Genomic DNA, 55,789 nt, shown 5'->3' on the forward strand with positions numbered 1-55,789 from the left:
CCCGGCCGTCGGTGTGCCAGGTGCGGTAGACGGTGTCACCGTCACGGAGGAACACGTTGACCGCGAAGCCGCCGCCGGGCGGCGCGCCGACGTCCGTGCCGAACGGGCTGTTCGCCGTCGAGTACCACGTCATCCGGTTGCCGACCCGCTCCTTGTAGGCGAGCGCCTCCTTGATCGGGCCCTGGGTGACGATGACGAAGCGTGCGTCGTAGGCGTCGAGGAATTCCAGGCGGGTGTACTGGGAGGTGAACCCCGTGCAGCCCGGGCACTGCCATTCCTTGCCGCTGAACCACATGTGGTTGTAGACGATCAGCTGCCGACGGCCGTCGAAGACGTCCGCCAGCCGCACGGGGCCGTCCACGCCTTCGAGGGTGTAGTCGGGCATCTCGACCATCGGCAGACGGCGGCGCTCGGCGGCGATGGCGTCGAGCTCCCGCGTCGCGGCCTTCTCCCGGGTACGGAGTGCCTCCAGCCGGTTGTGCCAGGTCGCGGCGTCGACGACGGGGGGTAGCGCGTGGGCGGTCATGGTTGCCTCACAGATCTCGTGCGCGGTCGGGCTAGGGAAGAGGGCAGACTCCCCTGGCCCCCGGAACTCATCGCGCGTGGTCAGAGGCTGCTGAGAAGCGCGAGGCGTTCGGCGCCGGCCGAGCCCTGGTCGGCGTAGTAGACGACGATCAGCTGGCGGGCCTGCGGGCGCACCATCTTCTCGTAGTGCAGGTCGAGTTCGCCGACGAGCGGATGGTTCAGCCGGGTCAGGCCGGTGTCGCGGCGGCGGACCTCGCGGCGGGTCCACAGGGTGCGGAACCGCTCGCTGGCGACGGTGAGTTCACCGATGGTCTCCAGCAGCTCCGAGTCCGCGTCGTCGACGTCGATCATGGCGCGCAGCCCGGAGACGGCCTTCGCGGTCATGTCGTCCCACTGCGGGTAGAGGCCGCGCATCTCGGGTTCGAGGAAGGCGGCCCGCAGCGGGTTGTGGCCGACGGCGAAGAACGGGCACAGCAGGACGGCCAGCCGGTTCGCCGCGACGACCCGCCCGCCGGGCCCCTGCGCGTAGGCGGGCGTCTGCGGCCAGCTGTCCAGCAGGGGCTGCAGATCGCCCTGGTTCGTGCGGGCGCGGCTCCGTGTCCTGCGGGCGGGCGGGGCGGGATGGGCGAGGCGGTGCAGGTAGGCGACGGCGTCCTCGTCGAGCTGGAGGGCACCGGCCAGGGCGGCCAGGATCTGGTCGGAGGGGTTGAGGTTGCGGCCCTGTTCCAGGCGCAGGTAGTACTCGGGGCTGATGCCGGCGAGCTGTGCGACCTCCTCGCGCCGGAGTCCGGGGACCCGGCGCCGCTCGCCCGCGGGCAGTCCGGCCTGGCGCGGGCTGATCTGCCCGCGCCGGGCCCGCAGGAACTCACCCAGGGTGTCGGCCGTCTCGTGCGCCATGCTCTCGACGCTAACCGCTCAGCAGTCCGAGGCGGACCAGGCTCTCCGCGGTGGCCACGACGGCGTCCTCGTTGGAACGCGGAACCCAGTCCAGCTCCTTGCGGGCCTTCGCGTTGGAGGCACGGCGCACCACCCCGAGCTGCGGCACCGTCTCCCGCAGCGCCGGTCTGACCGTCGCCAGCAGGCGCAGCAGCCAGGCCGGGGCCGACCGGGTGGGGGCCTTGGCGGCGGCCTCGCCGAGCCGTTCGCGCAACGTCAGGGCGATGTGGTGGAAGGAGACCGGCTCGCCCGCGAGCGCGAGGTAGCGCTGCCCGGCCGCCCCGGGCGCGGTCATGGCACGCAGGTGCAGGTCGGCCGCGTCGCGGACGTCGACGGTGTTCGTCCAGATCGGCGGCGCGGCCCGCATCCCGCCGGTCAGCATCGCGTGGACGATGCGGATCGACGTGGCGTAGTCCGGCCCGAGGACCGGTCCGAAGATTCCCACGGGGTTGACGACCGTCAGCTCCAGGCCGTCGCCCTCGCTCTCGACGAAGTCCCAGGCGGCCCGTTCGGCGACCGCCTTGGACTTGATGTACGCGGACACCCCCGGCCCGTCGGTCCGCGTCCAGTCGTCCTCGTCGAACACCTCTCCGGTCGGGCCGTGCCCGTAGCCCACCGCCGCGAAGGAGGAGGTCAGGACGGTACGACGGACTCCCGCCGCCCGAGCGGCACGCAGGACCCGCAGGGCGCCGTCGCGGGCCGGGACGATCACGTCGTCCTCGTGCTCCGGCCGCGCACCGGGAAACGGCGATGCCACGTGCAGGACGTAGTCGGCTCCGGTCACGGCCCGGTCCCAGCCCCGGTCGGCGGTCAGATCCGCCTCGACGTAGGAGACGCCGTCTGTGTTCGGTGAGCCGGCCGCCTTGAGCATCCGCTCCACGTCGGGACGCCGTGCCAGGGAGCGGACCGTGGTGGTGACGGTGTGCCCGGCGGTCAGGAGCTGCGCGATCGTATGGGAACCCAGAAACCCGGTTCCGCCCGTGACGAGTACATGTGCCATGTCCCCATGCTCGACAGCCGGACCGTCCCGTTCCAGATCCCGCCGATACCAGTACTCCCAGGGACAGGATCGCGCGAGGACGGCACCTGCCGTTCCGTCGGCCTGACGTGCGCGGGGGATGTACCGGCGGGCCTCGAATGGTTCAAGGCCCGCCGTTCGGGCGGTCAGTGGGGCTGGGTCTCCTGGGCGCGCAGGGCTTCCTGGACCGCCTGCTGGACGCGGGCGTTCTCGCGTTCCGCGCGGCGGGCGCGGGCGCGGCGGGCCAGCAGGAGCCAGGTGGTGCCGGCTGCCGCCAGGACCAGGACGGCGATCAGCAGGGTCCAGGGCACGGCCCAGCCGCCGGCGGTGGCGCGGACGGGCGCGAGCGGGGAGACCGAGCCCGAGGCGTCGGTGAGCAGCGGGGTCAGGGTCACCGTCGCGGTCAGCCGGAACGCCGGGGTCACCTCGTGCACCGGCACCGTCACCTTCCAGCGCTCCCCCGGCAGCAGCTCGGGCGGTGCGGCGACGGCACCGGTCCTGGCCTTCAGCCGGCCGAACGGCCCGTTCAGCGTGACGTTCTGACGGGCCGACAGGACGGCGTTGCCGGTGTTGTGGACCGTGTAGGTCACGGTCGCCCCGCCGGTGGCGAACGGGTTGGCGGTGCCGTGGTAGTCGACCGCGAGGTCCTCGACGGCGAGCCGGGGCCGGAGCGCGCCGCTGACCCGCAGCTTGACGCGGATCCCGAGCCGGCGGTCCACGTTGATGCCCGCGGCGTCGTCGGCCTGCTTGAGGGAGGTGAGGAGGCCGCCCACGTAGTCGCCTGGGGTGGCGTTGTCGGGGACGGTGACGCTGAACGGGACGCGGACCGTGCGGCCCGGCGCGACCTGGACGTTCGTACGGTCGGCGTGCACCCAGGCGCCCACGCCCACGGACTTCTTGTCCCGGGTGAGCAGGTCGAGCCGGCCGGTGTCGGTGGTGTAGCCGTCGGCCGCGTACACCGCGAGGGTCAGCGGCTGCTTGCCGCGGTTGGCGACGACCATCGCGTCGTCGATCCGGCCGCCGGGGTTGACGCCGTAGGCGAAGCTGGAGCGGTCGGAGCCGTAGCCGTTGGGCGCGGTCCGCACGGTCCAGGTGACGTCGCCGCCCGCTGCTGCGGCGGGGACGGTCAGCGGGCCGGTGACGACGAGCGTGGCGAGCAGGGCGAGCAGGGCGGTGCGGAGCAGGGCGGCGACGGTGGTGGTCCGGCGTGGGACGGGCGCGTGCATCTGGGGTCCTCGGGCGGCGGTGGGCGGGCCGTGTCGGGCGGCGGGATCGGAACGCGCCGGACGAGGGCCGGGCGTGACGGAAGTGACGGGAGGGACGGCGACGGAGGTGGGGGCGGGCACTGGCGGTGTCCGCCCCCACGGGTACCGCTACCGGGTCAGCTGCTCAGCGCGGTGAGCGTGAGCGTGGCGCGGTAGGTGCCCTTGTTGACGCTGTCCGGGATCTTCAGGTCCAGGTCGGCGCCGAGCTTGGCCTTGCCCTTGGCGTGCCCCTGCTCGGCCCACGCGAGGCCGCGCGAGACGGACAGGCCCTGGCCGTTGTCGTCGTAGCCGGAGGCCACGGAACCGCTGGCCTTGGCGCCGGCACCGGCCTGGAGCAGGTTCGGCGTCCAGCCGAGGTAGGCGCCGGAGAAGGTCTTGTCGGCGTCCTTGAAGTCGCTGACGCTGGCCGAGACCGACCACGGGGCCTGGGAACGGCGGCTGTCGGAGACAAGGATCGGGTTGATCTGGCCGGCCGCCTGGAAGTACTCGCCGTCGTGGTCCTTGGCGGTGCCGAGGTCCACCAGGCCGTTGTAGCCGTCGATGGTCCAGCCGAACTCGCCGGGAGGCGCGTCCGGGACGTCGACCTGGAGGTCCTGGGAGTCGCCGTGGTACGGGTGGACCGTGACCTTGTCGACGACCGAGCCGACCGGCTTGCCCTCGGCGGTGTTGGTGCAGGAGACCTGACCCAGCTCCACCGACGCGTTGGGCGCCTCGCAGGTGCCGCTGCGCAGGTTCTCGACGACCAGCTTGTCCTTGCGGACGCCGACCTTCACGTAGCTGCGGACGTGCTCCTGGTTCTGGACCGAGTTGTACCAGTAGCTGTCCGGGTTGAGCGGGTCGGCGCCGTTGCCGGCACCGCTCGTGCCGCTGCTGTCCGGCTTGGTGATGTCGTAGTACTTCGAGCCGGAGGCCGAGTTCGACGTCACGTACAGCACACCGCCGGGACCGGGGTACACGTCCGCGGCACCGGGCTGCTCGTCCGGGTTCTCCTTCTGACCGTTCTTGATCAGGTAGCTACGGGAGTAGCTGTGGTCGTGGCCCTGGAGGACCAGGTCCACGCCGAGCTTGGAGAACGTCGTCGGGAAGTCCGTACGGCGGACCTTGTTGTCGCTGTCCTTGGCGTGCGAGGCCGGCGAGTAGATCGCGTGGTGGTAGACGAGCACCTTCCACTTGGCCTCGGAGCCGTGCTTGTTGATGACGTCGGTGACGTAGTCGACGTGCGCCGCGTCACCGCCGCCGCCCTGGGACGTGGCGTAGCTGTTGCTGTTCAGGTCGATGAACAGCACGTCCTTGTAGATGTACCAGTAGTCGCCGCCGGAGGTGTTCGACGCCGGGTTCCCGTTGGAGTAGTACGGGGCCGTGCGGTCGGTGTTCGGCGTGTACAGGTGCTGCTCGTACGCCTTGCCGCCGACGTCGTGGTTGCCGATGGTGGCGGCCCACGGGTACTGGCGGAGCTTGTCGGGCGCGAGGAAAGCGTTCCACTGCGACTCGGTGTTGGCCGTCTCGACCTGGTCGCCGCCGGACACCAGCAGTTCGGCGTCCGGGTTGGCGCCGAGCGACACGTCGAGGGTGTCCTGCCAGCCGGCCTGGTCCTTGGCGGTGTTGCCGGAGGAGCCGATCTGCGGGTCGCCGTAGAACAGGAAGTCGTAGTCGCCCTCGAAGTCCTGCGTCTTGAAGGCGTACGTGGTCGACCAGTTGCCCTCGGAGCCGACCCGGTAGGAGTACGCGGTGTGCTCCTTGAGGCCGGTGACGGTGGCGTGGCGGTTGTAGCCGCCGCTGGTGGCGATGTTGGCGCCGCCGACGGCGTCGAAGCGCGTCGCGTCGGCCGGGAACGCGCCGTTGACGAGCTGCGCGGTCGGGACCAGCTGCACCTGCTGGGCGGTGTCCGCGGAGGAGTACCAGGTCACGGTGCGCTGCGACTCGTTCGCGCCGACACCGAGGATGATGCCGCTGAGCGTGGTGGACTCGGCGGCAGCGGCGGGAGTCGCCAGGCCGTTGCCGAGAGCCACGGCCACACCCAGGAATGCCGCTGCGGCCCCGGAGGCCATGCGGCGCCGCGCAGGCCCGGAGGCCTGCGAGGAGGGTCTTGATCTCATCGATTACGTTCCTTTGGTGCACGGAGTGCATAAATGGACGTCAAGAACTTCTCTCCACTTGGTAAACCAGTCGTAAATGCGATCTTGGGACTCACTGAACTTCCCAGGTCCCCGAGGCGCCGGACCGGCCGCGGCCCGGCCGGTCCGCCGTCCCCGCTCAGACGCCCGCGAGACGCTGGACGAACCAGATCGCGCCCATCACGGCGACGCCCGCCGACACGGCACCGGTCAGCCAGAGCCCGGCCGCGGGGGACCGGCGGCGAACCAGCGCCAGCAGCGGGAAGACGATCACGATGATGCCCAACTGCACCGCTTCGATACCGACGTTGAACACCAGCAGCGACCACAGCAGCGTCCACGACCAGGCCTCGTGAATGCCGAGCGCGCCCGCGAAACCGAGGCCGTGCACCAGGCCGAAGCAGAACACGACGCCGAGCCGCACCCAGCCGGCCCGGTCCAGTCCGAGCCGTCCCGGCGCCACCGCCTCGACGTCGGCGGCCCGGCCGTGCCCGCGCCACAACCGCCACAGGTACCAGGCCGCCACCACGGCGATCGACAGGGCGATGACCGGTTCGACGATCCGGGCCGGCACGTCGACAACGCCGAGCGCGGCGAGCAGGAAGGTCACCGAGTGCGCCAGGGTGAAGCTGGTGGCGGCCAGCACGATCTCGCGCAGCCGCCGCGACCCGGCGATCAGCGCCAGCAGGAACAGGATGTGGTCGATGCCGCCGAGCAGGTGCTCCGCACCGAGCCGGAAGAACTCCCAGAACCGTTCGTACCAGGCCTGGCCGAGCGAGAAGGACGGGTGCGCGGCGTCCAGCGCGGCGCTGCCCGACCGGCCCTCCAGCTCGTAGGTGATGATCGTCTTCGTGTCGCGGACGTAGCCCTCACCGTCGGGGAACAGTCCGCTGCGCAGCACGGCGTCGGCGCTTGGCCCGGCGCAGTCCCAGTCGAGGACGAGCCGGGCGTACGGCACGCCCTCCTGCCGGTGCAGGGTGAACCCGCCCTGCCGGGACGGGGTGCAGGCGCGTCCGTCCGAGTCGACGGTGAACCGGCCGGTGACGTAGTCGACGGCGGCGCGGGAGTGTCCGTTCAGGGCGGCGGCCTGGGCCGGGGTGTCCCCGTCCTCGAAGGCGGCGTCGCCCTGGCGGAAGAGGGAGTCGTCGTGCTGGGTGTCGGCGGCGGACACGACGTAGAGGTCGTACTCGAGGCTCAGGGTTGTCCGGATCCGGCCGTCGTCGCCGGCGGCGACCTGGACGTACGCGGTGGACGTGAACCCGTGGGCGAGTGCGGGGCGGACGGCGCCGAACAGTGCGATCACCGCTGCGATGACCATGACGACGACCCGGCGGGCGTGCTGTGACATGTAGCTCCTTCGGTTGCCCGTGCACGCTCCATGCGGTGGGTGAACTCAGTCCGCCCCGATGGCGAATCATGGAAGAACAGCCGTTCGACCAGCCCCTTTCGGCCATCTCCGACGGGTCAGCTCATATGACTATGTCCTCGCATCAGCAGTCACACCTTGGAGGACGATCCCGTTGCGCACCCCGCTCAGTGCCCTGGCCGCCCTGACCGCGGCCGTCGCCCTGGTCACCGGCTGCGGCTCCGGCGACGACTGGTCGCGCCCGCACGCGAGTCCGAGCCCCGTGGGCACGCTCGGCGCGGGCTTCACCGACCCCTCCGCACCGCCGACGCCGGAGGCGACCGTCACTCCGCGGCCGGGTTCCTGGGACGGCGTCCATCCACCCGAGGGCTACCGGGTGGTGCTGCTCACCTCGGGGACGGACCGCCCCACCAGGACCCTGGTGACGGCGGTCCGGGAGTGGGCGGAGGAGGAGCAGGTGGACCTGCGGACCGTGACCGCCGAGCACCCCGCCGAACTGCTGCCGACGGTCACCGACTCGCTGGGGATGGGCGCCGATCTGATCGTCAGCGCCGGGAACGACCTCATCGACCCGCTGGCCACGGTGACCCCGAGCCATCTGTCACAGCGGTTCCTGGTGGTCGGCGCGGAGTTGGCCGAGCCGACCGCCAACGTGACCTCGGTGGACTGGTCGGGCGCGTCCTTCCGCGGCGAGGGCCTGGGCATGTCCTCCACCTACGACCCGTCGAGTTTCACCGCCGCCCGCTGCGCCGCCGCCGTCCGCGCCGGCGTGGCCGCGGTCCTGTCCGACCTCACCGGGATCGTCGTCTGGCTCGACCTGCACTGACCCGGGCCCACGACGGCCGCACGGGACCGGGCCGGCGGCGGTGGGGTGGTCAGCGTTCGAGCATCCGGGCCTGGGCCTCCGTGTGGGTGTCGCCGGCGGCGGGCGGCAGGCTGGAGAGCCTGTCGAGCTGCCCGGCCGTCAGGGTCACCGCGTCGGCGGCCGTGTTCTCCTCGACCCGGCCGACCCGCTTGGTGCCGGGGATCGGCGCGATGTCGTCGCCCTGGGCGAGCAGCCAGGCCAACGCGACCTGCGCCGGGGTGACGCCGACCTCGTCGGCCAAGTCCCTGACCTGGTCGGCGAGGGCGAGGTTGTGCTGGAAGTTCGCACGGCTGAAACGCGGGTTGTCGCGCCGGAAGTCGTCCTCGTCGAACTGGTCGGTGGAGCGCACGGTGCCGGTCAGGAAGCCGCGCCCGAGCGGCGAGAACGGCACCAGACCGATGTTCAGTTCCCGCAGGACGGGCAGGACGCGCTCCTCGATGCCGCGGGTCCACAGGGAGTACTCCGACTGCACCGCGGTGACGGGCTGCACGGCGTGGGCGCGGCGGATCGTGTCCGGGCCGGCCTCGGAGAGCCCGAAGGCGCGGACCTTGCCCTCGGCGATCAGCTCGGCGACCGCGCCGGCCGTCTCCTCGACCGGCGTCTTCGGGTCGACCCGATGCTGGTAGTACAGGTCGATGTGGTCGGTGCCCAGCCGCTTCAGCGAGCCCTCGACGGCCGTACGGATGTTGGCGGGGCCGGAGTCCAGGTTCCAGGGGCCGTCGCCGCCGTGGGAGACCAGGCCGAACTTGGTGGCCAGCACCACCTTCTCCCGGCGCCCCTTCAGCGCCCGGCCCAGCAGTTCCTCGTTGGTGTAGGGGCCGTAGATCTCGGCGGTGTCGACGAGCGTGACGCCCAGCTCCAGCGCCCGGTGCACGGTCCTGATCGACTCCGCGTCGTCCGTGCCGGAGCCGGTGTAGCCGTGGGACATGCCCATCGCGCCCAGACCGATCCGGGAAACCTCCAGGTCACGCAGTTTGATGTACCGCATCGCGCTCTCTTCCCATCCGTGGTGCCGCCTGTTCTTCTCTTCTCCTCCAACCTTCGGCCGGATCGCTCGCTCGTGGCAGGTCGGGTTCTTCAGGGGTAATGACAGGGCCCCCCACCCGGCGGCGCCGCGCGGGCCCGGCGGGTGAGACTGGTGGCATGGCATCCGAGAGCGCACACAGCGAGGGCGCCGAGCTGGGCCGGTTCCTGCGGGCCCGCCGCACCCAGACCGGCCCCGAGCACGTCGGGCTCACCGTCGGCACCGGCATCCGCCGCACCCCCGGGCTGCGCCGCGAGGAGCTGGCCACGCTCGCCGGGATCAGCATCGACTACTACGTACGCCTCGAACGCGGCAAGGAGACCCGGCCCAGCCCCGCCGTCCTGGACTCCCTCGCCCGCGCCCTGCGCATGGACGACCAGGAACACCAGCACCTGCGCGAACTCGCCGCCCGCGCGGCCCGGTACGCTCCCGAGCCGCCGCCCGCTCCCGCCCGCACGGTACGCCCGCACCTCGGACTGCTCCTCGAATCCCTGCGCCCGTACCCGGCCCAGGCCATCAGCCGCAGCATGGACGTACTGGCCTGCAACCCCTCGGGGCTCGCCCTGTACGCGGGTCTGGACGACTGGCCGCCCAAGCACCGCAACCTGGCCCGCTACATGTTCCTGCACCCCAAGGCCCGCGACCTGTTCGGCGACTGGGACCGGCAGATCGCCGCGTGCGTCGCCCGCCTGCGCGCCGTCGCCGGAACCGCCCCCGACGCTCCCGACCTAACCAACCTCGTCGGCGAGCTGCTCCTCAAGAGCCCCGACTTCGCCGGCCTCTGGGAGCGCTACGACGTGACCCGGCACAAGCCCGCGCAGAAGACCTTCCGCCACCCCCAGGTCGGCGCCCTCACCCTGACCTCGCAGTCCCTGGACGTGGAAGGCACCCCCGGTCAGCGCATCGGCGTCTACACCGCCGAGCCCGGCAGCCCCGACCACGACGCCCTGCTGCTGCTCGACATGACCGCGGCCGGACCCTCGGAACGTCCCGCGGCCTCCTCCCGGCCGAGACCGACCGCCGGTCAGGAGCCGTAGCCGCCCGCACGCGCGAGGACGCCTGCCCGGCGGGGCCCGGCGCGCCGGTCAGTCGGCCAGTGCCTCCTCCAGCGTCGGCCGGACGTCCAGGACGGCGTCCGCTCCCGTCAGCTCCAGCACCCTCGCCAGTTGCGGCGGAGGAGCGGCCACCCGCAGCACGGTCGTGCGGTGGACGTGCAGCAGCAGGTTGAGCACGGTCGAATCCGCGAAGGTCAGGCCGGTTGCGTCCAGCACCACGCGCGCGTGCGAGCGGGCCCCGGCCTCCAGTGCCGCCGCCAGGGCGGGCGTCGAGGTCAGGTCGAACGCGCCGACGACGGCCACCACCCAGGCCCCGCTCTGCTCGCGCTGGACAAGGCGCGGCAGCGATCCACCGGGTGCCGTGACCGGCTCCGGCGGCCTCTCTTCACCACCACTGACGGAATTCATGCCGGTGAGTATGGCGTGGCGACCGCGCCTGCGCGAGAGCGCGGCGGCGGGCCGGAGCCGCGGGCCCAGCACCTGCCCGGCGGCCCCGGTTCCGCACCGGATCCCGGCCGCCGCGTCGCCTCGCGCCCCGGCGGGACCGCGGCAGCACCGCGCCCAGGGTCCGGTGTCACAGGACCGCAGGTGACCGCCCTGGTTCAGGTACGGAACGCAGGCCTTAGAATCGAACGCATGAACGAGTTGCCTCCGGATCCGCCGCGCCTGCGCGCGATCCTGGCGCACCTCGACCAGCAGATCGCCGACACCGACACCGTCGCCACCTACCTGCGCCTCCAGCGCAGCGCGGTCCTCGCCGCGATCTCCGACGCCGACCGCACCCGTCGCGCCACGCCTGCACCCGCGGCGACATCCGCCCCCTCTGCCGCATTCGCGCCGCCACCGCCGCCATCCCCGTCATCGCCGTCATCGCCGTCATCGCCGTCCGCAGCCAGGCGGCCCCCGGCCCCGGTTCGTCGTGAGGCCGGCGGGCGCCGGCCGACCCGCTTCATCGTCGAGCGCCCCGCCAGTGCCACGAAACCCGCGCCCATCCACACCAGCGGCTGCGGCAAGGGGTTCACGGGCAGCAAGCCCATCGACGCCGACCTCGCCCGCCATGTACTCATCAACGACCCCCGAGGCTTCACCGCCTGCCGGACCTGCCGGCCGGACACCGAGCTGGGCATCGACGCCGCATGACCGGGGCGGACGGCGGGCCTGGTGTGACGCGGGTGGTGGCCGCCGGGACCGCGCTTTTGCCGACCCGGCAACGTTTCTGGCCGTTCCCGATGTCGCTGGGCAGGATTCCGGTCCGGGTGCCCGGTCCGGAACCGACCGGCGCACCGACCCCTGGGAAGCAGGAAGGACGACGCCTCGTGGGCACGGAGAAGACCGCAGCGGCCGATCAGCAGGCCGCGATGTTCGAACCGGCGGGCTGGGACGCACGGTACGCCGGCAAGGAGTCCGTCTGGCGCGGAACGCCCAACCCGCAGCTCGTCGCCGTGGCCGAGAAGCTGCGTCCCGGACGCGCGCTCGACGTCGGCTGCGGTGAGGGCGGTGACGTGATCTGGCTGGCGCGTCAGGGGTGGACCGTCACCGGCGCGGACTTCTCGGCGGCGGGTCTCGCGCGGGCCGCCCGGCACGCCGAGGAGGCCGGTGTGGCCGAGCGCACCGACTGGTGGCGCACCGACGCGCGGGCCTTCGCGGCGGGCGGACGGACCTACGACCTGGTGACCACGCACTACCTGCACCCGCCGAACGGCGCGATGGTGGACGTGGTGGGGCAGCTCGCCGAAGCCGTCGCTCCCGGCGGGCATCTCCTCGTGGTCGGCCACTCCCCCACGGCACATCACACCCCGCTCAGCGAGATGCACCTGCGGGCCATGTTCCTGGCCGAGGAACTGGTGGCGGGGCTGCCGGACGGCTTCGAGGTGCTCGCGGCACAGCAGCGGCCCCGCACGCTGGTCCGCGAGGGCGCGGAGATCGCCGTCGAGGACTCGACGCTGCTGGCCCGCCGCCGTCCGGAGTGACCACGCCGGGCGTGCGCGCACGCGGGCCGGTGCCGCGCTAGTCGCCGGCGCCCGTGTCCGTCTCCGGCACGCGGAAGCACGCGCTGACCGACTTGCCGTGACGACAGGGATGGGCCTCCCAGGTGTCGGCCACGGCGTCGACCAGGAACATGCCACGCCCGCCGAGACTCTCCTCGCCGGCCTCTCGACGGACCGGCAGGACGGCGGACTTGTCGTGCACGGAGACATGCAGGCAATGGTCGTCACAGGCCATCACCAGCTGGGCGCTGCTGTGGGCGTGCCGGTGCGCGTTGGTCACCAGCTCGGAGATGGTGAGCAGCACCGAGTCCACCGTGTCCGGCGCGGCGCTGGTCCAGCCCCGGGCCTCCAGGTGCTCACGTGCCCAGTCGCGGGCCGCCTTCACTTCGCTGTCCAGGGGCAGCGAGCAGGCCCAGCCCACTGCCCGGAGCGACGAACCTTCCACGGCGCGATCCTTCTTCGTCGGGGACGAGTGTGGTCAGCGACGGTCACCCGGCTTCCCGAGCCGACTCCGGTCCCGCGCCCACGGGGGGCTGCCGACCGGGTGCTTGACGCGTTCCGTCGCGCCGGTCGCGGCACTCCCGTTCCAAGGCTCCGCGTCCGGACCTGATCCGGATACCCCCGATACGTCGACTCAGCCCTGCCGTTCATGACGGCAGGGCACTCGGCGGACGACCGGCCGCCCCGGGCCCCGCCCGAACGCGCCCCTCCCGGCTGCCGGATGACCGCGGCGGCGGGTGCACCCGCGCTCACCGCCGCGGGTCGGACGGTGCGCCCGCGCCGGGGGCTGCGGGTGATCCGTGGCTCCGGCGACGGGCTCGGCGCGGCTCCTTCAGGCGCGGAAGGTACGCCGGTAGGTGTCCGGTGGAACGCCGACACTGCGGTGGAAGTGGCGGCGCAGGGTGGTGGCGGTACCCATGCCGACGGCCACGGCGATGGTGTCCACGGTGGCGTCCGTGGTCTCCAGCAGTTCCTGGGCGCGACGGATGCGCTGCGTGTGCAGCCACCGCAGGGGCGTGGTGCCGGTGAGGTGCTTGAAGTGACGGCCGAGGTGGCGGGTGCTCATCCTGGCCTGGCGAGCCAGGTCCTCCACGGAGAGCGGCTGGTGGAGCCGTTCCAGCGTCCAGGGGAAGAGTTCGTCCAGGGGGTGGTTGTCCGGCGCGGGGACGGGGGTGGCGATGAACTGGGCCTGGCCGCCCTCGCGGTGGGGCGGGACGACCAGACGCCGGGCGATCTTGTTGGCGACGGCCGAGCCGTGGTCGAGGCGGACCAGGTGCAGGCACAGGTCCATGGCGGCGGCCTTGCCTGCGGCGGTGAGGACGTCGCCGTTGTCGACGTAGAGGACGTCCGGATCGACACGGGCCGCCGGGTGGCGCCTGGCCAGGTCCTGCGTGTGGGCCCAGTGCGTGGTGGCGCGCCGGCCGTCGAGCAGTCCCGCCGCGCCCAGGACGAAGGCGCCCGTGCACAGCGAAGCGACCCGGGCGCCGGCCGCGTGGGCCGCACGCACCGCCTCGACCAGGTCGGCGGGCGGTTCGCTACCGGTGTCGGCCCAGCCGGGCACGATCACCGTGTCGGCGTGCGCGAGGTGGTCGAGACCGCGATCGGGCTCCACGCGGAAGCGGCCGACCTGGACCGGGCCGCTCCCGCAGAGGAAGAAGTCATACCAGGGGTCCACGATGTGGGTCACGTCGGCTCCGAAGACCTCGGTGGCCACGGAGAGTTCGTAGTGGAGCATGCCGTCGGTGACGGCCAGCGCGACAGCGGGCATGTCCGAAACTGTACGGGGCACGTCGTTTCCGACGCTCACGCTGGGGACCGCCCGAGGACAGGATGGTGCGGGTCGGGGCGCGCCGGATCGGCGGCGCGGAGGGCGTTCCAGCACACGGGAGAGTCTCATGGGGGCAGGTCGGCCGGTGGCCGTGTTCGGTGCGTACGGTCACACCGGGCGGTTCGTGGTCGCGGAGTTGGCCGCGCGCGGGTTCGTTCCGGTGCCGTCCGGACGCGACGCGCGGCGCGTGAAGGAGCTGACCGACGAGCACCGGTTGGAAGGCCGGGTGGCGTCGGTCGACGACCCGGCCTCCCTGGACCGGGCCCTGGCCGGCACGGTGGCGGTCGTCAACTGCGCCGGTCCGTTCGCCTCGACCACCGGCCCGGTGATCGACGCCGCGCTCCGCGCGCGCATCCCCTATCTGGACGTCGCCGCCGAACTGGAGGCCAACCTCGACACCTTCGACCAGTACCGTGAACGGGCGCGGCAGGCGGACGCGTTGATCGTTCCGGCGATGGCCTTCTTCGGCGGCCTCGGTGACCTGCTGACCACCGCGGCGATGGGCGACTGGACCGAGGCGGACGAGGCTCACATCGCGTACGCGCTCAGCAGTTGGCACCCCACCGCCGGCACCCGGCTCTCCGGTGCGGTCTCCCGCGAGCGGCGCGGTGCCCGCCGGCTGCGCTACAGCGGCGGACGCTGGGAGCACCGCACCGACGCCGCGCCCGCCCTGGAGTGGGCGTTCCCGGAACCGACGGGCCCTCGGGCGGTGATCGGGGAGTTCACGATGGCGGACGTCGTCACCGTCACCCAGCACCTCTCCATCCCCGACGTGACCACCTACATGAACACCGAGGCGGCTCACGACGTCGCCGCTGCGCACACACCGGCGCCGACCGCCGCCGACGCGAGCGGACGCTCGGACCAGACGTTCCTCGTCGACGTGATCGTCCGCTCCGGCACGGACGAACGCCGGGTCACGGCCCGCGGCCAGGACATCTACGCCGTCACCGCACCGCTCGTCGCCGAGGCCCTGGAACGCGTCCTGGCCGGCCGCACCAGGACCGCAGGCGTCGTCACCGCCGGCGAGGCCTTCGACGCCCCCGATTTCCTGCGCGCGCTCCACCCGCACATCACGCTCGGCCTCGAACGGAAGCCGGGCGCCTGACCGCCTCAGTCCTCCGCCTTGATCTTCTTCATCGTGAGGTGGGAGGTGAGGCGCAGGACGGCGGGCAGGCCGCTGAGCCTGCCGGTGAGGAAGGCCTCGTAGGCGGCGTGGTCGGCGACGGCGACGCGGATGAAGTAGTCGGGGCGGCCGTACAGACGGCGGAACAGGCACGGTGGCGGCGTCCCCGGGACGCCTCGACAAGGCGTACAGCACCTTCGCCCTCTGCGACGAGGCATACGCCCTGGACGGTGCCGAGCAGGCCCGCTCCTGGCCCGGCGGGCGGATCCTGTCCGTGCAGTTCCTCCTGGTCACCGCCGCCGTCACCTGGGGCCTGCGCGCCCTGCCGTTCGCCGCGCTAGTGAATCTTGCCCATAGGGTGTCGGCATGTCGCTGAGCCGCATTGCCCTCTCGTCCGGACGTTCGATCGAGCTGACCGAGCTGCGAATGTCCTCGACCTACGGAGGGATGCTGGAGGGCTACCCGTGCAAGCCCATCAATGACATGAAGGTCAGGAGTCTCCAGCAGCAGGCTGAACGTGCGTTCCCCTCGACGCCGGCCCATGTGATTCCCCCCTCCCGCGAGTACCCGGACCAGACCGCCGGCGCCTTCGGCCCCGTTGAGGTGCTGCCTTCCGTGGCCTGCCTCGGCGCCTTCCGCTCGACAGCGGTCGCCCCTGAACTCGACCCGGTGCTGCACCGTTCCGCTCTCACCGTGGTCTGGTTCCAGACCGGCTTGGACGTCCCGCCGGGCAAGGACGCCGGCCTTGTGCTGCGCGGCATTCGCTGGGAAGAGCTGGCCCGGGACCATGAGCTCTAGGGCATGTTGCGAAAATGGATCAAGGTTGTAAGTAGTCGCGTGCTGCGGGGTCAGGCGGACTGACATACTCCCCGCCATGGCGAATGATCACGGAAACGGCCCGACACTGACAGTTGGTGAACGTGACACCGACCTCAACAAGAAGCTCGACGAGGGGCTCACCGCGTTCAACGCTGCGGCCACGGGTGTGGCCGAGCAGGGCACGCTGTCGGTCAAGGTCACCGACGAGGCGGGTGAGCTGATCGGCGGGCTGGCTGCATGGACTTGGGGCGGTCTGTGTGGGATCGCGTTGCTGTGGGTACGCGAGGACAGCCGCAAGGACGGCTGGGGCAGCAAGATCCTCCGCGCCGCAGAGGAGGAAGTACTGCGACGTGGCTGCGATCGCGTTACTGTCTCCTCCTTTACCTTTCAGGCCCCTGAGTTCTACCAACGCCACGGCTATGTCGAGACCGGCCGGACCCTGGGCATCCCCGGCGGGCACGAGGACGTGCACATGTACAAGTCACTGACCGAGCCGTCGGCGTCGGACCTGCCGTAGGCCTGCATGTCATAGCCATTCGCCGATGACTGCGACCAACGCCGTTGCTTCGTAGCGAACGGCGAGCTTGTCGTACCTTGTCGCCACTGCGCGGTGCCGCTTCAGGCGGTTGATCCCGCACTCGACCGCGTGCCGTTGCTTGCAGTCGTCCTCGTCGAACTTGGGCGGGCGGCCGCCCCGGGAGCCGAGCTTTCGACGGTTGCGTGCCTGGTCCACCTTCTCCGGGATGGTGCACTTCACACCACGTCGACGCAGATAGGCGCGGTTCGCGCGGGAGCCGTACGCCCTGTCCGCGCGAACCTTGTCGGGCTTCGTGCGAGGTCTGCCCGGCCCGGTTCGCGGTACCCGGATGCCATCGAGGACCGGCGGGAACTGAGGACTGTCGTGCCGCTGACCGCCGGTGACGAGCAGGGACAGCGGCTTCTGTCCCTGCTCGACCGCCAGGTGCAGCTTGGTGGTCAGTCCGCCGCGCGAGCGCCCGAGGCCGTGGTCATCGGGCTCGGTGTCGATGCCACCCGGAAGTTCCTTTTGGAGATCCCCTTTTTACGCGCTCCAGCGGCGTGCTGATGAGCGCGGGCGATGGTGGAATCCACGCTCACATCCCACACGATCAGGCCCTTTGCATCAGCCTCGGCCTGAAGTCGCTCGAAGATCCGCTTCCAGGTGCCGTCACGCTGCCAGCGTCGGAACAGGTCGTAGGCCCGGTCCCACGGCCCGTACCGTTCCGGCAGGTCGCGCCATGGCGCGCCAGTCCGGGTCCGCCGACGTATGCCGTCGATCAGCTGCCGGTGCGTCCAGGTCCTCGGGCGGCCCGGCTTCTTGCCCATAGGCAGCAACCGCTCCAGACGCTCCCACTGGCCGTTCGTCAGATCACCACGTCCCACGAACCATGATCATCTATAAGCTTGATCCACTTTCGCAACAGGCCCTAGTGCTCTGACCGGGAGGGTTCGCCGGGTTCGCGTGCAGGTGGATGGCAGGTGGAGACTTCCGATGACGGAGATCCGGCCCAAACGATCTCGAGTCCAGACGAGGGATGTCGGAGGGCGATGATGGAAGAGCCGCGGATACGCCTCGGCAACGATGATGTGTGGCTGGAACTGGCTCAGACCCGTGCAGACAGCTGGCAGATCACCGCAGATTGGTCCTCCTGTCTGACAGCTGACTTCACGACGGATCTCAGCGCTACGGAGGTCGTGGACTTCGTGGCCCGCATGCTCTCTCACCTCAACGCGCCATCGGGTGGACGCTTTTCGGCGGCGGTGACTCCCGGTCGGAACAATCCGCTGGCGTTGAGGGCGGAGCCAGTCGGGGACGGTTTCGCCCTTTTCGTGCGTCTGACTCCCAACGGCGATGACGACGTGTGCCATTTGCAGATGGAGATCGATCCGATCGCCACGTTGGAGCTTCGTGAGAGCTTCAGCGCGCTGCACGCGGCGCTGATGATCTGAACCTCCGGAGTCTCGGTCAGGCTGCCGTCATGAACGGGCGTCCGCCTCGGCGGATGCCCTTCTCGCTTCGTATGCGGGCGCGTTCCCTGCGTTCTGCGGCCGGGACGTCGCGGTGGCGGGCGGTGGCGTTGCGCCAACGCAGGTAGGCGTGCAGGACCCGGGTCTGCACGGTGTGGTTGGGATGGTGTGAGTTGGCGATGGTGAACTGCCTCAGCGGTCCGAAGTGGGCTCCGATGGGGTTGGCCCACGAGGCATAGGTTGGGGTGAAGCACAGTTCGACCTTGTGCTTCTTCGCCCAGCGACGGATGTCGGCGCCTTTGTGGGCGGACAGGTTGTCCATGATCACGTAGATCGGTGCGTCGTCGGGCCGGGCGGCTCGGATCGATTTCAGCGCGGCCAGCGTGTTCGCGGCACCCTTGCTGCGGTGGTTGACACCCCACAAGCGGTCGTCGCCGAGCGAGTAGGAGCCGTGGAAGTACAGGACTCCGTGAGTGCGGTGGTAGGTGGCCGGCAAACGGTCGGGATGTTTCCGCTCGGCCCGGCCCGAGCCCGCGGTGGGCCGGATGCCGAGCGGGCCGAACTCGTCGAAGGCGAAAACTCGGGCCGGGAAACGGTCCAGGACCTCCTCGATCCGGTCCAGTTTCACCTCACGGTCCGGGTCGGGGGATTTCTTCCAGGTCTTGGTGCGCTGGAAGGTGACCCCGCGGCGGGCGAGCAGGGTGCGTAAGGTCTCGCGGCTGATGTGGATCACCCGGCCGTGGACTTTCCGCAGGTAGGCGACGAGTTTGCGCACCAGCGAGTGATGGGCTGGCCGAGCTTGGCGGGGCGCGTGGTGGCCGTCCGGACGACAAAGTCGTCGTCAGGGGTGAGCAGGCGGGGACGGCCTCCCGCCCAGCGAGGGTCCAGGCACGCCAGGCCGATCTCGTTGAAGCGGTGGATGACATCGCGGACGGTGTCTTCGTCAGCCTGCACCAGCTGGGCGATCACCGGCACCCGGTTCCCGCCGGCTGAGGCCAGCAGCATCATCGCCCGCCGGTAGCGCACCGAGTGGGTGCTGCCCGGCGCACGATCTGCTGCAGCTTCTGCCCCTCCTGATCGGTCAGTCTGCGCACACGGACAGGCTCAGCCACCGCACCTCCAGCGGTCGGAACGGACGTCACCGCGCATCCAACCGCTACGGCGGCCAACCAGGCGAAGCAATCCGGTCAGAGCACTAGCGACGGGTGCCGATCACAGCCACTCGTTGATCAGGACGGTCGCCGGGTAGCGGACCGCCGGCCTGTCGTATCGCGTGGCGACAGCGCGGTGCTTCTTGAGGCGGGGCACGCGGACTTTCTCCAGAACGGGGTCGCACTGCGGTGAGTCCCCGCGTTGCCCGACCGTGATCACGATCGACAGTCCGTGGTTTCCGGCTCGGCGAAGACACCGTCCGGTGGTTCCTTCTGCAGGCCGCCCTGCCTTCGGGCTCCGGCCCCGGCGCGTGCTGGTGCGCGCGGCAGACCGTGGAGTCGACGCTCAGGTCCCATGTGATCGCCCCCTTCGTTCGGCTCGGACAGGGATTGGAGCCGGGTAGGGATCCGCTACCGGATTCCGTTCCGCTGCCACCGGCGGGAGAGGTCACAGACCCTTCTGAACGGCGGTCATTCACAGCCCGAGATCCACTTTCGATACACGCCCTAGTGCCGCCCGGCGCCCTGACCAGGCCGCGGCCGCGGCCTGGTCAGCTCGCTGGAGTGGGGCGGTGCCGACGGGGCATCCGGTTGTTCGGGCTCGTACCGGAGCCCGCGAGGTTCCTATTCATGGCTCAGTGGGGGGATTCGGCGTGATAGTCGACGATGCACAGGCGTCTCCGGTTCGCGAGGCGACGTCCGGTGACACCGAGGCGCGCAAGCAACGCCTGCGCCGCCGTCTGGAGCGGCTGATCGGGGTGGCCGCCACCGAAGGCAACGAACTGGTGCGTCTGCGCAACGGTGATGAGATCTTCCCGGCGATGCTCGGGGCGATCCGTTCGGCTCGGCACACCATCGACTTGATGACGTTCGTGTACTGGCGGGGCCGCATCGCGCACGACTTCGCCGCCGCTCTGGCCGAGCGCGCCCGCGCGGGGGTACGGGTGCGCCTGCTGCTGGACGGTTTCGGTGCCAAGGAGATCGAGGGGCACCTGCTCGACCTCATGAAGGACGCGGGCGTGCAGGTGGCCTGGTTCCGCAAGCCCGTGTGGCTGTCGCCGTTCAAGCAGAACCACCGCTGCCACCGCAAGGCCCTCATCGTCGACGAGCACACCGCCTTCACCGGCGGCGTCGGCATCGCGGAGGAGTGGTGCGGCGACGCAGGCGGCCCCGGTGAGTGGCGCGACACCCACGTCCAGGTGCGCGGTCCGGCCGTGGACGGTGTCGCGGCGGCCTTCGCGCAGAACTGGGCCGAGTGCCACGACGAACTCTTCGACGACCGCGACCTCTTCACGGAGCACGAGCAGACCGGTTCGTCGGTGGTCCAGGTCGTGCGGGGCTCCGCGAGCATCGGCTGGCAGGACATGCAGACCCTCATCCGGGTCATGCTCACGTCCGCGGAGGAACGCTTCCGGCTGGCCACCGCCTACTTCGCCCCCGACACCTACTTCATCGACCTGCTGTGCGAGACCGCGCGCCGCGGTGTGCGGGTCGAGATCCTGCTGCCGGGGCCGCACACCGACCAGCGCGCCTGCCAGCTCGCCGGTCAGCACCACTACACGCGGCTGTTGCAGGCGGGTGTGCACATCCGCCAGTACCAGCCGACCATGATGCACGCCAAGATCATCACCGTGGACTCGGTCGCCTCCCTCATCGGGTCCACGAACTTCAACCGCAGGTCGATGGACCACGACGAAGAGGTGATGCTCGCCGTCCTGGACGAGGAGTTCACCGCCACACTCGACCGCGACTACGACGCGGACCTGGAGCGCAGTACGGAGATGGACCTCTCGCGCTGGAGGCGCCGGGCGGTGCTGCAGCGCGTCAAGGAGGCCGCGGTCACACCGTTCCGCCGCTTCCTGTGAGCCGGACCTGTGGGGTGTGTCGTCCGCCGGCCGGGGTCAGCTCTGTGAGCTGAGGCCCGCACCGGCCGGCGGGCAACGGCGTGGTGATCGCGTCTTCGTTGCACGGGCCCGTCAGTCGTGCTTGGGTCGTGCGATGAACCTTCTGTTGACGGCGAGTGGCCTGCGCAACGAGACGCTCCGGGACGCGCTGCGGGACATGCTGGGCAAGCCGTTCGGATCGGCGAACGTCGTGTTCGTTCCGACGGCGTCGGTCGCCGAGCCCGGGGACCACGGGTGGGTCGTCGCGGACATGAACCGGCTGCACGGTCTCGGCTGGCGGGAGTTCGACGTCCTGGAGCTGAACGGCCTGCCCCGGCAGATGGTGATCGACCGGCTGCTCCACGCCGACGTCGTCTACGTCGAGGGCGGCAACCACTACCACCTCGCGCGCAGCATCACCGGCAACGGCCTGGCCGACGGCTTCCTGGAGGCGCTGCGGGACCGGGTGTACGTGGGCGTCAGCGCCGGATCGATGATCTTCAGCCGTAACCTCACCGGCCACTCCGCCGACGTCATCGGGGACGCCAAGGACCTCCGGGTGCTCGGCGCGACCTCGGTGGAACCGCCGTTCGGCCTCTTCGACTGGTACCTCAAGCCCCATCTGTACTCGCCCGACTTCCCCGAACGGGACGACGCATGGGCCGATCGCATCACGGAACGGGCGGACTTCCCGATCTACTTCATCGACGACGAGACGGCCGTGCGCGTCCGGGACGGCAAGGTCGACGTCGTCACCGAGGGCCGGTGGCGGTTCCATCCGTGACCCGCTGACTTCGACTGCTCTCCCGAAGAGGTGCACCAGCGGTCGCCGCTCCGCCTGTCCCACGTCGCACGAGGGCCGACGGCCGCCCGGGCAGGTGAGCAGGCTCGTTCTGCCCTGTTGATCATGGAGAGTGTGCCCCGCGAGGCCATCGGGACCGGGGGTTGTGACGGTCGGGAGGGCAGGCGTGGGGGTCGGTCGTGCATATGTGTGGTGCATGTGTCGCCAGTGGAGGTACGTGGCAGACACACTCTGTCCGGCAGCATGATCACGCGAGGCGCCCGTACCGGGGTCCCCCACCCTCGCGCACTCCCGGACCGACACCGCAGCTGCAGGAATTCACCGGCGCAGGTCCGCACCGCTTGGCACCAAGAGAGGCCGCCCCGTGAACCGACCCCCGTTCTCGCCCGCCGCCGCGCAGTCGGCCAGACAGGGCCTGGGGATGTCACCTCAGCAGATGGTGGAACAGTTGAAGGCGGTCGGGGTCCGCGTCGACATCTCGCAGGTCCACGCGTGGGAGTTCGGCGAGAACAGCCCCACGGAGCAGGAGCTGTTCGCCCTCGCGGACGTCCTGTGGTGCCGTACCGCGGACCTGATGGGCATCGACGAGCCCCGCACGCTCACGGAACACCGTCTGGCACGGCAGTTCACCACGGCCAAGCTGGCCGGCTCCATCTCCATGGACGTAGCCCAGTACGAGCGGGCGGAGGAGCGAAACGTCTGGACCGGTGACGCACAGCAGACCGCCGCACTGCTGCGGCTGCTGAACCTCACTCCCCTCCAACTGACCAAGGCCACCGAGCAGTCCGGCTCACCGGAGCCGGTGTCGCGCCGCGTGCACGCGCGTTGAGGCGTGACCCTCGGCCCCTGCAGGCCAGAGGGCGGGGTCGCTGATGGTGGGCTTCTGCGCTACCAGCGCATCCCCAGGGCGTCGAGGGCGTCGCGTCGTTCGTCGCTCAGTTTCGCGGCGCGGCGGCGGGTGTTGTCGAGCCAGGCTCCGAGTTTGACCGCCGAGCGGTCGCCGTCGCCGACGCCGTGTGCGGTGATCTCGACATGCCGGCGCGGCACCTGAAGGTGTCCCTCGCGGGCGTGGAACTGGCGGGCGGCGGCGAGGTTGGCCGTCCATCGGGCGTCCTGCGATCGCGGGGCGCCCGGTGCCGGTGCGCTGTCGTCCGCGGGTTCTTCGATCCCGACCGACTCCAGCAGCCACCGCTGTGCGGGCATGAGTCTGTCCCACGCGGCGCGCTGCCCGACGGCCCAGAGGCCCAAGTCCTCTCCCTGCACGACGAGTTCACCGGGCCCGGTCGACAGGCTGCCGCCGGCCTTGCGGTGGGCGAGGACCAGCCGGTAGGCCCGTTGCCAGCTGATGTCCCACACCGGGCACCAGCCCGGGTCGAGGTCGGCCAGGGCCTCCGTACGGGCCGCTGTCAGTTCTCCGGCGTAGGGGACGGTCTCCCCGGCTTCTCGTCGCCGTGCGTTGTCGCCGGCTCTACGGGCCGCCGCGCGTTGGTTCTTGAGCCACACCCCGATGGGGAAGTTGTCGCCGCCGAACACGGCCGTGGTGGGCGGGAGCAGGTGCCCGTGTGCCTCCACGTAGGCGCGGGCGACGCCGAGGCCGGCTTCCCAGGCAGACGCCTGCACCGACCACACCATGCCGAGCGTCTCCAACTGCCGTACCCGGGAGGCTTCGAGCGTCCCCGCCGCGTAGGAACGGCGCTGGTCGGCCACCCACACCCCGAGGGGATGGCGCCCGGCGCCCGACCAGTCGCCGGGGGTCACGTAGGTGTAGGGCACGCGCAGTTCGGTGCTTCCGGTGTCGCGCAGCCAGCGCGTGGCCGCCTCGATCCCGCGCAGCCAGTACGTCCCCTCGGGGTCGATCACCCGGAGCCGCACGAACCGCGCGAGAGCGGCCGGGTCGCGTTCCTCGCTGAACTTGATGATCCCGGCGGCCTCCACGCCGACACGGTCCTCTCCTCGGCCGTCGGCGGCACCGCTCCGGCCGGTGCCGTCCGCCGGGAGGGCATTGCGGAGGCGCGGGTCGGCAAGTGCCTCGATCGTGTCCGAGTCGTGGGCGCGGAGCGCACCGAGGATCTTGCTGAGGTTGCCGTACGCATCCGAGGTGAGCAGTTCGTCGGCGTCCTCGTCCTCGCGGAGGAACACCGGGACGATCAGGGTGGCGAGTTTTCCGACGCCCGGCCTCATGCGCAGAGCGCGGCCCACCATCTGCACGATGTCCACCATCGAGCCGCGCGCGTCCGCGAACAGGACCGCGTCGCACTCGGCCGTGTCCACGCCTTCACCCAGCACCCGGACCGAGGACAGCACCCGCAGTCCGGCGCGGACCCCCCTGGTCTCCGGGTCCGGTCCGCCGAGGAAGTCGGAGGCGAACTCGTCGAGGACCTGGCGGCGGTGGGCGGGTGCGTGCTCGCCGCAGAGCCACCGGGCCCACACCTGCGCCGCCGGCGGGAAGGCGACCGGGTCGTCGTCGGCGAGGCGGGCCGCCGTGACCGGGACCGCGGCCGCCATCGCCTGCGCCTCTCCGACACGGCTGTGGAAGGACAGGACCCGGCGGAACCGCTCCTCGACGGCCGCGCGCATGAGCCCGGTCTGCACGGCCGCCAGGCGCGCGCCGCGCACGGCGTCGGAACCGTTCGCCCCGGTCGCCATCGCCGCGTACAGACCGGGATCACGGATGTCGAGGCACAGCACCTGGTACGGCGCGACCAGGCCGAGCCTGATCGCCTCCGAGAGCTTCAACTCGTACGCGACCGGGCCGAAGACCTCGGAGTCGGCGTCCATCGAGGCGACCGGTCGCGGGCGTTCGCCGTCGGCCTCCCAGACCCGGGCGGTCGCGGTCATGTACAGGCGCCGTACGGCGGGGATCTGCGCCTGTTCGTGGACGGCCGCCCACGGCTTGAGACCGTCACCGCTGACCCGGTGGGCCTCGTCCACGACCATCAGGCTCCACACCGGCAGGCCCGCGGCGTGCGCGCGCTGGAGGGTGCCCATGCCGACCGACGCGTACGTCGCGAACACCGTGACCGTCTCGGGGCCCTCGGTCCATGCGATGAGGTCGTCCGGGTCGGTGGTGCACGGCAGGCCCTGGCCGTCCGCGGCCCGCAGGGAGCACACACCGATCATCGCGCCTTGACGGCCACCTGCCCGCCAGGCGGCAGCCGACTGCAGCAGCAGATCCAGCGTCGGCACCAGTACCAGCACCCGGCGCGCGGACAGACGGTTCGCCGCCTCCACACCGATCAGGGTCTTCCCGGACCCGGTCGCGGCGATCACCTGGGTGCGCAGACCCTCGGGCGGCACACCCGTACCGGGCCGCTCGGAGAGGTTCCGCAGCACGGCGTCCACGGCCTCGGCCTGGTGCGGGCGAAGAGTCATCCGAGTCATTCCGGGACCCTTTCTAGCACGGGGAGGTGACCGTGCCGACGCGGACACCACCGCGGGCGTGGGCGAGCTTCCCCGGTGGAGCGCCCCCGCGCCGCGTCTCCCCATGGATGACAGACCGCTTCCCGGACGGCGGGCAGTCGGCCTGGCGATAAATCAGGTGCCCGCCGCGCACGCCCGCCCGTAACCTGGGACGACCGAAGCGGGGTGGAGCAGTTAGGTAGCTCGCTGGGCTCATAACCCAGAGGTCGCGCGGTTCGAATCCCGCCCCCGCCACCACCGGGCACATGGTGCACCACTGTCACCAAGCTGCCCCAAGAACGCACATGTTCTCACGGCAATTGCCCGATCGGCCGCTCATCGCTCACCCTGCGTTCACCACGCCCCTGGACAGTCGGCGCGCATCCATGTAGCGACCACGCACCACGATGAGGGCACATGTGTCTTGACGGACATTGCGAACACGAAGTCGACGTTCTCCACGTCGACCGCACCGACGACGCGTCGAGCGCGCCCGGCCGGCGCCGTTTCCTGACCGCGGCCGCCGCCGGTGCCGCCGCGCTGACCCTTGAGTCGGTCTCCTTCGCGCCGAGTGCGGGAGCCGCGGTGCAGGGCAACCCGCCCCAGTCGGGCGAGGTGACCCGGACCATCAGCGGGTATCTGGACACCGGCGTCGCCGACTTCGTCCACCTGCCGGTCGAGGTGCCGAAGGGCGTGCAGAAGATCGCCGTGTCGTACTCCTACGACAAGCCGGCCGTCCCCTCCGGTACGCCGGGCAACTCCTGTGACGTCGGCATCTTCGACGAGCGCGGCATCGCGCTCGGCGGCCGCGGCTTCCGCGGCTGGTCCGGCGGCGCCCGGACCTCGTTCGAGATCAGCAACAGCGAGGCCACGCCGGGATACCTTCCGGGACCCGTCAGGCAGGGCACCTGGCACGTCGTGCTCGGCCCCTACCAGGTGGCACCGCAGGGCCTGAACTACCAGGTCCAGATCACCCTGACGTACGGCGCCGACGGTCCCGCCGCCCCGCGCAACTACCCTCCGCAGCGCGCCAGGGGCCGCGGCCGTGCCTGGTACCGCGGGGACTGCCATCTGCACACGGTCCACTCCGACGGCAAGCGGCAGCCCGTGGAGGTGGCGACCGGAGCGCGTGCGGCGGGTCTGGACTTCATGGTGTCCACCGACCACAACACCTCCTCCGCGCACGCGGTCTGGGGCGAGTACGCGGACTCGGACCTGCTGATCATCACGGGTGAGGAGGTGACCACCCGCAACGGTCACTGGCTGGCCCTCGGCCTGCCTCCCGGCGACTGGATCGACTGGCGCTACCGCAACCGTGACGACGCGTTCCCGCGCTTCGCGCGCAAGGTCCGCCGCGGCGGCGGCCTCGTGGTGCCGGCCCACATGTACTGCGCCTACGTCGCGAGCCAGTGGAAGTTCGGCTTCGACGACGCCGACGCCACCGAGGTGTGGACGGGCCCGTGGACGTACGACGACGAGCACGCCATCAGCACCTGGGACCAGAAGATCGGCGAGGCCGTCCGTTCGGGCGGGCGGTGGATTCCCGCGATGGGCAACAGCGACGCGCACAGCGAGCCGCAGGTGATCGGCCTGCCGCACAATGTCGTCCTCGCCGAGGACCTGAGCACGGACGCCGTCATGGACGGCATCCGTGCCGGACACAGCTGGATCGCCGAGTCCTCGGCCGTCCAGCTCACCTTCACCGCCAGCGGGAGCGCGCGCCAGGCCGGCATCGGCGAGACGCTGAAGGTGCCCGCCGAGGCTCCGGTGGACATCCGGCTGGACGTCAAGGGCGTGCCCAACGGCACCGTCCGCTTCATCACGGACGAGGGCCAGATGCATCAGGAGTCGGTGAACGCCGCGGGCGAGGGCACGGTGGTGTGGCGTACGACGGCTTCGCTGGCCGCCTACGTCCGCGCCGAGGTACGTCACCCGATGGCGAACGGGTCGCCTGGCCAGGGCAACACGATGGGTGACGCCCTGATGTTCGGTCCGATGGCGGCGCTGACCAACCCCATCTTCCTGACGCCGGACCGTCACTGACGGATCGCCGGACACGGCCCGCAGGGTCCGCCGCCGTAGCACACCTCCTCGTGCGGGCGTTGCGGCGCGGGGCACCGGACGTCGTGTCCGGTGCCCCGCCCCGTGCGGCGCGGTCTCCGGCCGGCCGTGACACCGGCGAGAAGGCGCCCGGCGAAGTCACCTCACGCTGTCGGCCGACCGCGCCATCTCCTCGATCGCCGCCGGAGTCAGTACCTTCCCGCCGACGCCCCAGCCGCCGTCGGCGACCTCCTCCACGACGACCAGCGTGTTCGGGCGGGCGAACTCGCCGTGGATCTCGGCACAGAGGTCGGTGACGCGGGTGATGATCTTCTCCTGCTGCTCGCTGGTGAGGGTTCCTGCGGGGACCTTGAAGTCGGCGAACGGCATGGTCCTCAGTCCTCGTGGTGATGTGCGGGGATGCGGGCCGGAATCCGGCGGGCCGCGCGGGGTCATGACCTGCTCCCCCAACGTCCGCCGCCGACCGCTGCCTGTCGAGGCCAGCTTCCGGCCGGGCACGGACGGTTGCCAGGGCTGCGCTCACCCTGGGGACGGCAGCCCCTGGCTCCGCGGGAGCGGGGCACGAAGGATGGGCGGATGGACCTTCACGAGCTCGCGGCCTTCCTCAAGTCCCGGCGGGACCGCATCCGTCCCGCCGAGGTCGGCCTGCCCGTCGGCCCGCGACGACGCGTGCCGGGCCTGCGGCGTGACGAGGTGGCCACCCTCGCGGGCGCGTCGGCCGACTACTACACCGAGCTGGAGCGCGGCCGGGGCGCCGAGCCCTCGGCCCAGATGCTGACGGCGCTGGCCCGGGCCCTGCGGCTGACCAGTGACGAGCGTGATCACCTCTTCCACCTCGCCGGTCACCCGGCCCCGCCCTCGCACGGTCCGCTCGGCCACATCGAGCCGGGCCTGCTCGGTCTGCTGGACCGGCTCACCGCCACACCCGCGCAGGTCATCACGGACCTGCACGAGACGTTGGTGCAGAACCGGCTCACGCTGGCCCTCCTCGGGCCGCCGCCTCGGGAGCGCGGTATCGGTGCGAGTTTCGTCTACCGGTGGTTCACCGACCCCAAGGCCCGCGCCCTCTATCCGGCCGAGCACATCCCCTTCTGAAGAGTAATTAAACGGCAAAGTTGCACTTACCGCCCAGGCTTCCTATCGAGGTGAGGCTGAGATTCGGACAGACCGAGGAAAGATGTTCTAGGCGTACTCGACGGGCTCACAGGTTTCTGATAGGTTCATGATCGTTTCGCCGGGAAATCACACGCATACCCCAGGGGGAGAAAATCGATGCGTAAGATAGTTTCAATTCTTGTTAGCCTTACAGCCGCGCTAGGGCTCAGTCTGATAGTTGCGCCTTCCGCCTCCGCCACTGCCAACGGCTGCGGAGATCTGTCAAACGGTCAGCTCTGCGTCAAGAAGCCCTCGGGGGTTGCTGGCGATTTCACCTCTGAATACTTCAAGCACAGTGGTTCCGACGTCACCGTGAAACTCGGTGTTCAGTTCAAGAACTCGGATGACCACACGTACGACCCCGATTGGATCGCCACCAGGACCGCCGTCGCAGGCAAGTACGCGCGCGCCACGCAGTACTTCACGACGAACCCGGGGTGGTGCGTGAGGGCGACCATGCAGTCCGGTGGCTCCACCTTCATCAGCAAGTGGCTCTGCTACTAAAGCCCGCGTGATATCTTGCGGCCGGTCGGCTCGGGAGCCGACCGGCCGCAAAGGGGCGCGAAGAAGGATCACGTATGTGGCAATTGATTCTATATGTAACGCCCGTTAATGTCATCATCGGGCTCTTGGTGTGCCTCCTTCTCTGTATGCTCGGCCTCAGGTTTGAGGCGAAGGGCGACAGCTTTCAACTTGGCGCGCGCGTCCTATTGCTGTTCTTTGTCGCCATCACCCTTCTGGCTACAATCACCCCCGATCAGGCCATAGGTTCGGGCGATAACACGATCTGGGCCATTCCAGGACGGGGCATCTTCCTTGACTATTCCACAATGGGTAGCCTAGAGCGCTCCATGTATGTTCGCGAGCAGGTGGCGAATGCCGCTATGTTTATCCCAATCGCCATTTCTTGCCGTTTCGCGCACTCGCGCTTTAGTGGCATGGGCGTAATTTCTGCCAGTTGCGCATTGAGTATTGCAATTGAATTTACGCAGTGGCTTATGAAAGCTGGACGCGTCGTCGACATTGATGACGTGATTGTGAACACATGCGGAGCAGCTATCGGTGTTCTGCTATACGCCCTCGCCGACCGTCTGGTTTCGTCGAAATTGAAGCACCGTTCCCATCGTCGCAGTCGGCTCAGCAGCTTTGACAGGGGATAGAACCTGACAGGCACTCGTCGTCAGGCCAGCCCGTTCAGTCAGCCGAGGAATGCCGAGGACGCCGGCAAGCACTCACGGGCGTTCGTCGCGGACCTGCGGGCGGTCTCCGCGCGCAGGTCCGGGGAGACGGACGTGTCGGACGTCGTGACGCAACTGCGCCGTCACAGTGAGGAGTTCCGCCGGCTGTGGGAGGAACGGGAGGTGGCGCTTCGCCGGGTCGACCGGAAACGGATCGTGCACCCCACCCTCGGGGTGATCGAGCTGGACTGCCACAACCTGTTCAGCGAGGACGGCAGGCAACGGCTGCTGTGGTTCTCCGCCCCTCCCGGTTCCGCGGGCGGCGCGCAGCTGGAACTCCTGTCGGTGGTCGGGACGCAGGATCTCGCGGTGTGAGGCGCAACCCGGGCTGCTACGGCGTGTCGGCGAAGGCGCTGGTCGCCAGGTGCGCCAGGAGGTCCGCGGGGTCCCGGTACACCGCCTGGGCGCCGGCCTCTTCGAGGTCCGCGCGCGGGATTCCGCCGGACAGCACGGCCACCGCCGTCACGTCGTCGCGGACGGCTGCCCTCATGTCCCAGACGGTGTCGCCGACGAACACGGCGCGTTCGCTCGGGACACCCGCGAGTTCCCGTGCCTGCCGGACGGGGTCGGGTGCGGGTTTGCCGTCGTCGACGTCGTCGGCGCTGGTGGCCCCGAGGATGACGTCGTCCGCGTCGATGGCGCTCCGCAGCGCGGCGAGTTCCGCGCCGCCCGCCGAGGTGGCCAGGACGATCTTCCAGCCCTGCCCTGCGAGGGTGCGCAGCAGTTCGCCCGCCGCGTCCAGCGCCGGAAGCCGCTCGAAGTACGTGGCGTAGAGGGTGTGGTGGGCCGCGGAGAGCTGATCGTCCTCGGCGGGGTCGCGGTCGTCGCCGAGCAGATGGTCGAGCAGGTCGCCGCCGCTGAGACCCACCGCGCGGTGGATCTCGCGCATGGGCACGTGGTGGCCCGCCTGCCGGAACGCCTCCCACCAGGTGACCACGTGCAGGTGGTTGGTGTCGACGAGCGTGCCGTCGATGTCGAAGATCGCGGCGCGTTTCGTGGTCATCGGGTGTCCTCGTCGTCTCACAGTTCACGCAGGGCGGGCAGCAGCTTGTGCTCGGCCCATTCCAGGTAGGGCTCCTGGTGGTCGCCGCCGATCTGGACGAGCGCGACCTCGCTGAATCCCGCGTCGACGTACTCGCGTACGGCCTCGACGACCGCTTGCACGTCGTCCCCGCAGGGAATGGACTCGGCCACGTCCTCGGCCCGCACGAACTGCGTGGCGGCCTCGAAGGCGGTGGGGCCGGGCAGTTCGGAGTTGACCGGCCAGCCACCGGCGAACCAGCGGAACTGCTCGTGGGCGCGGGCGATCGCCGCGTCGCGGTCGCCGTCGTAACAGATCGACAGTTGGCCGACCTTGGGCTTGCCGGTGCCGCCGTGCCGTTCGAAGGCGGAGATCAGCTCCGGCCGGGGTTCCGTGGCGATCAGCAAGTCGGCCAGGTGACCGGCGACTTCGCACGAGTGGTCGCCCGAGACGGCGACACCGATCGGCAAAGGCGTGTCGGGCAGGTCCCAGAGCCTGGCGTTCTCGACGTCGAAGTGGACGCCGTGGTGGTTGACGTTGTCGCCCGCGAGGAGTGCGCGGATGATCTCGACGGCCTCCTCCAGCTTCTCCAGCCGCACGTGCGCGGCGGGCCAGCCCTGCCCGGTCACATGCTCGTTGAGGTTCTCACCGGAGCCCAGCCCCAGCCGGAACCGTCCCTGGGAGAGCAGTTGGACGGTGGCGGCCTTCTGTGCGACGACCGCCGGGTGGTAGCGGGTCGTCGGGCACGTCACGTACGTCATCAGGGGAATGCGTTCGGTCGCCTGGGCGGCGGCGCCCAGCACGCTCCAGGCGTAGGGTGCGTGGCCCTGGGCCGACAGCCAGGGAAAGTAGTGGTCGGACGTGACCGAGAAGTCGAACCCGGCCCGTTCGGCCCCCACCACGTGGCCGACCAGCTCACGCGGACCGGCCTGTTCGGTCATCATCGTGTAACCGACCTGCACCATGCCGCTCATCTCCTCGTGGTCCGGCCACGCCTGTACCGGCTTCCGCCGCCCTCACTCCCTCGTCCCGAGCCTGAGGTCGACCTCCTTCTCCTGGTCGCCCGACGCCCCGCCCTGCCGGTCGACGGCGAACGCGGCGCTCAGGGCCTCGACCAGGCGGCCGACGGCGACGTAGTCGCCCTGCAGCGTGGCGGAGACCGGGCCCTCCAGGGAGAGGGGACCGGGCTGGGCCCACTCCTGCGTCGGCTCGAACTCCGCACTCCACACGGCGGCGCGGCCGCCGGGCTGTTCCTCGGGCGCGTCGTCCGCGGGACGGTCCGTGGGGAACACGGAACGCAGCAGGGCGAAGACGGTGGCGGCGTCCTCGGCGGACGCTCCGGTCAGGGACACGGTGGCCATCGGTGGCACTCTCCTTGGGGGGAAGGGACGCCCTCTGCATGGAAGGGCGACGGAACGCGTCGGCCGGCGGCATCGACCTCGTACGGCGGGCCGCCGACGTGTCGGGCGAGCCGCGCCGTCGGGCCGGGCCCGGGCCTCTTCGGGCGCCTCCACCGTCGTCCTCGACGGACGGGCCGGTCGCCGACCCGGTACGCGTACCCCTCCCGTGACCTTTCAGACGGCCCGGATCCGAGAGCAGGTCGCGGACCCTCCGCGCGTAGGTCTGCCCGTGCCGTGGCGCGGGCCCGCGTCAGGTCCGCTCCTTCTTCGGGAACACGTACTCGTCCAGGACCAGGCCGACGGCGACGGCCGCCGGGATGGCGACCAGGGCGCCGATGATGCCGAGGAGCGCGCCGCCGACCAGCACGGCCACGACGGTGACCAGCGGATGGACGTCGACGGCGAACTTCATGGCGCGCGGCACGATGAGGTAGTCCTCGGCGACCCGGAAGACGACGTAGAAGACGGCCGTCGCGATGGCGACGGGCAGCGACACCGACAGCGCGACGAGACTGACCGCGATGCCTGCCAGGGTGGATCCGATGATCGGGATCATGTCCATCAGGGCCGTGAAGATGCCCAGCGCGGCGGCGTACGGCACGCCGGTGGCCGCGCACCAGCCGAAGGTGGCCACTCCGGCGATCCCGGAGGTGACGAGGTTGCCGAGCATGAACTTGCCTATCCGGTTCATGATCTCCTCGGCCAGGCCCTCGACGCGCTCGCGGTGGCTGGCCGCCACGAAACGGAAGCCGAACTCCTTGATGGCGGGCAGCGCCGCCATGCAGTACAGGGTCACCGTGATCACGATCGCCGTGGAGGTGAGGGTGCTCAGGACCAGCTGACCGGCGCCCAGCACTCCCCCGGCCAGGCCGCTCGCACCGCCTCCCGAGCCGATCTGCTGCTGCGCCTTCTCGACCACGTGATAGCGGTCCTCCAGGCGCCCGATCGCCGAATCGTGGTCGTGGACCTGCTGCAACCAGCCCGGTACGGCGTCGACCAGGGCGGAGACCTCCTTGGCCACCGGCGGGATCACCAGGGCCAGGAACCCGCCGAGGACCACGATGAACCCCGTCAGCACGATCCCGACGGCCCAGCCCCGCCGCAGGCCGCGACGGGTGAACCACACGACGATCGGCTCCAGGCTGATCGCGACGAACACGGCCAGCAGCAGCAAGGTCAGCATCGACCCGACCCGCAGAACCGTCTGGACGGCCAGCCACGCCAGGCTCGCCCCCAGGCCCAGAGCGAACCCCACGGTCACCCACGACCGCCGACGCCGCCCGCGCGGATCCCGCGGGGAGGGCTCGTCGAGCACGGACCAGGATGCCGGCGAGCCCTCCCCGGGGCTCGTACCGGGATGGTGCGGCGCTCTCCCGCCGCCAGGGCCGTACTCCTCGCGAGCGGCTCCGGACTCGGACTGCGCGGACATGGCGCCCCCCTCTTCTCGACTGCCTCCGACAGGCGCCGGTGTCTGCACACGGCACTCCTGGCCGCCGTGCGCCGTGCTCGACGGAGGCGTCGGCCTGCATGGCGTGCCGTCGCCCACGAACTGTTCGGCCGGGACGGCGCGGACGGGGCCGCCCCCGGGTTACCTGGACGGGCCGTCCGAATCCCTCCGGGGCAAGGACGGATCGCGCCGCGTGGGCGGACGTCTGCGGAATCGGGTGTCGGGTACCCGGCCCTGCGACGGACCGACCGAGTCGAGGTGCGGGTTTCCGTGCCACACGACGTGCGACACGGAGGAACACCGCGGACGGATCCGCAGCCATACGGAGGGTGACGATCATGGGACGGCGTGCACTGCCTCGGAGACGACGGCCGTACCGGTGCGACGGGCAGGAGCACCGGCGACACCTTCCGCGGGCTGACCGGGGTGAGTCGTGATGGCGCCGCGGAAGGGCGTGAGTGTGCCGCATCCGGCGGAGCGCACCCGTAACGGGCGAGGCTGGTTCGAAAAACTCGCCGAGGCGGCCTCCAACATCACGAGTTCCGCGCCGTTCTACGGCTTCTGCCTCCTGTTGGTCATTCTCTTCGTCGCCGTTCACATCGCCGGTTTGCCGTTGAGCTGGCAACTGCTCGTGGGCGACATCATGACCTCGGTGAATCTGCTGCTGCTGGCTCTGCTGAAGAACTCCGAGCGGCGAGCGGAACACGCCGTCCAGCGCAAACTCGACAGTATCGCGGCCGCGTTGCTCGAACTGAAGGAGGGGCGTCCGCAGAAGACCGGTGACGATCTGCGCGACGCCATCCGGATGGAGGAAGAGCTCTGACCACGTCCTCCACCACCTCGTACGGCGTCCGACGCCGCTCCCGTCCCACGATCGGCCACCGTCACCGCGGCCCCTGTCATCGCTCTTCACAATCTTCGAATTTTCTGCGCGTGCGGATGCATGGGGCCACGGACCATGGGCACTCGCCGCTTCGAGGAAACGCATCCGAATTCCGAAGGAATGCCAAGCCGCTTTACCGTCAGAACAGTTGAGCGTGTAATGCGTTCTCGTGAGGGAGTAGATTTATGACTGACAGCATCTGGGGCTACCAGCCGGCTTCCGGCCACATTCCCGGCACCGACCTGATCGGATACAAGGTCGAGGCCACGGACGGCAGCATCGGCAAGGTCGACAAGCACTCGGACGACGTCAACTCCTCCTATCTGGTGGTCGACACCGGTGTCTGGATCTTCGGCAAGCACGTCCTGCTGCCGGCCGGCACGGTCCGCGCCATCGACCAGACCGAACGGAAGGTCTTCGTCGACCTCACCAAGGACGAGATCAAGGACTCGCCGGAGTTCGACAAGGACAAGCACGTGGGCGACGCGGGCTACCACGAGCAGGTGGGCAGCTACTACACCGACCGCCGCGCCCTCTGACTCCTCGCATCGAATCCGTGCAGCGGGGGCCGACCGTCGAACATCACGGTCGGCCCCCGTCGGTGTGCCGGGCCGTCCACGGCTCGGCGGTCACCCGTGCGCGCACGCGGCGTCGAACCGTCCTCCGTCGATGCGGTGCATCTCGAACACCTCTGGTGCGGGCGGCTGTTGCGAGGAGTTCCAGGTACCGGCGGCGTCGTAGTACTCGACCTTCGCCCGCATCCGGATCTCGTCGCCGCGCCAGTCGCCGTCCATGGTCTCGATCCGGATGTCGCCCCTGGCGGGAGGCAGATGGGGATAGACCGAGAAGCGGCGGCCGCTCCAGGTGTGCACGTCTCCCGTGAGATCTCCCGCGGTGTCCCGGTGGGCTCCGCACACTTTGGCGCGGCCGGTCATGGCGCAGGCCATGGAGCAGTTCTCCTCGTACCGGATCTGCAGCAGCACCTGCCGGCTGTCGGTCGGAGAGTAGACGATCCGGCCCTGCCAGTAGCCGGTGAGGCTGGGCCTGCCCGGCAGCGGATACGCCCAGGGGATCAGCACCGTCCGTGCCACCAGCACGGCCGCCGCCAGCGCGGCCAGTGTTCCGGCGGCCTTGAGGCCCTTGCGCAGCAGCCGCGGTCTTTTGCGGATGTCGTACGGCGCCGCCGTCGTACCCGTGGTCATGATGGTCCGTTCACAGGCGGGCCGCGACCTTGCGGGCGAGGTCCGCGAGGGGCTCGCGGTTGGCCTCGGGATCGTTGAGCCGGACCAGGCGGATGGCCACCCAGGTCGTGGCCTTGCGGAAGAAGACCGCGTCCTCCTCCTGGTACGCCTCCTCACCGGCTCCGGTGACGGGCGTGAACGTGTGGTCCAGCGTGCGGTCGATGTCGTAGATCTTCTTGGCTCCGTCGCCCAGGTAGATCTCCACCTGGGCCACCGGGCCGCTGGTCGGTCCGGTGTAGCGGCATCCCGGGCTGCTCGGCGGGCTCTCCACGCCGTCTTCGAGCGGGACCGTCGCCAGCGTCTCGGCGTCCTTCTTCGGCAGAAGTTCGCAGGCCTTGACGGTCGTGGTCGCGGCCGCGGACGGCTCCGCGTCCTGACTCGGCGTCGTGGTGCGGTGAGGGCTCCCGGGTGCGGGGGCGGTGACCGTGACGGTCGGCGCCGGGGCGGCCTGGCCGGAGCATCCGGTGGCCACGGCGAGGAGCAGCGGTACGGCGGCGAGTGTGCGGCGCATGGCGGTCGTCCTCTCTCAGATCCGGTCGCGCAGCAGGCCGACCAGCTTGACGGCGGTGGAGCGGACGTCGGCTCCGGCGGCGGTGACGACCTGGACCTGGCAGTCGCGGTCGCCCGCGGCGAACCGTGCGACTCCGCCGCTGAGGAAGCGCATGCCGTCGGGCCCCGCCTCGCCGGTGGCGCCGGGCTCGTCCTTGAGTCGGCCCGCCGCGGCCGTGCCCGGTCCGCCGACGCTGACCGTGATCGAGTGGTAGGTGTCGGGGTTCTCCCAGCCGCACACGCTCTCGCCCACTCCCGAGGTGGGCCGGCCGCCGTCGTTCTTCCCGATGACGGGGGTGACGTCGGCGGGCTTGAGCAGGGTGCAGGCGTCGACCGGGGCACGCGTGCCGGAGTCTTCGCGCGCGGCCGGCCTGGCGGAGGGCTTGCCGGAGGTCCGGCCATCGGCGGACGTCGAGGCGGTCGACGTGCCGCATGCGGCGGCGCCCACGGCCAGGGACGCGATCAGGAAGGCTGTCGGGGTGGTGCGCTTCATTTCTGGTTCCCCCATGAATAGAGCCAGGTTGCCGGGCTGATGCGATGCGTCGGCCAGCCGGCCTCGGCCAGGGCCGCCGCCACGGCATCGGCGTCCGGGCCTTCGACAAGTGCCAGTACGACCTCGTCGCTCGGCAGATGGACGACGGCGACCAGGCGCACCGTGTCGGAGGCCGGTTCGGGCAGCTGCCACCCGGCCCCGCCACCGGAGTCGTCGTAGCGTTCCACCGCGAAGAGTCGGCTGGTCACGAGGACGACGCTAGGCCTGGGCGGGGTGCCGCCGAATCGGGTGTTTCCCTACGCGTCGAGAAACGCCCGCTCCATGAGGCACCGCCTGGGACCGCCGATTCCCCTTGTTCCGCTAGGGCGTGTTGCGAAAGTCCTGTCGTTCGCCCGGAGGGCGGGCCGCGCGGCGTCAGGTGCGTGCTCTCGGCGTGCCGGGCGGAAGTCCTCGTACTGGGCGTACTCGGGCTTTCGCCCGGTGCGGCGAGAGTGCGTGCATGGCGTCGCGCGGCAGGCGGGACTTTCGCAACACGCCCTAGGGATCGGCCTCGTTCCGCCGGGTCATGGCCGCGCCCAGCTCGGCGCGGCTGGAGATGCCGAGCTTCTGGTAGACACGGGCGAGGTTCGCCTCGACGGTCTTCGGGCTGATGAACAGCGCGTCCGCGATGGCCCGGTTGGTGCGGCCCTCGGCGGCCAGCCGGGCCACGCGCTCCTCGGTAGCGGTCAGTTCCGGTGCGGACGGCTTCCGGCCTCCGGTCCTGGCCAGTTCGGCCCTGGCGCGGCGCTCGAACGCCAGCGCGCCGATCGCCGCGAACTCGGCGGCCGCCCCTTCAAGTGCCGTACGGGCGGCCCGTCTTCGCCGGGCGCGGCGGTGCACCACGCCCGCGACCAGCAGGCAGCGGGCCCGGTCCAGCGGCAGCACGTGCGCGGCGACCTCGGACCTGGCGGCCTCCAGGCTGCCGACGGCCTCGGTGGCGTCCTCGCCCCGTGCGGCGGCCAGCAGGGCGCGGCTGCGCGCGAGCGCCAGCGTTGTCCACGGCCGGGGCAGCCGCTCGTGCCGTACGACGAGCCGGTCCAGGACGACACGGGCGCTCGCCACGTCACCGACGGCGGCGCAGGCCTCGATCCAGTCGGGTTCGAAGCGTTGCGACAGCGGTTCGGCCAGTCCCGTCGCATCGGCCTCGGCCGCCAGCGCCCGGTACGTCGCCGCGGCGTCGCCCGTACGTCCGTCGGAGAGCGCGGTGAACGCGGACAGTGCCAGGTGGATCCGGCGTGCCCACGGGTCGTCGACGGCCTCGGCGCGCCGCAGGCCCTCCTCCGCCACCCTCCGGGCCCGCTCCAGGTCGCCCCGGTGCGCGTCGAGCAGCCCGGCCAGCCACGTCTCGCCCACCAGCCCGGTGCCGAGCTGTTCACCGAGGTCACGGGCAGCGGCGATGGTACGGGCGGCCGCCTCGTAGTGTCCGGAGACGAGTTCGGTCTCGCCGAGGTGGCTCAGCAGCTCGTGCTGCGCCGGTTCGTCGCCACGCGCGACGGCCTGCTCCAGCATGCTCGACAGGCGGGTCCGTGCCTTGTCGTGCTCGTCGACGGACCGCCACCAGATCGCCGGGACGGTACCGCCCAGCCAGGACGGCCGCTCCCCCTCCAACGCCAGTGCCCGGTGGAGGAGTTCGAGCCGTGGCGATCGTCCGCCGCGGACCTCGTTGAAGAACAGCTGGAGGAGCGACCCCGGGAGCAGCTCGGCGTCCTCGGGCCGGGTGCCGGCGAGCAGTTCACAGGCCGCCTCGGCATGGCGTCGGGCGGATTCGGGCGAGTCGTGGAACAGGCTCAGGTGGGCGTGGATGCGTCCGGCGGCCGGGGACGCCGGGTGCGGTGTCGCGGCCAGCGCCCGCTCGGCCGTCTCGGCGGCCACCGAGAGCGGTTCGTCGGCACTCCAGGCCACCTCCGCGCGCAACAGCAGGGCCTCCGCCTTCAGTTCGCCGTCACACACCGCGGCGACCTGTTCGGCGGCCGTCGCCGCCGGCCGGTAGTCGCCGCTGTCGTACAGACACCGGGCCGCGGCCAGCCGGCGCCAGCCCTGATCCGCCGGGAACGGGGCGGGGGTCAGCCGCGCGGACTGCTCGTAGAGACCGGCCGCGATCTGCGGGGCGCCCCGGCGCCGTTGGCGTTCCGCGGCGGCCTCCAGCTCGGCGGCGGCCCCGGTCTCGGGCTCCAGCACGCACGAGGCGAGCTGCCGCGCCCGCTCGTCGGGGTCGGCGACGGTGTCGGCGAGCCGCCGGTGCAGACGGCGTCGCAGGCCCGCCGGGATGTCCGCGCGGACCGCGGCCGCGTAGAGCGGATGGCTGAAGTGGACCGCGCTCTCGTCCACGGTGAGGAGACGGGCGTCCTCCGCCGGGTCGAGGTCGGCGAGGTCCACGCCGGCGGCCCGCAGGTCACGCAGGCTCGCGACGGACAGCAGGGCCGCGAGCCGGACCGCGTCACGGCTCGCGGTCGGCAGCAAGGCCACGCTCTCGGCGAGCACCTTCGACATCGTCGCGGAGAACGGCAGGTCCTCACCCGGGGACGGCAGCCGCGGCAACCGCAGGACCGCGCGGGCCAGTTCGGTCACCAGCAGCGGATTGCCGCCGGAGTCCCGGACCATGCGGGCCAGCAACGGCCGTGCGAACGTCACGCCCAGCCGGTCGCGCAGCACATGGTGCAGGGCCCCGACGCCCAGCGGCTCCACATCGATCCGGCGCATCCTCCCGGCCAGCCGGTCGAGTCCCAACGGCGCCTCGACGGCCGCCTCCTGGCGGGCACTGACCAGGATCGCCGCCTCGGGGACCCGTCGCAGCGCGTACATCAGGGCCCGCTCGCTGGCCGGGTCCAGCCACGGCGCGTCGTCCACGGCCACCAGGACCTGGCGGTCACCGGCTCCGGCGGCGGCGAGCAGGGACCGTGTGGCGGCTGCCAACGCCCGCTCGTCGACGGCGGCGTTGACGGTCGAGGTGAGCAACGCGGCCTCCACGGCGGCGCGTTGCGGGGCGGGCAGGCCGGTCACCTCGGATTCGAGCGGCCGCAGCAGGTCCGCCAGGGCGGCGAAGGCCAGCGAGGACTCCGACTCGGCCGGTGCGCACGCCAGCACCAGCCAGCCCGCCTGGTGCGCCTTGTCGCCCAGCGCACGCCATATGGCGCTCTTGCCGATCCCGGCCGGCCCTGTGAGTAGTACCGGATCGCCCCCGACGAGCGATCCCCACGCCTGTTCCAGCACGGCGTCCCGACCGAACACCAAAGCCACGAAATCAGCATAGGTCGTAGGCGCGGGACTCCTGTAGCGATGTCCCAGGGACAGCACCCGGCCCGGCTGCCCGCCCGGTGAGGGATCGCGGGGAGGAGCGCGCGAGCCGGGACGACCTTCCTCGTCGCAGGGCACGGGCACGCGGGGCAGCTGTCGGCGGCCGCGAAGGGATCGCGCATGAATTCGAGGGTGCGCTCCCGGAGTGACGGGAGGTTTCCAAGATCGTTCGGCTGCTAGCTTCGCGCCTCGTGACTCATTCGGATACGACCGCTCACAGATCCACGTACCCAGACCCGGCAGCTCTCCGGGACGGTCAAGATGCCTGTCTGCCCGTTCTGTTCGACGCCTCGGACGCGGCGGGTGACGCCGCTCTGGCCGCTCTGCTGCGATCGGGCGCGGTGCGCGAGGTGCATGACCGCATCGACGACCAACTGGAGGAACTGGTCCGCTGTCTGCGGCCCGGGGAATTGCCGGATTCCCGCAGCGTGGCGGCCGCCGCTGCCGACGTGTGCCCGGAGCATCGCCGCCGGACCTACGGAACCTGGGTCTGGTATCCGTGGTCGGGGCGGCTGGTGCACGTCCTGCCGGCCGAGGAGTTCCGCCTGGTCCGGACCGACCGCAACCGGGACCGGATCACCCGGGCGCAGCAGCAGACGCTGCTCGGCCGGCGGATCGGTGTCCTGGGGCTGTCCGTCGGCAACAGCGCGGCGCTCACGTGTGCCATGGAGGGCGTTGGAGGATCGTTCCGCTTGGCGGACTTCGACCGGTTCGGCCTGAGCAACATGAACCGACTGCGCGGCGGTGTCCACGACTTGGGCGTGGAGAAGACCGTTCTGTGTGCTCGCCAGATGGTCGAGACCGACCCCTATCTCGACGTCGAGATCTACCGTGAGGGCCTGACGGAACAGACCATCGAGGAGTTCTTCGGCACCTCCCCCGGCGGCGGGCTCGATCTCCTCGTCGAGGAGTGCGACACCCTGTGGGCGAAGGTCGCCGCCCGGGAACACGCCCGGACCCGGCGGGTTCCGGTCCTCATGGACATGAACGACCGCGGCATGCTGGACGTGGAACGCTTCGACCAGGAGCCGGACCGGCCGCTCTTCCACGGCCGCGTGGACGGACTCACCGCTCACGAGGTCCGCGGCCTCGGCCCCGCCGGCGCGCTCGATGTCCTGTTGCGGATCGTGGACGCCGACCGGCTCAGCCCGGCCATGACCGACGCGCTGGGCCGGATCGGCGACACCCTGTCGAGCTGGCCGCAACTGGCCAGCGGCGTCATGCTCGGCGGCGCCCTGGTCACCGACACCGCGCGGCGGATCCTGCTGGGCGGACCGGTGCCCTCGGGCCGCTACTACGTGGACCTCGAACAGCTCGTCTCCGCCGGCCAGGCCGCGTCGCCGGTCGGAGCCGCGCCATGACCCATCTCCCCGAACTGCACGGCGAGCACCTGTGGTTGCGCGAACTGCGCGCCACCGACCTCACCGCCTTCGAACGCATCTACACCCACCGGGTCCTGACCCGTTACCTCGGCATCGACCGCATGGACGCCCGCCAGGCACAGGACGCCTTCGCGCAGTGCCTCGCCCAGCCCTACACCCACCCGCGGCGCCGGCACACCCTCGCCATCTGCGCGCCGGGCGACGACACGATGGTCGGCACGATGGGACTGCTGGTCGAGGACTACGGCCGCAACGCCATGCTCACCGGGCTCGTCCTGCTGCCCGACGCCCCCGTGCGCGGCCACGGGCACGAGGCCGGACGGCTGTTGATGGCGTACGGGTTCGGGCCGCTGGGTCTGCACCGCATCTGGGCCGGTCACCGGGCCGACCACACACGCATGCGTGACGTCATGCTCGCCGCCGGCCTCCGCCCCGAGGCCACCTTGCGCGAGTTGTTCCACACCCAGGGCCGCTGGCACGACGTCACCACGTACTCCGCGGTGGCACCGGAATGGCGACACTCGGCCACCCACGCCGAGCAGGCCGTCCTCGCGGCGGCGCACAGCCTCCAGTCCAGCTGAAAGGTTTACCCGGCTCTGCCGGGACGGGCTGGGCGGCTGCGCCGGGCCGGCTGGACCGAGCCGGTTCACGACCTCGCGCGCCGCCCGTACCGTCGCCCCTGGGCACACCCGGCTCGGGGTCCGCGGGACCGTACGTGAAACCGCATGCGTTGTTCGCCCGGTCGTGCTGAGATCGATCACCATGAATGATCATCTCCTCGGTGGAACCGGGCCGACCGAACCCGATGTGGCGGACAGGATGGAACGGAACCTGGCGGAACATGCCTGTCACCTGCACCGGAGCATGACCGGAGCGACCGTCACGGAGGCCGGTGACCTTCTGATCGCGGACAGCGGCCTGGACGACGACACCTTCAACATCGTCGCCGCGGCACGCTTCACCGCCGCCGACGCGACGGCACGTATCACCGAGACCGCTCGCGCCCTGTCCCGCACCGGCCGTCGCTTCTCCTGGTGGGTGGGGCCCGCCTCGACACCAGGTGACCTCACCACCCGGCTGACGGCGGCCGGGCTGCCCGCGTCCGAGCACGAGACGGCGATGTGGGCCGAACTGGACGACTCCCCGCCGCCTCCTCCCGTCCAGGGGCTGGACATCCGGACGGTGACCACGTCCGACCAGCTCGCCGACTACGCCACGGTTCTCGCCGCGAACTGGGACCCGCCCGCCGCTACCGTCGAGCACTTCTTCGCCCAGGCGGCCCCGCAGGCACTGGCCGCGTACAGCCCGGCCCGGTACCTGGTCGGCTATGCGGAGCACCGGCCGGTCTGCTCCGCCGAGGTGTTCCACCACGCCGGAGTCGCCGGCATCTACAACATCTCCGCCCTGGCCGCCCACCGCCGACGCGGCTACGGCGGCGCCATCACGCTCGCGGCACTCCGCACGGCCCGCGCCCAGGGCCACCGCATCGCGGTGCTGCAGGCGTCGGCGGACGGCGAGCCTGTCTACCGCCGCCTGGGGTTCCGCTCCTGCGGCCGGTTCACGGAACACGCCATAACCCCCTGAAGCCCTACGGCCCCAGTGGCGGCCTAGTCGGTGAGTGAGAGGGCCGACCCGTCCGGGGTGCCGCCCAGCGCGCCGAGGGTGGTGCGGACGAGCAAGTCGACTCTCGCCTCGATCTCGTCCACGGTGGCGGAGGGGGCTAGGGCCGGAGAGTCCGCGGGCAGGTCGTTGACCTCGTGGAGAAGGGCCAGGTAGACGCGGCGGCACCAGGGCGGGTCCACCGCGGTGATGGCTCGGGCGTCCCGCAAGCGGGCGAACAGCAGGTCGAGGCCGTCGAGAACGGCCGGTGTGAGGGCCGCGGTGAGCTGGACGGCGAACCGGTGGCTGACCTTGAGGTCGAACACCATCTCCGTGAGGCGGTACAGCGCGAAGAGCGGCGGCGCGGTCCTCGCCTTCGCTCGGGACAGCCCGGCCACGTAGCGCTCGCTGAGCTGCTCGGCCAGGACGTCCAGCAGCGCGGTGCGGGAGGAGAAGCGACGGTGGCGCGGGCGAGTCCCGCGGCGTCCGCGATCCGCTCCGGCGACGCGTTGGCATCGACGGCGAGCACGGCCTCGGCTGCTTCCAGCCACCGGTGCCGCCTTCGTCCCCGCCGACCTATCCACGGCCGACGGACCGCGGCTCATGGTCGAGGCAGTCCTGGCCGCCGGATTCGCCCTCAACTTCGACGCGGCCGTACGAACCATCCGCGCGGCCCTGCCCTCGCTCACCGAAGCCAGGGGCGCCGTGGTCAACATCAGCTCCGACAGCGCCCGCCGGCCGGGGGCGGAGCCGCTGCCGTACACCGCCGCCAAGGCGGCTCTCAACACCTTCACGCGCCGGCTCGCCGAGCGTGTGGCGTCCTCCGGAGTGCGCGTGAACGCGGTGTCGGGGGCGCGGGCCGGCGCCGCGAGGCACCTGTTCGATGAGGGTCGAACCCAGCACACACCGCCCACGCCCGACCCGCGTCAGTCGCGGCCGGCGAAGAAGGCGGCGAGGGCGGCGGCGACGGCCTCGGGCTGCTCGTCGGGGATGAAGTGCCCGGCGTCGGGGACGACGACTCCGGTGACGTCGTCGGCCCATGGGCCGAGGGAGGCTGCCATGTCCGGGATGGAGCCGTGGCTGCCGGAGATTCCGAGGACCGGCAAGGTCAGGTGCCGGCGGTCGAGCATCTGGTGGTTCCTGCGCGCCGACTCGGCGGCGGCTCGGTAGTAGGCGAGGGAGGCGCGAAGACCGCCTTCGGCGGCGAGGGCTGCTGCGTAGTGGTCGAGGTCGGCGTCGTCGAACGCGTCAGGAGCGAGGGCCTTCGTCTTCAAGAACCAGCTGACATAGTCCCGTTCGCGGCCCACGAGCAGGGTCTCGGGCAGTTCGGGCACGAGGTGGAACGCGAAGTGCCAGGTCTTCCACGCCCGGTCCGGGTCGGTGGGGATCGACTCCGGGAGGGTGATGCCGGGGATTCCGGCGTCGAGGAGGGCGACCCCACGCAGCTCGCTCTCGTAGGTGAGGGCGAGAGAGAAGGCGACCCAGGCGCCGACGTCGTGGGCTGCCAGCCAGTAAGTCGACACGCCGAGTGCCCGTACGGCGGTGTGGACGTGGGCGGCGATCGTGTGGGTGTCGTAACTGACCGCCGGGCGCTCGGAGTGGCCTTGGCCCGGCAGGTCGATCGCGATGACGCGGAACCGGTCGGCGAGCCTGGGCATGACCTTTCGCCACGCCTGCCAGCTCTGCGGGAACCCGGCGAGCAGGACGACAGCGGGGCCGTCCGGCCGGCCGCCGTCTACGGCGTGAAGGCGGATGCCGTCCGCGTCGACCCAGCGGTGGGTGAACCCGTCCAGGTGGTGCGGGGGCAGGTCGGGGAAAGGGTCGGCTTCGGAGAAGCTCTGCTTGAGGGTCGCTGGGTCGGTCACGGGAATCCTCCCTCGGGGTGGGGTTCGCCGGGTCGGTGCCACGCCCCGGGGCCAGGTCCACGAGCTCGACGGTGAGGGCGGGGGCGCCCGGACTCGGGCGCCGGGACGGGCGGTGTGCCCGTGGCGCGTTCTCGGATCGCGAGGGCCCGTGGTCTTGGCTACGTCGGTAACGTAACACATCTTGAACCAGTCAGTTCAAGATAGAGTGGTGTGCAGCGCGGCCCATGGAGATCGACACACCGGCAAGGAACTGAAACGTGGCAGGCAAGAAGCAGTTCGACATGGACAAGGCACTCGATGCCGCGATGATCCAGTTCTGGCGCGCCGGCTACGCCGACACCTCGCTGGACGACCTGTCGCGGGCAACCGGTCTGAACCGCAGTTCCATCTACTCCTCGCTCGGCGACAAGGACACGCTCTTCCTCCGCTGCCTGGAGCGCTACACCGCGCGCTACGGGGACAAGTACGACGCCGCCTTGTCGTGCGCCGTCTCGGAACCCCTCGCAGCCGTCCGCGCGTTCTTCGACGTCACCCTGGAGCGCATCGCCGATCCCGAACTGCCCGACGGGTGCCTGATCGCCCAGTCGGCGATGGCGATTCCGGTCCTGAGTCCGGCGGTCGCGGCGCACGCGAAGGAATCGCTGGGCTTCCAGCGTCTGCGCCTGCGTGCCGCGTTGAAGGCCGGGCGGTTGTCCGACCGGGACGCCGATGCCTTCGCCGAACACTCGGCGGCCGTGAACCAGTCCCTCGCGGTCATGAGCAGGGCCGGGGCGAGCCCGGCCCAACTCCGCGCGGTGGTCGGCGTGACCGTGGACGCGCTCTCGCGAGCGCTGCGCGACAGCAGGCGTGGCTGAGGGACCGGCTTCGCGACGAGATCGTATGTCGCCGACCGGCGCACGGAGTTCCGCCGTCCAGACCCCGGCAGGATGCTCCCTGGGTGCCAGCCGCAGCTGAGGCTGTGGCACGGAGGGTCCGGGGCCGTCACTCGCACGGTGGGCGGTAGGGCCGGTCCGGCAGGTACTTCTTCCAGTCCTTCTTGGAGATGGGGTCGCCGACCGCGTTGCAGAGGTCGGTGATGACGTGTTGCGGGTCGGCGTCCCACAGGTCGATGCCTGCGGAGGCGCGGACGACGGCGAGGATCTTGCCGTCGGGGGTGAACGCCAGTGAGTAGAGGCCCGATGCGGTCGGCATGTAGAACTGGCGGGTGGGCGCGTCCGGATCGCTCACGTCCCAGACCTCGGGGCGTGTCCCGTAGTCCCCGCTGGAGGCGATCAGCGCGAGGCGGGTTCCGTCGGGGCTGAAGGTCAGCGGGCCGCCGACACTGCCCGTGGACACCTTGGCGGGAGACCCGACGAGACGGTCCCGGCGGATGTGCCACAACTGGAGGGTTCCGCTGTCGTCGTAGAGCGCGAAGAGCTTTCCGTCCGGACGGAATGCGAAGTAGGGGTAGCTGCTGCCCGTGGGCATGCGCACCGACCAGGCCTCTGACGGATGCGCGGGATCGGTCACGTCCCAGCTGTGCACCAGCGGGCCCGCGGGCGGGCGGGACGCCTCGGTCGGGCGTGCGGCACCCTCGTTCATGACCAGTGATCTGCCGTCCGGGGAGAAGGCGAGTCCGTATCCGGTCTTCTCGATGGTGGAGAGCTGCCGTGGATGCCCGGGATCGGCGATGTCGTAGAGGCGGACGACCTGGGGCTTGGTGTTTCTGGCCACGACGCCGTTGTAGTCGGAGACGGCGAGAAGGGGCCTGGTCGGGCTGAAGGCCACTGCTCCCACACCGTTGTTCACCTCGATCATGCCCAGCTTCTGCTTCGGGGCGGAGGTTCCGCGCAGGAAGAGATTGACGTACGTGTCCTTGCCCTGCTTGTAGATCTCGGTGTCCGCGAGGAGCTTGCCGTCCGGACTGAGCGCGATGTCCTGTCCGGTGAACATGTCGGGGGCGTCCGCCGTGAACAGCGGGGTGGACCGCAGATGCCGGACGGTGAGGTCCCGCAGCCAGTTCGTGCCCACGCCCTGGTAGGCGAGGAACAGCCGCTTCCCGGACGCCGCCATGGAGAGCCGGCCTCCGGTGCCGGGCGCCGGCGGAATGAACCCGACCGCCCCCGGCTGGGCGCCGTTGGACAGGTCCCAGACCTGTACCCCGCGGTCGGTGGCCTGGAGCAGCAGTTCGGCGTTGCCGGGGACGAACAGGGCCACCCCGCCGTCCGAGTTGTAGACGGTGTTGTTCGCGCCCGGCAGGATCGCGTCGGTTCCGTAGGTGTAGATCCAGGTCTTCCAGCTGCCGCCGCAGCTCGCTACGATCCGCTTGCTCTTCGAGGCGAACGCCATCGAGGTCACACCGTCCAGGCATCTGCTGCCGGAACTCGACACGCCTTTGTCCGCTGACACGACCTGCCGGGGAGCCCGCGGATCATCGAGGGTCCACAGGGCCAGATCGTCACTGATCGTGAAGGTGCCCTTCTTCTTCGGTTCCTCGGCAGGAGCCGCCAGCAGGCCGCCCGTGCTGTCGAAGGCGAGCCGGTGCGGGGGCCGCACGGATCGCAGGTGTGACAAGGCGGACGGTGTGTACGGAGCGGCGCGCAGCGTGGCGACCGGTGTGGTGCCGGTCGCCTTCCACAGCCGTACCTGCCCGTCGACGCTCGCGCTCGCCAGCAGTCCGCGGCGGCCGGAGAACGCCAGGGAGTCGACCTCTTTGCCGTGGCCGCGCAGCGCGGACAGGGGGTGCGGGGCCGCCGGGTCGCCGGTGTCCCAGCGGAGGATACGGCCCGTCGCCGTACCGGCGAAGAGGGTGTCACCGGCCGCGCCGAGGACCAGCGCGCTGACCGTCTCCGGCGTCGTGGGCGCGGCCAGTCTTCGTGGACGGTCGGGGTGGGAGATGTCCCACAGGCGCACGGTCGTCGAGGTGGCGCCCTCGTTGCTGTAGGTGGCGGCGGCGAGCAGGGTGCCGTCCGCGGTCACCGCGATCGGGCCGGACAGGATGCCGCCGATCCTCCCGTCGCCGTTCCGGGTGCGCAGCACGATCGAGTCGCCGGTGGAAATGGCGAGGACCCGGCCGTCCGCGCTGTAGGACAGGTCGTAGGCCGGATCGTCGCCGTTGATCACGCCAGGGGTGTGCTGGCTGTCGAGGAGCGCGCTGCGGCCGGCCTGATGGTCCATCTGGTAGGAGAGCAGGCTGAGTTGCTTGGCCAGGCCGGGGTGGAGGTCACGCTGGCTCTCGGCCTCGGCGGCCAGATACCGGGCGAGATCGCGCTGTTGGGCGTGGCTGGCCCGCTGCCAGTAGAATCCGGCGCCGGCCAGTCCGGTCGTCGCCAGCAGGGCCAGCACGACGAAGAAGGTGAACACGGCGCGGCGTCGACGGCCGTCTCTCGTGTGCTGACGCCAGGACCTCTCCATGAAGGCGGCGGACGTCGAGCCGAGCGGCGGAGCGCCCGGGGTGGCGGTGCGTTCCCGCATGGCGATGAGGCGGTTGCCTCGGTACAGCAGTGAGGGGTCCCGTTCCGAGCGCTCCCAGGACACCGCGTCGGCTGCCAACTGCTGGCGGGCGCGCAGCAGGTCACGGTCCTCGTCGATCCACTGCTCCAGCTTGGGCCAGGCGCGCAGCAGCGCCTCGTGGCTCACGCGGACGGTGTCCAGGTCGAGCGTGAGCAGCCGGGCGTCGGCGAACCGTTCGATCGCGTCCCGGGCGGCCCTCTCGTCGCTCACCCCGTGCACGAGGAGCGGCCATTCGACGGGCTGCGCGGTGTCGGCGGCGTCCTCGCTCACCCGGGCCAGCCGGGGCAGCATGAGACGCACGGCCTGCCTGCCCGCCGGATCGAGCCGGTCGTAGACGTTCTCCGCGGTGGTCGCTACGGCCTTGGTGATGCCGCCGGTGGCCAGGTAGCCGGAGACGGTCAGCCGTAACCCTTCGCGTTCCTTCCAGGTCTCCTGGAGCACGTGGGACAGGAGGGGCAGAGCCTCGGCGGGAGACCGGCCGCCGGTGGCGCCGCCCAGCTCCCTGAGGACAAGCGGGACGAGTTCGTCGTCGAGTTCCAGCTGTGCGGTGGCCGCGGGTTGTTCGATCGAGGCGCGGAGTTCGTCGGCGTCCATCGGATCGACGAGCAGCTGACTGTCACTCAGCACGGCCCGCAGTTCGGGGTGTACGACCGCCTGGGCGTAGAAGTCCGCCCGGAGGGCGAAGACGACCGACGCCCTTGGAGGGTGCCCCTCTCCTGGCTCGGCCAGTGCGGTCACCGCCCGCAGGAACGCGCTCCGTTCCTCCGTGTCGGTGCAGAGGGTGAACAGCTCCTCCAGCTGATCGACGACCAGGATCAGCCGCTGCCCCGCGTGGTCGAGCAGCGGGTCCACGAGTCCGGCGACGCCGCCGGTCACCGCCGACGTCCGGGCGGCCTGCGGTGATTCGGGTGCGAGGGCGTCGGCCAGGGTCCGGAGCGGGTTGCGGCCGGGGGTCATGCGGCGGCTGGGCCAGCCGGTCGCCCCGGGCAGGCCGGGCAGACCGTGGGTGCGCAGTCCGGCCAGCAGGCCCGCGTTGAGCAGGGAGGTCTTGCCGGAGCCGGACGCGCCGACGAGGATCAGCGGGCCGGGACCGTCGAAGGCCGCTGCCGTCGCGTTCACAAGGCGCTCGGTCATCGCGGTCCGCCCGGCGAAGACGTCGGCCCGGTCCACCGGGAAGGGGCCGAGGCCCGGGTAGGGACAGACGCTGTCGGCGGGCGGCTGCCGAGGGGACGTGGAGGCGCGGGTCCGGAAGGCCGGGTTCGGCGCGATGACGAGGTTGCCGGAGAGGTCCCCGTTCACCCGCCGGGGTACGGGCTGCTGTCTCTCCCGCAGCCTGCGGTCCAGGGCGTAGTAGGCCGCGTCCAGCGTCAGCGACTGCTGTCCCACGTCGTCGCCGTGTGCGAGCAACTCCAGCAACGCGCCCGTGAACGTGGTGTGTTCGGCATCCTCCGGAGCGCGGGCCAGCAACTCCGCCGAGCCGAGGAGGTACATTCCGTTCCCGGGTGCCGCGTTGAAAGCGGTGACCAGGGACGTGCCGCCGAGTGACACCCGCCCGGAGAAGCAGCAGTCGAGTACGACGACCCTGGACGCCGCCCTGCTGGCCAGCACCGCCTGTCGCAGCGCGGCGAAGGAGTACGCCTGGTGCTCGGCCATGCCGGGCGTGAGCTCCGTGGTGTTGCCGGCGGCCAGATAGAGGTCTCCGCCCGGGGTCAGCAGACCGTGTCCGATGAAGTACACCAGCAGAACGGTGTCGGCCCGCTGCGTCGCTCCGGCCACGGCCAGGGCCATGCTCCGAGCATCGGCCGGGTCGAGCACCGCCGTGACCTGTTCCGGACGGACCCCGCACCGCTCGTGCAGGGCCGTACGCAGATCCCTGAAGCTGGCGGCGACCGACGGGACCGAAGGCAGTCCGCCGTCCTGGTGCGTCGCGGTGGCGATCAGCAGAACCTGTACGCCCGCGCCGTCCAGGTCGGTCATCGGTCCTCGCGGCCCTCGGAGCGGACGATCTCCAGGGTGGCGTCTCCTTGCTGGTCCTGCGCGCCGAGCAGCACCGCGGCGTCGGCCACCTGCTGCCGTAGGGCCGCCGCGTCGAGACCGGCCACGTTCCTGGCGGAGAGTTCCAGCGAACGGCGGTCCGGAAGCGTCACCTTGATGCGTATCTCGGCGCGCCGGGTGCGCAGCCAGGCGATGATGGTCGTGGCCAGCGCGGTCGCCGCGGCGCCGGGAGCGAGCGCCACCGTCAGCGCCTCCAGGAGGGGGCCGAGCGTGCCCTGCTCGGGCGGTCTCTCCTTGCAGCCGACGCGGCCCCTCAACTCGTCGACGTCCGTCAACCAGGTGTGCAGTGAACGTAGTTGGTCGGCCGCCTGCGGGCCGTCGATGTTCAGCGTCACGTCTCACAAGCCCCCGTCGCCGCCCCGCACATTCTCCTGCTTTCACGGCCGCGACGAGGCTAACGGCTGTCGCCGGGACAGACCAGGGTGCGTATCGAATCGCGGTCAACAAGCCCACGCCGTCGTCCTGGAGAAGGATCGTCGGCGTGGACCCGAGGACGTGGGCGGGGCCTTCGCTGACGCCCGTCTATTTCGTGACCGCGTACCGCACGTGCGTGGCGTACGGCGAGCTGACCACCTTGACCACCTCGAGGTCGACGTCGTGGTCGAATCCGTCGAACAGGCGCTTGCCGGCGCCGAGGATCACCGGTGCCGTCGAGAGAACCAGTTCGTCCACCCGGCCGGCGGCCAGTGCCTGCCGGATCACGTCCGCACCGCCGCCGATCCCTACGTCCTTGCCGCCGGCCTTCTCCGTCGCCTGCGCCAGCGCGGCGTCGAGCCCGGACACGAACGTGAATCCCGCCTCCGGTGCCGGCTGGTCCCCGGTGCGGTGGGTGAGCACGACCAGTGGTCCGGGGAACGGGTTCGTGCCGCCCCACGCGCCCGCGGCGTCGTACATCCCGCGACCGCAGATACCGGCGCCGAAGCCCGCGGTGAGGTCGTCGAAGAACTCCTTGTCGGGGCCGTGCATCGCGAAGTCGTGGCCGCCGTCGTAGGTCCACGGGCCGCCCATCACCCAGTAGTGCAGGCGCTCCCCGCCCTTGCCCAGGCCGTACTCGGGTCCGTCATCGGGTCCGGTGACGAAACCGTCGACCGACGTGGTGATGGATGCGATGACCTTGCCCATGGTTCCTCCTTCGTCGTGTGTCGCAAGGAAAGACCGGGCAACGGGCCGGAACTCATCGCGTCGATCGACGGAGAGTGGACTTCGTCGCTCGTCCCGACGGGTCAGCCCCGGCACATGCCACGAGGGTCGGCAGCAGAGTATCCGTGCCCGTGCCTGGCGCCTCGACGAGCCGGTGGGACGCGGCGTGGTGGCCGGCGCCGAACACCGCGCGGGGCGTCCCCGGCGCGGGGATCCGACGGCGCGGACCCCGTCCCGAGGTGCGGCATTGCCCGTTCGGCCGCATGGTGGAAGTGGCCGGCCAGCCGCCAAGGAACAGCCATGATCGCCAGCTTCTCGTGGAGGCCTCGTGATCGTGATAGCCCTGCTCGCCCCCTTGGTTCCGCTCTTCCTCCTGTTCGGGCTGCCGATCCTGGAGGACCGTCTGTTCCCGCCGTCACCGCCGCTCCCAGAGGCGACGGAACCGGCGGAGCAGGCCGAGGGCGACTGACGCTCCGTCCCTGGGGCCACATCGATCCACGCGGGACCGGTCCATGCGGGCCGGTCCCGCTCCGTCGTGACGAGGCTGCCTCAAGCGGTGGCCTCGTCCAGCAGTTCCAGTACGTGCCGGTAGAGGCGGCCGGTGGCGCGGGTCATGCCCATCTCGCAGGTGCGATTGCACGAAGCGTACGCGTCGTACGTTCCGCTGTTGATCTCCGCGGCCTGGGCGGCGGTGGCGCTCGCCGTGATCTCCGGGTGGAGCAGACCGCGGTCCCCGGCGAAGGCGCAGCAGCCCCAGGTGTCGGGCACGGTGACGGCGTCGCTCACGGCCGCGGCCACGGTGCGCAGGGCGCCGTCGATGCCGAGGTGCACGGTGGAGCAGGTGGGGTGCAGGGCGAGGCTGGTCAGGCGGCGGGGTTCGGGCAGGGCGGGCAGCAGGTGCTCGGCGGTGAAGACGACGCTGTCGACGAAGCGCAGGGCGGCGAACCGGGCGCGGTCGGGCTCCGCGAGGACGTCCGGCAACTGTTCCAGGCCGTGCGTGCAGGACGAGGCGTCGCAGACCACGGGCAGCCGGCCCTGGTCGCTGGCCCGCCACAGCGCCTCCAGGGTGCGGGCCGCCATGGTGCGGTGGCCGTCGGTGTAGCCCTTGGACTGCCAGGGCGTGCCGCAGCACAGTCCGGGCAGTTCGTCGGGCACGGTGACCTGGACGCCGGCCCGTTCGCACAGGCGCAGGAACGCGGCGGACGCGCCGCCGGTGGTGCCCTCGGCGGCGAAGACGCTGCCGATGCAGGCGGCGAAGAACACCGCCCGCGGCTGTGCCGGGTGCCGGGGCGCGGGGCGCGCCGGGCCGCCGCGCGGGATGTCGTCGGCCCACGGGGGCACGAGTTCTCCGGCGCCCAGCCGGCGGACGGCTCCGGTGGCGGCGCGCAGGGCCGGGGCGGGCAGTACGTGGGCGGTGTTGAGCGCCGCGCGGACGCCCTTGACCGCGGTCCCCCAGTGCCGGGCCGTCGCGTTCCCGGCGCGCTGTGCGGTGGCGGTGTGCCGTTCGGCGCGGAGTCGTTTCATGACGGCGCCGGTGTCGATGGTGACCGGGCAGGCGGTGACGCACAGGCTGTCGGCGGCGCAGCTGTCGACGGCCGCGTAGGCGTAGTCGGCTTCCAGGGCCCGGCGGCGGTCGTCGTCACCGGCGGCGGTGGCGAGGGCGATCTCGCGCTGCAGGGCGATGCGCTGGCGGGGCGTCGTGGTGGCGTCGGCGGTGGGGCAGACGGGTTCGCAGTAGCCGCATTCGACGCACGCGTCGACGGCGGGGTCGACCTCGGGGACGCTCTTGAGGCTGCTGAGGTGTGCGGCCGGGTCGTCCTCCAGGAGTACGCCGGGGTTGAGGACGCCGTGCGGGTCGCACAGCCGCTTCACCTCCCGCATGACGTCGTGGAGTTCGTCGCCGTACTGGCGGCGGACGAAGGGGGCCATGGCGCGGCCGGTGCCGTGTTCGGCCTTCAGGGTGCCGCCGGCGTCCAGGACGAGGTCGACCATGGCGTCGGTGAACCGGGCGTAGCGGTCGATCTCCGGGGCGGAGTCGAAGTCCTGGGTGAGCATGAAGTGCAGGTTGCCGTCGCGGGCGTGGCCGAAGATCACCGCGTCCTGGTAGCCGTGCCGGTCGAAGAGGCCGATCAATCCCTCGCAGGTCCGGGTCAGGCGGTCCATCGGTACGGCGATGTCCTCCAGCAGCGCGGTCGTGCCGGGACGGCGGGCTCCGGCGACGGCCGTGTAGAGGCCCTTGCGCAGATGCCACAGCCGGGCCCTGACGCGCGGGTCGCGCACCAGTGAGGTACCGGTCACCGCGGGCAGGCGGTCCAGGACCGGCTGGGCGGCGGCCACCCGTTCCTCCAGTGCCTCGGCGCTGTCCTCGGCGAACTCGACCAGGAGGGCCGCGTGCCGGTCGACGCGCAGTCCGCGCACCTCGTCCACCGGGTCCGGGGACTGCTGGGCCACCCGCAGCGAGGCGGCGTCGAGGAGTTCGGCGGTCCGGGCGCCCGCGGCCAGCAGGGCGGGCAGCGCGTCGGTGGCCTCGGCGAGGCCGGGCAGCACCAGCAGTCCGGTGGCGGTGTGCGGAAGGAGCGGGACGGTACGGAAGACGGCCTCGCCGACGAAGCCGAGGGTGCCCTCGCTGCCGATCATCAGGTGGGCGAGGATGTCGGCCGGATCGCTGTGGTCCAGGAGCGAGTTGAGGCCGTAGCCCATGGTGTTCTTCATCGCGAACAGCCGCTCGACGGTGGCCCGTGAGGCGGCCGAGTCACGGACCCGGTCGCGCAACCGGAGGAGTCCGGCGTGGAGTTCGGGTTCGCGAGCGCGCAGGGCGGCGTCGGCGTCGGGTGCCGCGGTGTCGACGACGGTCCCGGAGGGCAGCACGAACTGGAGGGATTCCATGGTGCGGTAGGCGTTGTCCTGGGTGCCGCAGTTCATGCCGCTGGAGTTGTTGGCGACCAGGCCGCCGATGGTGCAGGCGGACTCGCTCGCCGGGTCGGGTCCGAGCCGCCGCCCGAACCGGGCGAGCCTGGCGTTGGCCTGACGTACCGTCAGTCCTGGTTGCAGTCGGATGCGCAGGCCGTCGTCGAGGACGGTGGCGGTGCGCCAGTGGCTGCGGACGTCCACGAGGATGCCGTCGCCGCCGGCCTGTCCCGCCAGGCTGGTGCCGCCCGAGCGCAGCGTCACCGGCAGTCCCGCTCCGCGGGCCCCCGCCATCAGGGCGCCGACCTCGGCGGCGGACGCGGCGCGCACCACCGCCTGCGGCGTGAACAGGTACGGCGAGGCGTCGTGGGCGGCGGCGACCCGGCGTGGCAGTTCGGTGCTCACGCGGGCCGGGTCACTGACGCACGAGGCCAGGAGTGCGGCGAGTCCCGCGGGGCGGTCCGCGGCGGGAGGGGTGACGGCGGTGGGGCTCATGGCTCCTCGCTCCTGCGGTGTCAGCGGGCGGACGGGGCGGAGACGGCGGTGGTGGGGGCGGCGGGGCCGGCGTCGGCGGTGATGCGCATCCGGTGCGGCGGCCGTGACGCGGGTTCGGGCAGCCGCAGCGGTGCCAGGCCGGGCGTGAGGGTGCCGAGCAGCGTGGCGCGGCGCGCCCCGGTGCCCGACGGAAGGGTGCCGGGCAGGCCGTGGACGGTGAGGAAGCCCAGCACGGCGAAGGCCAGCGCCTCCTTGGCGTCGGACGGCAGGCCCAGTTCGTCGCTGGCGCGCAGGGTCACGCCGGGAAGTTCCTCGGCGATCACGCGCAGGAGTTCCGGGTTGCGGGCGCCACCGCCGGAGACGACGAGTTCGGTGACTCCGTGGGCGCGGCAGGCGTCGGCCACGGTGACGGCGGTGAGCCGGGTCAGGGTCGCGAGCACGTCGTCGGGGTCGGGTGTGGGTACGGTCTCCAGCGCCCGCTGGAGATAGGGCAGGTGGAAGTGTTCCTTGCCGGTGCTCTTCGGGGCGGCCCTGCGGTAGTAGGGGTCGTCGAGCAGGACCTGGAGGAGTTCGGGGCTGGTGCGTCCGGAGGCGGCGCGGCGGCCGTCCTCGTCGTAGGCGGCGGCGCCGTCGGTGAAGTGCCGTACGGCCGCGTCCAGCAGGGCGTTCGCGGGGCCGGTGTCGAAGGCGAGCGGTTCGGTGTCCGGTGCGAGGACGGTGACGTTGGCGATGCCGCCGAGGTTCAGCGCGGCCGGTGTGCCGGGCAGGCCGCGCAGCAGCAGGGTGTCGGTCATGCCGACCAGCGGAGCGCCCTGCCCGCCCGCGGCGACGTCCCTGCTGCGCAGGTCGGAGACGACCGGGAGGCCGGTGGACTCGGCGATCC

51 protein-coding genes, 1 tRNA gene and 4 pseudogenes (2 of these 56 running past the window's edge) are annotated in these 55,789 nt (G+C 71.1%); 25 read left to right on the forward strand and 31 right to left on the reverse strand.

The annotated features are described in order from the left end of the window. From ACIQOE_RS35885 to ACIQOE_RS35910, 6 genes are all read right to left on the reverse strand, one after another. Window positions 1-526, reverse strand: partial view of a DUF899 domain-containing protein gene (locus ACIQOE_RS35885; protein ID WP_401416052.1) — the 5' portion only. Its footprint begins 164 nt before the window's first position; 526 of the gene's 690 nt are visible here — the first part of the coding sequence; its start codon is at window positions 524-526; the stop codon falls past the left edge of the window. Between the two features lie 80 nt (window positions 527-606). Beyond that, entirely contained in the window at window positions 607-1,422 is an 816-nt protein-coding gene (locus tag ACIQOE_RS35890) for a helix-turn-helix transcriptional regulator (protein ID WP_351324440.1), read from the reverse strand. 10 nt (window positions 1,423-1,432) lie between these two features. Next, a complete protein-coding gene (locus ACIQOE_RS35895; RefSeq protein WP_401416054.1) occupies window positions 1,433-2,461 on the reverse strand; it encodes an NAD-dependent epimerase/dehydratase family protein in 1,029 nt (342 codons plus the stop codon). A 164-nt stretch (window positions 2,462-2,625) separates the two neighbouring features. Further along, window positions 2,626-3,705 carry a WxL protein peptidoglycan domain-containing protein gene (locus tag ACIQOE_RS35900; protein WP_401416056.1) on the reverse strand — a complete coding sequence of 360 codons (1,080 nt, stop codon included), beginning with the start codon at window positions 3,703-3,705 and terminating at the stop codon, window positions 2,626-2,628. A gap of 155 nt (window positions 3,706-3,860) precedes the next feature. After that, window positions 3,861-5,840: a metallophosphoesterase family protein gene (locus ACIQOE_RS35905; protein ID WP_351324445.1), complete on the reverse strand. Its 1,980-nt coding sequence runs from the start codon at window positions 5,838-5,840 to the stop codon at window positions 3,861-3,863. A 157-nt stretch (window positions 5,841-5,997) separates the two neighbouring features. Continuing rightward, window positions 5,998-7,206, reverse strand: coding sequence for a HupE/UreJ family protein (locus ACIQOE_RS35910; protein ID WP_351324447.1), 1,209 nt, complete (start codon window positions 7,204-7,206; stop codon window positions 5,998-6,000). A 172-nt stretch (window positions 7,207-7,378) separates the two neighbouring features. Between ACIQOE_RS35910 and ACIQOE_RS35915 the strand changes: the two genes are divergently transcribed. Next, window positions 7,379-8,050, forward strand: coding sequence for a hypothetical protein (locus ACIQOE_RS35915; RefSeq protein ID WP_365572738.1), 672 nt, complete (start codon window positions 7,379-7,381; stop codon window positions 8,048-8,050). 49 nt (window positions 8,051-8,099) lie between these two features. Here ACIQOE_RS35915 and ACIQOE_RS35920 read toward each other — a convergent pair whose 3' ends face one another. After that, the gene (locus ACIQOE_RS35920) at window positions 8,100-9,077 is read right to left on the reverse strand and encodes an aldo/keto reductase (protein ID WP_401416061.1); all 978 of its coding nucleotides are present in this window, start codon (window positions 9,075-9,077) and stop codon (window positions 8,100-8,102) included. A gap of 155 nt (window positions 9,078-9,232) precedes the next feature. Between ACIQOE_RS35920 and ACIQOE_RS35925 the strand changes: the two genes are divergently transcribed. Then, on the forward strand, window positions 9,233-10,150 hold the full coding sequence (locus ACIQOE_RS35925) for a helix-turn-helix transcriptional regulator (protein WP_351324453.1): 918 nt from the start codon (window positions 9,233-9,235) through the stop codon (window positions 10,148-10,150). Between the two features lie 48 nt (window positions 10,151-10,198). On the opposite strand, the gene ACIQOE_RS35930 is transcribed toward ACIQOE_RS35925, so the two are convergent. After that, complete coding sequence (locus ACIQOE_RS35930; RefSeq protein WP_351324454.1) at window positions 10,199-10,576, reverse strand: STAS domain-containing protein; 378 nt, start codon at window positions 10,574-10,576, stop codon at window positions 10,199-10,201. 228 nt (window positions 10,577-10,804) lie between these two features. On the opposite strand from ACIQOE_RS35930, the gene ACIQOE_RS35935 reads away from it, so the two are divergent. Further along, a complete protein-coding gene (locus ACIQOE_RS35935; protein ID WP_399008967.1) occupies window positions 10,805-11,308 on the forward strand; it encodes a DUF6233 domain-containing protein in 504 nt (167 codons plus the stop codon). Between the two features lie 176 nt (window positions 11,309-11,484). Beyond that, the gene (locus ACIQOE_RS35940; protein WP_401416065.1) at window positions 11,485-12,138 is read left to right on the forward strand and encodes a class I SAM-dependent methyltransferase; all 654 of its coding nucleotides are present in this window, start codon (window positions 11,485-11,487) and stop codon (window positions 12,136-12,138) included. Between the two features lie 37 nt (window positions 12,139-12,175). On the opposite strand, the gene ACIQOE_RS35945 is transcribed toward ACIQOE_RS35940, so the two are convergent. Beyond that, entirely contained in the window at window positions 12,176-12,601 is a 426-nt protein-coding gene (locus tag ACIQOE_RS35945) for an ATP-binding protein (protein ID WP_351324459.1), read from the reverse strand. A gap of 387 nt (window positions 12,602-12,988) precedes the next feature. Further along, window positions 12,989-13,924 carry a helix-turn-helix domain-containing protein gene (locus ACIQOE_RS35950; RefSeq protein WP_401416068.1) on the reverse strand — a complete coding sequence of 312 codons (936 nt, stop codon included), beginning with the start codon at window positions 13,922-13,924 and terminating at the stop codon, window positions 12,989-12,991. Between the two features lie 127 nt (window positions 13,925-14,051). Between ACIQOE_RS35950 and ACIQOE_RS35955 the strand changes: the two genes are divergently transcribed. Then, on the forward strand, window positions 14,052-15,092 hold the full coding sequence (locus ACIQOE_RS35955) for a saccharopine dehydrogenase family protein (RefSeq protein WP_401416070.1): 1,041 nt from the start codon (window positions 14,052-14,054) through the stop codon (window positions 15,090-15,092). 5 nt (window positions 15,093-15,097) lie between these two features. Here ACIQOE_RS35955 and ACIQOE_RS35960 read toward each other — a convergent pair whose 3' ends face one another. After that, window positions 15,098-15,328: an Lrp/AsnC ligand binding domain-containing protein gene (locus tag ACIQOE_RS35960; protein ID WP_401416073.1), complete on the reverse strand. Its 231-nt coding sequence runs from the start codon at window positions 15,326-15,328 to the stop codon at window positions 15,098-15,100. Between the two features lie 148 nt (window positions 15,329-15,476). Between ACIQOE_RS35960 and ACIQOE_RS35965 the strand changes: the two genes are divergently transcribed. Both ACIQOE_RS35965 and ACIQOE_RS35970 read left to right on the forward strand, forming a co-directional pair. Beyond that, window positions 15,477-15,908 (forward strand): hypothetical protein, encoded by a 432-nt coding sequence (locus tag ACIQOE_RS35965; protein WP_401416076.1) that lies wholly within the window; start codon window positions 15,477-15,479, stop codon window positions 15,906-15,908. Window positions 15,909-15,984: 76 nt separating this feature from the next. Then, window positions 15,985-16,446 (forward strand): GNAT family N-acetyltransferase, encoded by a 462-nt coding sequence (locus ACIQOE_RS35970; protein ID WP_401416078.1) that lies wholly within the window; start codon window positions 15,985-15,987, stop codon window positions 16,444-16,446. Window positions 16,447-16,455: 9 nt separating this feature from the next. Here the strand turns inward: ACIQOE_RS35970 and ACIQOE_RS35975 are convergent. Continuing rightward, window positions 16,456-17,330 (reverse strand): IS5 family transposase gene (locus ACIQOE_RS35975; RefSeq protein ID WP_401416081.1). Its coding sequence is split into 2 segments (ribosomal slippage): window positions 16,456-16,949 and window positions 16,949-17,330, totalling 876 coding nucleotides; the frame shifts between segments, so codons are not numbered across the junction. Window positions 17,331-17,495: 165 nt separating this feature from the next. Here ACIQOE_RS35975 and ACIQOE_RS35980 point away from each other — a divergent pair. Further along, window positions 17,496-17,897, forward strand: coding sequence for a hypothetical protein (locus tag ACIQOE_RS35980; protein ID WP_401416083.1), 402 nt, complete (start codon window positions 17,496-17,498; stop codon window positions 17,895-17,897). 16 nt (window positions 17,898-17,913) lie between these two features. Here ACIQOE_RS35980 and ACIQOE_RS35985 read toward each other — a convergent pair. Then, window positions 17,914-19,027: pseudogene (locus ACIQOE_RS35985) on the reverse strand (IS630 family transposase). Window positions 19,028-19,719: 692 nt separating this feature from the next. Between ACIQOE_RS35985 and ACIQOE_RS35990 the strand changes: the two are divergent. The 3 genes from ACIQOE_RS35990 (at window position 19,720) to ACIQOE_RS36000 (ending at window position 22,580) form a co-directional block, all read left to right on the forward strand. Continuing rightward, window positions 19,720-20,931 (forward strand): phosphatidylserine/phosphatidylglycerophosphate/cardiolipin synthase family protein, encoded by a 1,212-nt coding sequence (locus tag ACIQOE_RS35990; protein WP_401416086.1) that lies wholly within the window; start codon window positions 19,720-19,722, stop codon window positions 20,929-20,931. A 133-nt stretch (window positions 20,932-21,064) separates the two neighbouring features. Then, complete coding sequence (locus tag ACIQOE_RS35995) at window positions 21,065-21,733, forward strand: peptidase E (RefSeq protein ID WP_365556108.1); 669 nt, start codon at window positions 21,065-21,067, stop codon at window positions 21,731-21,733. 382 nt (window positions 21,734-22,115) lie between these two features. Then, entirely contained in the window at window positions 22,116-22,580 is a 465-nt protein-coding gene (locus ACIQOE_RS36000) for an XRE family transcriptional regulator (protein ID WP_399008980.1), read from the forward strand. A gap of 59 nt (window positions 22,581-22,639) precedes the next feature. Here ACIQOE_RS36000 and ACIQOE_RS36005 read toward each other — a convergent pair whose 3' ends face one another. Beyond that, window positions 22,640-25,123, reverse strand: a complete 2,484-nt coding sequence (locus ACIQOE_RS36005) for a Helicase associated domain protein (protein ID WP_401416090.1) — start codon at window positions 25,121-25,123, stop codon at window positions 22,640-22,642. A 207-nt stretch (window positions 25,124-25,330) separates the two neighbouring features. Here ACIQOE_RS36005 and ACIQOE_RS36010 point away from each other — a divergent pair. Together ACIQOE_RS36010 and ACIQOE_RS36015 are read left to right on the forward strand one after the other, a co-directional pair. Next, window positions 25,331-25,408: transfer RNA gene (locus ACIQOE_RS36010), tRNA-Met, on the forward strand. Window positions 25,409-25,567: 159 nt separating this feature from the next. After that, window positions 25,568-27,193 (forward strand): CehA/McbA family metallohydrolase, encoded by a 1,626-nt coding sequence (locus tag ACIQOE_RS36015; protein ID WP_401416093.1) that lies wholly within the window; start codon window positions 25,568-25,570, stop codon window positions 27,191-27,193. A 156-nt stretch (window positions 27,194-27,349) separates the two neighbouring features. Here ACIQOE_RS36015 and ACIQOE_RS36020 read toward each other — a convergent pair whose 3' ends face one another. Further along, complete coding sequence (locus tag ACIQOE_RS36020) at window positions 27,350-27,580, reverse strand: tautomerase family protein (RefSeq protein WP_365572715.1); 231 nt, start codon at window positions 27,578-27,580, stop codon at window positions 27,350-27,352. A 207-nt stretch (window positions 27,581-27,787) separates the two neighbouring features. Between ACIQOE_RS36020 and ACIQOE_RS36025 the strand changes: the two are divergent. From ACIQOE_RS36025 to ACIQOE_RS36040, 4 genes and pseudogenes are all read left to right on the forward strand, one after another. Beyond that, a pseudogene (locus ACIQOE_RS36025) lies at window positions 27,788-28,300 on the forward strand (helix-turn-helix domain-containing protein); the annotation flags it as partial. Between the two features lie 378 nt (window positions 28,301-28,678). Then, window positions 28,679-28,870, forward strand: coding sequence for a hypothetical protein (locus tag ACIQOE_RS36030; RefSeq protein WP_401416096.1), 192 nt, complete (start codon window positions 28,679-28,681; stop codon window positions 28,868-28,870). Window positions 28,871-28,944: 74 nt separating this feature from the next. Beyond that, complete coding sequence (locus tag ACIQOE_RS36035) at window positions 28,945-29,526, forward strand: VanZ family protein (RefSeq protein WP_401416099.1); 582 nt, start codon at window positions 28,945-28,947, stop codon at window positions 29,524-29,526. A gap of 54 nt (window positions 29,527-29,580) precedes the next feature. Next, window positions 29,581-29,919: pseudogene (locus tag ACIQOE_RS36040) on the forward strand (transcriptional regulator); the annotation flags it as partial. A gap of 16 nt (window positions 29,920-29,935) precedes the next feature. On the opposite strand, the gene ACIQOE_RS36045 reads toward ACIQOE_RS36040, so the two are convergent. The 4 genes from ACIQOE_RS36045 to ACIQOE_RS36060 all read right to left on the reverse strand — a co-directional run bounded on the left by ACIQOE_RS36045 (window position 29,936) and on the right by ACIQOE_RS36060 (window position 33,280). Then, a complete protein-coding gene (locus ACIQOE_RS36045; protein ID WP_401416102.1) occupies window positions 29,936-30,607 on the reverse strand; it encodes an HAD family hydrolase in 672 nt (223 codons plus the stop codon). 17 nt (window positions 30,608-30,624) lie between these two features. Beyond that, entirely contained in the window at window positions 30,625-31,590 is a 966-nt protein-coding gene (locus ACIQOE_RS36050) for an LLM class F420-dependent oxidoreductase (RefSeq protein WP_401416105.1), read from the reverse strand. Window positions 31,591-31,641: 51 nt separating this feature from the next. Continuing rightward, window positions 31,642-31,986, reverse strand: coding sequence for a hypothetical protein (locus tag ACIQOE_RS36055; RefSeq protein WP_351324479.1), 345 nt, complete (start codon window positions 31,984-31,986; stop codon window positions 31,642-31,644). A gap of 289 nt (window positions 31,987-32,275) precedes the next feature. Next, the gene (locus tag ACIQOE_RS36060) at window positions 32,276-33,280 is read right to left on the reverse strand and encodes an AI-2E family transporter (RefSeq protein ID WP_365556120.1); all 1,005 of its coding nucleotides are present in this window, start codon (window positions 33,278-33,280) and stop codon (window positions 32,276-32,278) included. A gap of 628 nt (window positions 33,281-33,908) precedes the next feature. On the opposite strand from ACIQOE_RS36060, the gene ACIQOE_RS36065 reads away from it, so the two are divergent. Then, on the forward strand, window positions 33,909-34,295 hold the full coding sequence (locus ACIQOE_RS36065; RefSeq protein ID WP_365556122.1) for a low affinity iron permease family protein: 387 nt from the start codon (window positions 33,909-33,911) through the stop codon (window positions 34,293-34,295). 245 nt (window positions 34,296-34,540) lie between these two features. Continuing rightward, a complete protein-coding gene (locus ACIQOE_RS36070) occupies window positions 34,541-34,894 on the forward strand; it encodes a PRC-barrel domain-containing protein (protein WP_351324485.1) in 354 nt (117 codons plus the stop codon). Between the two features lie 90 nt (window positions 34,895-34,984). On the opposite strand, the gene ACIQOE_RS36075 is transcribed toward ACIQOE_RS36070, so the two are convergent. From ACIQOE_RS36075 to ACIQOE_RS36095, 5 genes are all read right to left on the reverse strand, one after another. After that, window positions 34,985-35,557: a hypothetical protein gene (locus ACIQOE_RS36075; RefSeq protein WP_401416109.1), complete on the reverse strand. Its 573-nt coding sequence runs from the start codon at window positions 35,555-35,557 to the stop codon at window positions 34,985-34,987. A 10-nt stretch (window positions 35,558-35,567) separates the two neighbouring features. Beyond that, on the reverse strand, window positions 35,568-36,107 hold the full coding sequence (locus ACIQOE_RS36080; protein WP_362650430.1) for a DUF3558 family protein: 540 nt from the start codon (window positions 36,105-36,107) through the stop codon (window positions 35,568-35,570). 15 nt (window positions 36,108-36,122) lie between these two features. Continuing rightward, a complete protein-coding gene (locus ACIQOE_RS36085; RefSeq protein WP_401416111.1) occupies window positions 36,123-36,638 on the reverse strand; it encodes a hypothetical protein in 516 nt (171 codons plus the stop codon). After that, the gene (locus tag ACIQOE_RS36090) at window positions 36,635-36,886 is read right to left on the reverse strand and encodes a hypothetical protein (RefSeq protein ID WP_401416113.1); all 252 of its coding nucleotides are present in this window, start codon (window positions 36,884-36,886) and stop codon (window positions 36,635-36,637) included. Before ACIQOE_RS36090 ends, ACIQOE_RS36085 begins: the two co-directional genes overlap by 4 nt. A gap of 289 nt (window positions 36,887-37,175) precedes the next feature. Continuing rightward, window positions 37,176-39,914, reverse strand: coding sequence for an AAA family ATPase (locus ACIQOE_RS36095; RefSeq protein WP_401416115.1), 2,739 nt, complete (start codon window positions 39,912-39,914; stop codon window positions 37,176-37,178). 398 nt (window positions 39,915-40,312) lie between these two features. Here ACIQOE_RS36095 and ACIQOE_RS36100 point away from each other — a divergent pair, with 398 nt between their 5' ends. From ACIQOE_RS36100 to ACIQOE_RS36110, 3 genes are all read left to right on the forward strand, one after another. Continuing rightward, window positions 40,313-41,332, forward strand: a complete 1,020-nt coding sequence (locus ACIQOE_RS36100; protein ID WP_365572691.1) for a ThiF family adenylyltransferase — start codon at window positions 40,313-40,315, stop codon at window positions 41,330-41,332. After that, window positions 41,329-41,934: a GNAT family protein gene (locus tag ACIQOE_RS36105; protein WP_362650445.1), complete on the forward strand. Its 606-nt coding sequence runs from the start codon at window positions 41,329-41,331 to the stop codon at window positions 41,932-41,934. The genes ACIQOE_RS36100 and ACIQOE_RS36105 overlap by 4 nt, the downstream gene beginning before the upstream one ends. Window positions 41,935-42,172: 238 nt before the next feature. Further along, entirely contained in the window at window positions 42,173-42,937 is a 765-nt protein-coding gene (locus tag ACIQOE_RS36110; RefSeq protein ID WP_401416119.1) for a GNAT family N-acetyltransferase, read from the forward strand. Window positions 42,938-42,960: 23 nt separating this feature from the next. On the opposite strand, the gene ACIQOE_RS36115 is transcribed toward ACIQOE_RS36110, so the two are convergent. Then, complete coding sequence (locus ACIQOE_RS36115) at window positions 42,961-43,503, reverse strand: hypothetical protein (RefSeq protein WP_401416122.1); 543 nt, start codon at window positions 43,501-43,503, stop codon at window positions 42,961-42,963. A 52-nt stretch (window positions 43,504-43,555) separates the two neighbouring features. Here ACIQOE_RS36115 and ACIQOE_RS36120 point away from each other — a divergent pair. Continuing rightward, a pseudogene (locus tag ACIQOE_RS36120) lies at window positions 43,556-43,849 on the forward strand (SDR family NAD(P)-dependent oxidoreductase); the annotation flags it as partial. 29 nt (window positions 43,850-43,878) lie between these two features. Here ACIQOE_RS36120 and ACIQOE_RS36125 read toward each other — a convergent pair. Then, window positions 43,879-44,817: an alpha/beta fold hydrolase gene (locus tag ACIQOE_RS36125; RefSeq protein WP_401416124.1), complete on the reverse strand. Its 939-nt coding sequence runs from the start codon at window positions 44,815-44,817 to the stop codon at window positions 43,879-43,881. A 257-nt stretch (window positions 44,818-45,074) separates the two neighbouring features. Here ACIQOE_RS36125 and ACIQOE_RS36130 point away from each other — a divergent pair, with 257 nt between their 5' ends. Then, window positions 45,075-45,671 carry a TetR/AcrR family transcriptional regulator gene (locus ACIQOE_RS36130; RefSeq protein ID WP_401416127.1) on the forward strand — a complete coding sequence of 199 codons (597 nt, stop codon included), beginning with the start codon at window positions 45,075-45,077 and terminating at the stop codon, window positions 45,669-45,671. A 127-nt stretch (window positions 45,672-45,798) separates the two neighbouring features. Here ACIQOE_RS36130 and ACIQOE_RS36135 read toward each other — a convergent pair whose 3' ends face one another. The 3 genes from ACIQOE_RS36135 to ACIQOE_RS36145 all read right to left on the reverse strand — a co-directional run bounded on the left by ACIQOE_RS36135 (window position 45,799) and on the right by ACIQOE_RS36145 (window position 51,486). Next, a complete protein-coding gene (locus tag ACIQOE_RS36135) occupies window positions 45,799-50,286 on the reverse strand; it encodes a hypothetical protein (RefSeq protein WP_401416129.1) in 4,488 nt (1,495 codons plus the stop codon). After that, window positions 50,283-50,699, reverse strand: a complete 417-nt coding sequence (locus ACIQOE_RS36140; RefSeq protein ID WP_401416131.1) for a hypothetical protein — start codon at window positions 50,697-50,699, stop codon at window positions 50,283-50,285. Before ACIQOE_RS36140 ends, ACIQOE_RS36135 begins: the two co-directional genes overlap by 4 nt. Window positions 50,700-50,886: 187 nt before the next feature. After that, entirely contained in the window at window positions 50,887-51,486 is a 600-nt protein-coding gene (locus ACIQOE_RS36145) for a dihydrofolate reductase family protein (protein WP_362650457.1), read from the reverse strand. A gap of 346 nt (window positions 51,487-51,832) precedes the next feature. Between ACIQOE_RS36145 and ACIQOE_RS36150 the strand changes: the two genes are divergently transcribed. After that, complete coding sequence (locus ACIQOE_RS36150) at window positions 51,833-51,973, forward strand: hypothetical protein (protein ID WP_365556147.1); 141 nt, start codon at window positions 51,833-51,835, stop codon at window positions 51,971-51,973. A gap of 80 nt (window positions 51,974-52,053) precedes the next feature. Here ACIQOE_RS36150 and ACIQOE_RS36155 read toward each other — a convergent pair whose 3' ends face one another. Both ACIQOE_RS36155 and ACIQOE_RS36160 read right to left on the reverse strand, forming a co-directional pair. Then, window positions 52,054-54,906: an FAD-binding and (Fe-S)-binding domain-containing protein gene (locus ACIQOE_RS36155; RefSeq protein WP_401416133.1), complete on the reverse strand. Its 2,853-nt coding sequence runs from the start codon at window positions 54,904-54,906 to the stop codon at window positions 52,054-52,056. A gap of 20 nt (window positions 54,907-54,926) precedes the next feature. Further along, window positions 54,927-55,789 carry the 3' portion of an anhydro-N-acetylmuramic acid kinase gene (locus ACIQOE_RS36160; RefSeq protein ID WP_401416135.1) on the reverse strand. Its footprint extends 358 nt past the window's final position, so 863 of the gene's 1,221 nt are visible here — the last part of the coding sequence; its start codon lies beyond the right edge, outside the window; its stop codon occupies window positions 54,927-54,929.

Origin of the sequence: Streptomyces sp. NPDC091282 (assembly GCF_044757385.1) — a bacterium.
GTDB lineage: Bacteria > Actinomycetota > Actinomycetes > Streptomycetales > Streptomycetaceae > Streptomyces > Streptomyces gramineus.

Excerpts from the sequence above, each read along its gene's own strand:
- ACIQOE_RS36110 (WP_401416119.1), top strand. The coding sequence starts at position 42,173 with ATGGAACGGAACCTGGCGGAACATGCCTGTCACCTGCACCGGAGCATG.
- ACIQOE_RS36045 (WP_401416102.1), bottom strand. The coding sequence starts at position 30,607 with ATGACCACGAAACGCGCCGCGATCTTCGACATCGACGGCACGCTCGTC.
- ACIQOE_RS35905 (WP_351324445.1), bottom strand. The coding sequence starts at position 5,840 with ATGAGATCAAGACCCTCCTCGCAGGCCTCCGGGCCTGCGCGGCGCCGC.
- ACIQOE_RS36085 (WP_401416111.1), bottom strand. The coding sequence starts at position 36,638 with ATGAAGCGCACCACCCCGACAGCCTTCCTGATCGCGTCCCTGGCCGTG.
- ACIQOE_RS36135 (WP_401416129.1), bottom strand. The coding sequence starts at position 50,286 with ATGACCGACCTGGACGGCGCGGGCGTACAGGTTCTGCTGATCGCCACC.
- ACIQOE_RS35925 (WP_351324453.1), top strand. The coding sequence starts at position 9,233 with ATGGCATCCGAGAGCGCACACAGCGAGGGCGCCGAGCTGGGCCGGTTC.
- ACIQOE_RS36035 (WP_401416099.1), top strand. The coding sequence starts at position 28,945 with ATGTGGCAATTGATTCTATATGTAACGCCCGTTAATGTCATCATCGGG.
- ACIQOE_RS36075 (WP_401416109.1), bottom strand. The coding sequence starts at position 35,557 with ATGACCACGGGTACGACGGCGGCGCCGTACGACATCCGCAAAAGACCG.
- ACIQOE_RS36020 (WP_365572715.1), bottom strand. The coding sequence starts at position 27,580 with ATGCCGTTCGCCGACTTCAAGGTCCCCGCAGGAACCCTCACCAGCGAG.
- ACIQOE_RS35910 (WP_351324447.1), bottom strand. The coding sequence starts at position 7,206 with ATGTCACAGCACGCCCGCCGGGTCGTCGTCATGGTCATCGCAGCGGTG.
- ACIQOE_RS35890 (WP_351324440.1), bottom strand. The coding sequence starts at position 1,422 with ATGGCGCACGAGACGGCCGACACCCTGGGTGAGTTCCTGCGGGCCCGG.
- ACIQOE_RS36055 (WP_351324479.1), bottom strand. The coding sequence starts at position 31,986 with ATGGCCACCGTGTCCCTGACCGGAGCGTCCGCCGAGGACGCCGCCACC.
- ACIQOE_RS36070 (WP_351324485.1), top strand. The coding sequence starts at position 34,541 with ATGACTGACAGCATCTGGGGCTACCAGCCGGCTTCCGGCCACATTCCC.
- ACIQOE_RS36155 (WP_401416133.1), bottom strand. The coding sequence starts at position 54,906 with ATGAGCCCCACCGCCGTCACCCCTCCCGCCGCGGACCGCCCCGCGGGA.
- ACIQOE_RS35970 (WP_401416078.1), top strand. The coding sequence starts at position 15,985 with ATGGCGAATGATCACGGAAACGGCCCGACACTGACAGTTGGTGAACGT.
- ACIQOE_RS35895 (WP_401416054.1), bottom strand. The coding sequence starts at position 2,461 with ATGGCACATGTACTCGTCACGGGCGGAACCGGGTTTCTGGGTTCCCAT.
- ACIQOE_RS35950 (WP_401416068.1), bottom strand. The coding sequence starts at position 13,924 with ATGCCCGCTGTCGCGCTGGCCGTCACCGACGGCATGCTCCACTACGAA.
- ACIQOE_RS35995 (WP_365556108.1), top strand. The coding sequence starts at position 21,065 with ATGAACCTTCTGTTGACGGCGAGTGGCCTGCGCAACGAGACGCTCCGG.
- ACIQOE_RS35960 (WP_401416073.1), bottom strand. The coding sequence starts at position 15,328 with ATGCCTCGTCGCAGAGGGCGAAGGTGCTGTACGCCTTGTCGAGGCGTC.
- ACIQOE_RS35935 (WP_399008967.1), top strand. The coding sequence starts at position 10,805 with ATGAACGAGTTGCCTCCGGATCCGCCGCGCCTGCGCGCGATCCTGGCG.
- ACIQOE_RS35965 (WP_401416076.1), top strand. The coding sequence starts at position 15,477 with ATGTCGCTGAGCCGCATTGCCCTCTCGTCCGGACGTTCGATCGAGCTG.
- ACIQOE_RS35920 (WP_401416061.1), bottom strand. The coding sequence starts at position 9,077 with ATGCGGTACATCAAACTGCGTGACCTGGAGGTTTCCCGGATCGGTCTG.
- ACIQOE_RS36050 (WP_401416105.1), bottom strand. The coding sequence starts at position 31,590 with ATGGTGCAGGTCGGTTACACGATGATGACCGAACAGGCCGGTCCGCGT.
- ACIQOE_RS35930 (WP_351324454.1), bottom strand. The coding sequence starts at position 10,576 with ATGAATTCCGTCAGTGGTGGTGAAGAGAGGCCGCCGGAGCCGGTCACG.
- ACIQOE_RS36015 (WP_401416093.1), top strand. The coding sequence starts at position 25,568 with ATGTGTCTTGACGGACATTGCGAACACGAAGTCGACGTTCTCCACGTC.
- ACIQOE_RS36005 (WP_401416090.1), bottom strand. The coding sequence starts at position 25,123 with ATGACTCTTCGCCCGCACCAGGCCGAGGCCGTGGACGCCGTGCTGCGG.
- ACIQOE_RS35980 (WP_401416083.1), top strand. The coding sequence starts at position 17,496 with ATGATGGAAGAGCCGCGGATACGCCTCGGCAACGATGATGTGTGGCTG.
- ACIQOE_RS35900 (WP_401416056.1), bottom strand. The coding sequence starts at position 3,705 with ATGCACGCGCCCGTCCCACGCCGGACCACCACCGTCGCCGCCCTGCTC.
- ACIQOE_RS36105 (WP_362650445.1), top strand. The coding sequence starts at position 41,329 with ATGACCCATCTCCCCGAACTGCACGGCGAGCACCTGTGGTTGCGCGAA.
- ACIQOE_RS36145 (WP_362650457.1), bottom strand. The coding sequence starts at position 51,486 with ATGGGCAAGGTCATCGCATCCATCACCACGTCGGTCGACGGTTTCGTC.
- ACIQOE_RS36080 (WP_362650430.1), bottom strand. The coding sequence starts at position 36,107 with ATGCGCCGCACACTCGCCGCCGTACCGCTGCTCCTCGCCGTGGCCACC.
- ACIQOE_RS36065 (WP_365556122.1), top strand. The coding sequence starts at position 33,909 with ATGGCGCCGCGGAAGGGCGTGAGTGTGCCGCATCCGGCGGAGCGCACC.
- ACIQOE_RS35955 (WP_401416070.1), top strand. The coding sequence starts at position 14,052 with ATGGGGGCAGGTCGGCCGGTGGCCGTGTTCGGTGCGTACGGTCACACC.